The following is a 56,124-nucleotide window of genomic DNA, read 5'->3' as shown; positions in this document are numbered from 1 at the left end:
GGTCTGTTCGGTTCATCCGGCGCCGGCAAGACATCGCTGGTCAGCATCATTGCCGGCCTGGTGACGCCGGATCGCGGTGTCATCGCCATCGACAAGGCCGTGCTGTACGACCGCAGCAAGCATATCGATCTGCCCGCCTATCGGCGGCGGATCGGCTATGTGTTTCAGGATGCGCGGCTGTTTCCGCATCTTAGCGTGGCGCAGAATCTCGATTACGGCCGTCGCATGAATTTCCTCAATCGCGACGATGCCGACGAGAAGCGCATCACCGACATGCTCGATATCGGCCATCTCCTGGAGCGTCGACCCGGCGGCCTCTCCGGCGGCGAACGCCAGCGCGTGGCGCTTGGCCGTGCGCTGCTAGCCAAGCCGCGATTGCTATTGCTGGACGAGCCGATGGGTGCGCTCGATGACGCACGCAAGGCGGAGATCATGCCCTATCTGATCCGCCTGCGTGACGAAGGCGACGTGCCGATGGTGCTGGTCAGCCACGATGCCGATGAAATGCGGCAGCTGGCGACGAATGTGGTGCTGCTGAAGGGCGGCCGCGTCGTCGGCCATGGCGGCACCGATGTGCTGCCGAAATGGGTCGTGCCGGCGGCGTAACTACGCCCCCGACAAACTGGCCAGCGTCCGCTTCAGTTTCACGCGGAACACCTGTGCGCGGCTCAAACGCGGCATCGGCTGCGGATCATCTTCCGGCAGGCGCAGGCCGACCACATTCACACGTCCGCCACCGAGACTACGGGCGACAAGATCGATGCTGTCGATCGGCACCGCCGCGCCAACTTTCGGGGCGTGGTCGAGATGGATGTCGAAATAGTCCGCCAGCGTCAGCTCGGCCTGCGCGGGATCGATGGTGATGCCGTAGATTTCCGCGAGATTGCCGAGGGTGGTTTCGCCGGGGACGATGAATTCACCGAGCAGATGCGGATCGGGCGCGGTCACCGGCGGCATGTCGACGAAGAAGCGATCCAGCGACTCCGCCTTTTCCGGCGGCGCCAGCAGATAGAGATAGTCGCCGGCAGCGACCGGGGCGGCTTCTTCCGGCGTCAGGATGCGCTCGTCGCGGATCACCAGCGTCGGCTTCGACCAGGACGGGATCAGCCCGCGCTTCAGGAACAGGCTCTTCGGCCGCACCGAATAACCGACGAGCTGCTGTTCGAGCTGGCCGGGCAGATCCAGCTCGACACGCCGGGGCCCGCGATCGGTGCGCGGTAGCGCGACGTGGAGAAGCCGGGCAGCATAGCCCAGCGTCCAGCCCTGGAACAGCAGCGAGATGATGACGACGACGAAGGCGACGTCGAAATAGAGATGTGCATTGGGCAAGCCGACCAGCATCGGGATCGAGGCCAGGAAGATCGCCACCGCGCCGCGCAGACCGACCCAGGACACGAAGGCCTTTTCGCGCCAGTTGAAGCGGAACGGCTGCAGGCAGAGAAACACTGCCAGCGGCCGCGCGATCACCATCAGCACCACGGCCACGGCGACCGCCGGCAGGATGCTGCTCACCAGCCGCTCCGGCGAAACCAAGAGGCCGAGCATCACGAACATCACGATCTGCGCCAGCCAGGTGGCGGCGTCGAGGAATGTCACCACCGAATTATGCGCGCGGGTCGGTCGGTTGCCGATCACCATGCCGGCCAGATAGACGGCGAGAAAGCCGGAGGCATGGATGATCTGCGCGAAGCCGAAGATCACCAGCGCGGCCGTGCAGACGAAGGGCGCGTGCAAGCCCTGCGGCAGCGCCACGCGGTTCATCGCCGTCACCACCAGTAGTCCACCGGCCATGCCGATCACGGTGCCGAGTACGGACTCCTGCAGGAATTCCAGCACAACGGTCCCGGCCGAGGCTTCGCCGAGCGAGAGCAGCTTGACCAAAGTCAGGGTGAGAAAGACCGCGAAGGGATCGTTGGTGCCGGACTCGACCTCCAGCGTGGCGCCGACGCGCGGACGCAGGCGAAGCCCCTGGGCATGGACCAGCAGAAACACAGCCGCCGCGTCGGTCGAGGCAATCACGGCGCCGGTGAGCAGGCCCTCGGTCCAGCTCATGCCGAGCGTGTATTTGGCCACCGGGGCCGTAATCAGCGCGGTCAGCAACACGCCGACGGTCGCCAGCATCATGGAGGGCGCCAGCACGGCGCGGATTGCCTTGAAATGCGTCTTCAGCCCGCCGTCGAACAGGATCAGCGCCAGCGACACCGAGCCGACCACATAGGCGGTCTTCACGTCATCGAAATGCACGCCGCCGGGACCGGCCTCGCCGGCCGCCATGCCGATAAACAGGAAGAATAGCAGCAGTGGGGCGCCGAAGCGCAGCGCAAGCAAACTCGACAGGATGCCCGCCATCACCAGAACGGCACCGAGCAGGATCGCGATACTGACTGAGTCGAGTGAGGCCATGGGGCTCCGACGGCGGAAACGCTTGCAAATCAATGCTTATCGTCGCGGTCCGGTGAGGCCAAACGATTTTTGCGCGTCTTGTGTATGTAGGTATGATTACGGGAAACTGGAGGCTTCGCGGCAAGGATCGTGAGGGCCGTAGCCCGGATGGAGCGCAGCGCAATCCGGGGACCGGCGTTTCCACGAATTCTATGGTCCCTGCATTACGCTTCGCTCCATGCAGGCTACGGCCTCGTGCCTTGTCCATCCGGGCTACGAAAACATCGCCGCCTGTGTGAATCTCCGCTGCATTCGAATCAAACACCCGCGAGCCCCCTGCGATGTTCGACCTCACCGCTGCCCAAGCCTTCGTCCATGGCATGGCGACATCACTGGGCGCGGAATTGTCCGCGCCGTGGTTCTACCTGCAATTCGGCCTGATGCTTATCGCTGCCGGCATCGCCTATGGCGTCGGCGCGCTAGTGCGGGCGCGGGTGGACATGACATCGCTGGTGATGGGATGGCCGGCGCCGCTGCGCATGTTCATCCGCGTGCTGGTGGACAGCATCGGCACTGCTGCCTTTGTCGTCCTGACAGTCATCGCCCGCGAAATCATGCTCGGTACAACCCTGCCGGGCCGCAGCTATCTGCTGGGCGTCGTCGCGAAAATGGCGCTGGCCTGGCTGGTGATCCGACTGGTGACGAGCATCATTCACAACCCGCTGATCGTCCGGCTGGTGTCGATCTCCGCCTGGTTCGTGGCGGCGCTCAGCATCCTCAACCTGCTGGCGCCGACCATCACCTTTCTCGATGGCCCCGGCATCGATCTCGGCGGCCTCCGGCTGACGCCGCTGCTGGTGATCAAGCTGGCCGTGCTGCTGGCGCTGGCGCTGTGGGTGGCCAATCTCGTCAGCAACTTCCTCGAAAGCCGTATCCGGCAGTCGCACGACCTGACGCCGTCGGTGCAGGTGCTGCTCACCAAGCTGGTGCGGCTCTTGATGATGGTTTTCGCCGTTGCGCTGGTGATGGGCGCGGTCGGCATCAATCTGGCGGCGCTCGCGGTGTTCTCCGGCGCAGTCGGCGTCGGCATCGGCTTCGGCCTGCAGAAGATCGTCGCCAATTTCATCAGCGGCGTGATCCTGCTCGCCGATAAATCCGTGAAGCCCGGCGACCTCGTTACCATCGGCGACAGCTCCGGCCGCATCAGTGCGATGAATACGCGCTACATTTCCGTGGCTGCCGGCGACGGCCGCGAATTCCTGATCCCGAATGAGGACCTGATCACCAAGAAGGTGGTGAACTGGACCTATACGGACAAGGACACACTGGTGAAGGTGAGTTTCGGCACCAATTACGACGCCGATCCGCGCCTCGTCTGCAAGCTGGCCATCGATTGCGCCGCTGCCTCACCCCGCGCCTCGACTGTCAAACCGCCGAACTGCCTGCTCGGCGAATTCGCGGAGACCGGGATGCGCTTCTCGCTGACGTTCTGGATCGACTCGCCGGACGGCATGGATGCGGTGAAGAGCGAGGTGATGCTGGCGCTATGGGACGCTTTCAAGCGCGAGGGCATTCGCGTGCCGTATCCGGTGCGCGAGATCAAGATTCGCGGCGGCGCGCTGCCGGTGGAGACGATGACCGAAGCGACCGTATCGGAATGAACCAATGAAGCTGCCGCAAGGTCTGGTGCCGGCGACACTCATTCGCCGCTACAAGCGTTTTCTCGCCGATGTCGAACTGGCCGATGGCAGCGTGATCACGGCACATGTGGCCAATCCCGGCGCGATGATCGGGCTGCAGGCGCCCGGCGCGCGGGTCTGGCTGTCGCTGTCGGCGAGCAAGACGCGGAAGCTGCCGTATTCGTGGGAACTGGTGGAGGCCGATTTCGGCAACGGGCCGGAACTGGTCGGCGTCAACACAATCCACCCCAATGCCATCGTGGCGGAAGCGCTGGCCAGCAACGCGATCCCCGAACTGGCCGGCTATGCCGGCCTCCGCCGGGAGGTGAAATATGGCGCGAAATCGCGCGTCGATTTCCTGCTCGAACATCCGGACCGGCCGCCCTGCTATGTCGAGGTCAAGAACGTCCACATGATGCGGCAGCCGGGCCTGGCGGAATTCCCGGATTCCGTGACCGCCCGTGGCGCCCGGCATTTGGAAGAACTTGCTTCCATGGTGGCGCTGGGCGCCCGCGCCATGCTGCTGTTCGTGGTGCAGATCGGCTCCAGCCAGCGCGTGGCGGTCGCACGGGACATCGATCCCGCCTATGGGCGGGCCTTCGATATGGCGCGTGCGGCGGGTGTGGAGACGCTGGCTTACACCTGCGCAATCGACCACGGCGAGATCGTGCTGGCGGGGAAGGTGCCGGTGGAGGCGTAGCCCGGATGGAGCGGAGCGAAATCCGGGGACCGGCGACATGTTGAAGCTCTGACTCCCGGATTGCGCTTCGCTCCATCCGGGCTACGGAACTACGACCACGGAACCCGAGTCAGCCCGTGCTTGCACTACTCGCCCCAATCATTAGATTGAGGCTCCATCATCCCCTTGTCACAACATCAGATTTTCCCATGAGCTATACCGACGCCTCCGACGCCGCCCTGCGCAAGACCGGGCAGATCAAGCTGCACGGCGAATCGGCATTTGCCGGCATGCGCAAGGCCGGCGCGCTGGTCTCGGAATGTCTGGATGCGCTCACCGATCTGGTGAAGCCGGGTCTGATGACCTCGGTCATCGACGATTTCGTTCGCGAATTCGCCTTCAGCCACGGCGCCTTCCCGGCGACGCTGATGTATCGCGGCTATCGCTACTCGACCTGCACCTCGATCAACCATGTGGTCTGCCACGGCATGCCGGAAGCCCGCGCGCTGAAGGAAGGCGATATCGTCAATATCGACGTCACCTTCATCGTCGATGGCTGGTATGGCGACAGCAGCCGCATGTATGGCGTCGGCGAATTGCCGCGCAAGGCGGAGCGCCTGGTCGAGGTCACCTATGAATCGCTGATGCGCGGCATCGCGGCCGTAAAGCCCGGCAACACCACCGGCGATATTGGCCATGCGATCCAGAGTTTTGTCGAGCCGCAGGGCATGAGCGTGGTGCGCGATTTCTGCGGCCATGGCCTTGGCCGCCTATTCCATGACGAGCCGAACATCATCCATGTCGGCCGCCCCGGCGAAGGCGTGCAGCTGAAGCCCGGCATGTTGTTCACCATCGAGCCGATGATCAATCTCGGCAAACCGCATGTGAAGGTCTTGTCCGACGGCTGGACCGCGGTGACCCGCGATCGTTCATTGTCGGCCCAGTTCGAGCACACCGTGGGTGTGACCGAAACGGGCGTCGAGGTGTTCACGCTGTCGAAGCGCCACAATGAGAAGCCGCTGGCGACCTGATTTCAGATTGTCGCAGGCGGGGTCGCATTTTTAGGTTGCAAAGCTGACGAGCCACGGCATGCTCGCGAACACGCATCAGCGAGTTCGCATGCCCGCATCGTCGAACAATCTCCTGCCCGGTCTTGCCGAAGCGCCGCATTTCCACGGCCACCGGGACCGTCTGCGCGCGCGTTTCCGCAGTGCCGGCGCTGATGCCTTGAGCGACTATGAACTCCTGGAACTGGTGCTGTTCCGCGCGTTGCCGCGGCGCGACGTGAAGCCTTTGGCGAAGGCGCTGATCCAGACCTTCGGCTCCTTCGCCGAAACCGTGCATGCGCCAGATGCGCGATTGCGCGAGATCGCCGGCCTCGGCGAAGCCGCCATCACCGAGATCAAGCTGATCGCTGCCGCCTCCAGCCGCGTCGCCAAAGGTCAGTTGAAGCAGCGCACCGTGCTGTCGTCATGGGCTACGGTGATCGACTATTGCCGCACCGCCATGGCTTTCGCAGACAAGGAGCAGTTTCGCATCCTGTTTCTGGACAAGCGCAACCAGCTGATCGCCGACGAGGTGCAGCAGGTCGGCACCATCGACCATACGCCGGTCTATCCGCGCGAGGTGGTGAAGCGGGCGCTCGAACTGTCAGCGACCGCCATCATCATGGTGCACAATCATCCCTCCGGCGATCCGACACCGTCACAGGCGGACATCCAGATGACCAAGGCCGTGATCGAGGTGAGCAAACCGCTGGGCATCGCCGTGCACGACCACATCATCGTCGGCAAGCACGGTCATGCGAGCTTGAAGGGGATGAAGCTCATCTGACCTTTAGTTTCTGGCGGTCTTCACATGGTCTTCCGCTGCGCTGATGCCTTTCCTGGCCTTCAGCGTGAGAGCGGTGACTTGCGGCTTCCATTCGGCCACCATCTTTTCCGCGGCCTTGAGCTCGGCTGGAGATAGAAAGGTCGCCAGCTCGCCGACTTTCTTCCGGGGCGCCATCTCTGACAGCTTGAAATAGGCGTAGGACAAAGAGAGATCCTGCGGAGCACCCTTCCCCTCCGAATAGGCGCGGAACAGGCTGAATAGCGCGGGCGGATAGCCCTGAGCGCCCGCCATCTTCCACCATCTCAACGCCTGCTCCGAATTTCCCCGCCGGTCATAGAGATTGGCGACATCCTGCTGAGCGAGCGCATAGCCGGCCTCGGCTGCAACGAGTTTGTATTTCAACGCCTGATCTGCATCGGACGTGATGATCCCCTCGCCCTGACCGTCATAGTAACAGCCGAGCTTGTAGGCGCCGAGCGGATGGTTCGCCGCGGCCGATTTCTCGAACCAGTCGAGCGCCTGCTTGCGATCCTGCGCGGTGCCGATACCGTTATTGTACATCATGCCGATATGATACTGCGCCTCGGCATCGCCCTTCCCGGCCATCACCGCCATGGCGTCGAAAGTGTCCCTGTCGCTTGCATTGGCAGGCGGCGCGACGAGCAGAAGGCACGAAAAAAGCAGGGCAAAAAGTTTCATCTCTCCCTCCAGTCGGGTCTGAGTGAACTTCCCCTTGGTCTTCCACAACGGAAATAGGTTCGAACCAGCCGGATCAAGCCCTGCCGATGCAGGCGGGCTGTCGATCGATGCGGTAATTCACTGCCGCAGCAGCAGCAATGGGTCCGCCATATCTGGCATGCGGCGCCATTGGGCATTGTCGTCGGCTTCGAAATGCCAGGTCTCTCCTGACGCTGAGAACATCAGCAATTCGCCGCGCTCGAGGCGCCACTGGGTCGGCTTGAAATTCGCCACCAAGGGATCACAGCGCGGCTTGAGGAACAGCTGAAAATTCTCGGGGCCGGCTTCGTTGTTGGTCAAGGTCAGGCCGCAGATAGCGCGACCGTTGCCGCGGACGATGGACCAGTCGCCGATCATCGCATCCATCGTCTTCGACAATGAACGCGCAGCAGCGAGATTCTGCAGGATGTAGACGCCCTCTCCCGAACGAATGCCCTCGAAGATACCGCTTTCGACCTCGGTGAGATCGATCACCGCCTCGCCCGCGGGCGTCTGCAGCCGGACGATATCGAGACCCTTGATGTTCCAGGCAACGATGTCTTTCGTGAAAGGCAGCACCTTGGCGCAATCGGGTTCGAGTTCGAGCTTCGATCCCTGCTGCGTCGACTCCGGCTTGAGCGTGACCACGCAGGTCTTGCTGCGGTCAGTGGTGGAAAGCTCCCACTGGCCGATCATGTTCTTCTTCAGCGCCGCAGCATCCTGTGCATGCGCCGATGCGCCAATGAGCATCGCGCCGGCCAAAGCCAGCGCGAGCTGCATCATGCGAACCGGCGCGCGCATGTTCAGCGTGCCTTTACAGGCGTTTCCGGGATCGGCGTCAGGATCGGCTTGCCGCCGAACCAGAGCTTGAGATTGTCGACCACCATCTGGTCCATGGCATTGCGCGTCACCACCGAGGCGGAGCCCACATGCGGCAAAAGCACGACATTCTGCATCGCCTTCAGCTCGTCCGGCACCTTCGGCTCCTGCGCGAACACGTCGAGGCCGGCAGCGAGGATCGTGCCGGACTTTAGCGCCTGGATCAGTGCGGGTTCATCGATGACCGAACCGCGGGCGACGTTGACGATGATGCCGCGCGGGCCGAGCGCCTGCATGACTTCGGCATTGACGATATTGGCCGTCGAAGGCCCGCCGGGCGTGATGACGATCAGGGTATCGACGGCTTTCGCCATCTCGACCAGGTTCGGATAGTGCTGATACGAGACGCCCGCAGCCGGATTGCGCGAGTGATAGACCACCGGCACCAGCGACGCATCGAGGCGGCGGGCGATGGCCTGCCCGATGCGGCCCATGCCGACCATGCCGACCTTGCGATCGCGCAGCGAGCCGACAGTGAGCGGATAGCCCTGGGTCAGCCATAGGCCGGATCGGACATATTTGTCGGCCTTGATGAATTCGCGCGCGGTGGCAATGAACAGGCCGAGCGCGACGTCGGCGACTTCCTCGGTCAGCACGTCCGGCGTGTTGGTGACGATGATGCCTTTTTCGGCGGCATATTTCGCATCGATGTGATCGTAGCCGACGCCGAATGAGGAGACGATCTGGACATTCGGGTATTTCGACAGCATGGCGCTATTGACGGGCACCTGGCCGGTGACGGCGATGCCGCGGATCTTCTCGGCGACACCGGCCGGCACGCGCTCGAGATCCGGCAATGTTTCATATTTGTGCAATGTGAACTGGTCGGAGAAGCCATTCTCGACCAGCGGCTTCGACGGTCCATAAACGAGCAGATCGATCTTTTCCGAAGAGATTCCCGTCCCCATCATTTTTCCTTTCGCAGTGCACTTTCATGCCAGCGCCGCAGCATCAGATGCGACGCCAGCGCGAGCAGCATATAAATCACAATCCCGGCCACGGACAGCAACAATAGCGCTGCGAACATGCGCGGAATATTGAGGCGATAACTGGACTCGATAATGCGATAGGCCAACCCGGAGCCGGAGCCTGCCGCCCCGGCCGCGATTTCAGCCGCCACCGCCCCGATCAGGGACAGGCCGCCCGCAATGCGCAGCCCGCCAAGGATATAGGGCATGGCCGAAGGCAGTTGCAGATAGCGCAGGGTCTGCCAGCGCGAGGCGCCACTGAGCTGGAACAGGCCTTTGAGGTTGCGGTCCACCGAATTCAGCCCCAGCGTCGTATTCGCCAGCACCGGGAAGAAGGCGACGATCCAGGCACAGGCGATCACCGCGGCCTCCTGCGGCAGGTAGATCAGCATCAGTGGCGCGATGGCGATCACCGGCGTCACCTGCAGCATGACCGCATAAGGCAGCAGAGAATATTCGAGCCGTTTGGACTGGTTGAACAGCAGCGCCAGCGCGATGCCGCCGATGGCCGCGGCAATGAAACCCTCCAGCGCTGTAAGCAGCGTGACGCCGAGCGATGTGGCCAGGATCGGCCAATCGGCGATCAGGGTTTTGAGCACAAGCAGCGGCCCCGGCAGGATGTAGGGCTGGATGTCATTGATGCGGACCACGAGATCCCAAGCCACGACACCGCACAGGAACACGACCACCGGCCAGACAATCCGCGGCCAGCGTCCGCCACCGGATGCGCGCTCCACCGCGGGCAAAGGCTCCAGCCCCTTCACGCCAGCGCCTCCGCTTCGCTTGCCTGCAACAGCGCTTGCGAGACGTCGTGGCAATGACCGGCATAGGCCACAGAGGTGCGGAACGCATCGTCGCGGGGCGCCGACGCATCGATATGGCACTCAGCATGAACGCGGCCGGGGCGCGACGTCATGACGACCACGCGCTGTGATAGATAGACGGCTTCGTAGACCGAATGCGTCACGAAGACGACGGTCGTGCCGAGCTGGCGCCACAGCGCCAGCAGATCATTGTTGAGCCTGAAGCGCGTGATCTCATCAAGGGCGGCAAAGGGCTCATCGAGCAAGAGCACGTCCGGCGACGTCACCAGCGCACGCGCGAGCGACACCCGCATCTTCATGCCACCGGAGAGCTCGCGTGGATAGGCATCGGCGAAATCGGCAAGACCGACCTGCGCCAGCGCATCCATCACGCGCGGCGTCGATTCGGCATCAGCCATATGCGCAAGCTTGAGCGGCAGCCGCACATTCTCGCGCACCGTCGTCCAGGGCATCAAGGTCGGCTCCTGGAACACGAAGCCGATGCCATGGCGTGACGCACGCGCAGGCACATCGACGCTGCCGGACGATGGCGCGGCCAGCCCCGCGATCAGCCGCAACGCCGTGGACTTGCCGCAGCCGGAGGCGCCGAGCAGCGACACGAATTCGCCCTTGCTTATATCGAGATCGAGCGGGCCGAGCGCGCGGGTGCCGTTCTCATAGGTCTTCGTCACGCCGCGCAGACGTATCGCAACCTCGTCCTGAGACGACACCGACACCATCCGCTACTTCTTCGGCCGGAGATCGATGCCGACGCCCTTGTTCACGAACTGCAGCGTATAGGCCTTGCGGAAATCGATATCGCGCTTGACCACGCCGGCACGCGACATCTTGTCGAAGAAGCTCGCCGCGCGCTCGTCGCTCATGGCGCCGATGCCGTTTTTCAGCGCATCGCCGGAATCGACGATCCCCTTGTCGCGCATCGTGGCGGTGGAATAGGCCAGCAGTTCGTCCGTCATTTCCGGATTGAGCTTCTTGATCATGGCATTGGCGGCTTTGTTGTCGCCGTAGAGATAGTTGTACCAGCCGATGATGGAGGCATCGACGAAGCGCTGCACCAGATCGGGCGATTTCTCCACCGTCTCGCGCCGCGCCTCGATCAGCGTCGAATAGCCGTTGAGTCCGTAATCCGCGAGCAGGATCACATTGGGTTTGAAGCCGGCCTGCTTCTCGATCAGGAAGGGCTCCGACGTGACATAGCCCTGCATGGCGCTGTTCTTATCTACAATGAAGGGCTGCGCATTGTAGTTGTAGGGCTTTACTTTGGACTCGCTGAAGCCGAATTCCAGCTTCATCCACTGGAAGTATCCGACGATGCCTTCCTTGGAGACGAACAGCGTCTTCGACTTGAGGTCTTCCAGCTTGGTCACCTTCGGATCGGGATGGGTGACGAAGACCTGCGGGTCCTTCTGAAACATCGCCGCGATGGCGATGACCGGCACATTGTTGGCCACCGCATCGAAGGATTGCAGCGTATTCGCGCTCATGAAGAAATCGAGCTTGCCGGAGATCAGCAGGATGCGGTTGTTCACATTGGGGCCGCCCGGCACGATGGTAACGTCGAGGCCGTAATTCTTGTAGGTGCCATCGACCACAGCCTGAAAGAAGCCGCCATGCTCGGCCTCGGCAACCCAGTTGGTGCCGAAACTGACCTTATCGAGCTTGCTCTGCGCAAAAGCTGACAGCGAGGCCATCATCGCTGCACCAATGGTTAACGCGCGCAGCAGGGGCAACCGACCCATATTGGACTCCATGACGTGTTGTACCCCATGATAGAAAGCAATCACGGGACTGACTACCCGCCAACTTTTAAAGAAATGCAGATGACCTCTTTTATGCCGCACCGTGACTGGACCGCCATTCACTGGCCCGACATCGCAAAAGGCGATCCGTCGTCATGGATCGCGGTACTGCCGCTGGCGGCGACGGAGCAGCATGGGCCGCATCTGCCGCTCGCCACGGACGTGATGATCGCCGAGGCCTATCTCGCCGAGGTGCGCAAGCTGCTGCCGGCCGAGATTCCGGCAACGTTTCTGCCGGTACAGCCGGTCGGCATCTCCACCGAGCATCTCTCCTTCCCGGGCACACTCACACTGCCGACCGAGATCGCGCTGCAAAGCTGGACAGCGATCGGCGAAAGCATCGCGCGCGCCGGCATCTCCAAGCTCGTGATGGTGACGAGCCATGGCGGCAACAGCGCGGCGATGATGCTGGCGGCACAGGACCTGCGCGCCGAATACGGCATGCTGGTCGCGACCACGAGCTGGTCGCGCTTCGGTGTGCCGGACGGATTGTTCAGCGACGAGGAAATCCGTCACGGCATTCATGGCGGCGCTGTCGAGACGTCGATCATGCTGGCGCGCTATCCGCAGTATGTGCGCAAGGACAAGATCGCGAATTTCGTGCCATCGACGATTGCGATGGAGAAGACATATCGCAGGCTGTCGGCGAGCAGGCCCGCGCCGTTCGCGTGGCAGGCGGAGGATCTACATGCATCCGGCGCGATCGGCGACGCGACACAGGCGACAGCGGAAAAGGGTGAAGCGTTGTTGAAGCACGGTGCAGCCGCGTTCTGCGAATTGCTGGACGACATGCACCGCTTCGACGTGGCGGTGTTCGATCGCGAGCCGGATGCCGGCGCGTAAACCCTCCGCTGTCATTGCGAGCGCAGCGAAGCAATCCAGAAGCCAAGTGAAGAAAGACTGGATTGCTTCGTCGCTTCGCTCCTCGCAATGACGGAGAATGTTTCATCCACGACACAATCCTGAAACCAAATAGTTCGAACCGTCCTCGAACCGGCCTTCGACATCATCCGACTGATGGACATGCAAGCCAATGATGGTTGCACCCCAACAGGATGGAGTTTCTCATGTCGATCAAGTCCAAGATTGCCGCCGTTGCCCTCGTTGCCATGACCGCTGCTGGCGCCATGGCCACGTCCACCCAGCAGGCCCAGGCCAAGGGCCCGGGCATCGGCTTCGGCATCGCCGCCGGCCTCGCCGGTGCAGCCATCGTCGGCTCGGCGGTTGCCGCCAACAATTACGGCTATGGTTATGGCTACGGCTATCGCTGCGGCTGGACCCGCCAGTACGACGTCTACGGCAATTACATGGGCCGCGTTCGTACCTGCAACTACTGATCCGGCACTGATCGTCTGAAGTGGAGTTGCGTCCGGCACGGGCGCCTCATCCACCCCGTGCCTGACCTCGAACCCGCCCGGCTGTCCCCCGGGCGGGTTCTCTTTTTGTTATGTCGCCGTCATAAAGCAGTGTCAGAACACGGCCCGCGTCCTGACATCCGTCAAGGCGCGATGTATCAAACGAGTGCGGCACTGTGGCGCGAACGCTTCGGCGAATCGCCCGGTTCTGTGGAATATCAGGCGGCCGTTGTCGGCGATGAGTAAGGATACCGCTGCGTGACGCGCCCGAGCCTTTTGCAATCCGCCATGAAACGCGCTTTTGCCGGCGCTGCGCTCGGCGTGCTGGCGTTCGACGGTATTGCCGTAGCTTCAGACCTGCCCGTGAAAGCACGGCTTGCCCCGGCCTATGACTGGAGCGGCTTCTATCTCGGCGCCCATGTGGGCTATGGCGGCGCGCAGCTGGGCGCAAACAGCAACCCGCTGCCGGCACAGGGCGTGTTTCTGCCGCCGACATCGACCGGGATCATCGGTGGTTATCAGGGCGGCTACAGCAGGCAGTTCAACAACAATCTCGTACTCGGCCTTGAAGTCGATGCGACCTTCATCAGCCCGGCCGACACCGCGCGTATCGGCAATGAGCCGTACCACACCACATTCGACTACTTCGCCACCGCGCGCGGCCGTGTCGGCTACGCCATGGGAACGTGGTTGCCTTATGCGACGGTGGGTTTTGCCTGGGGCAAGACCAAGCTGAACGTGCTGGATGCCGACGGTAATATTTTCTCCACCGCGCAGAAGGACCATGTCGGCTGGACCGTCGGCGCCGGTGTCGAGACCGCGATCGGCGGCAATTGGACTGCCAAACTCGAATACAACTATATCGACCTGTCGCGGCAGACCTACGGTCTCACCGCGTTCGGCCTGCCCAATGTCGATGTCGATCCGAAGATTCACGCCGTCAAGCTCGGCATGAATTATCGCTTCAACGACATGCCATCCTGGATGCCGGCGACACCGATCGCGCGCCGGGTGACACTGCCCGAGCCAACCGACTGGAATGTACACGTCCAGACGACCCTGATCGGTTCGGGCTATCCGAGCTTCCGCTCGCCCTATGAAGGCGCCAATAGCTTGCAGGGCAGCAAGCAATTCCGCGAGACCTTCACCACCACGGCCTTTCTCGGCTGGCGGCTGTGGGACGGCGGTGAGTTCTATTTCAATCCCGAATTGGCCCAGGGTTTTGGCTTCAACGGCACGCTCGGCGTGGCCGGCTTCCCCAATGGCGAAGCGCAGAAGGCTGGCGGCAGCTATCCGAAAATCCGCCCGCAGCGCTACATGTTCCGCCAGACCTTCGGCCTTGGCGGCGAACAGGAAGACGTGCCGGACGCGCCCAACCAGCTCGCCGGCAAGCGCGACGTGGATCGCATCACCCTCACTGTCGGCCGCTTCTCGGTGGGCGATTTCTTCGACGGCAATGCTTACGCGAAAGACCCGCGCGCCGACTTCATGAACTGGGCGATGTGGGCCTCGGCCGCCTATGACTTCCCGGCCGACCTGCCCGGCTTCACCCGCGGCGGCGTGCTGGAGTTGAACCGCAAGGACTGGGCGTTGCGCGCCGGCGTCTTCCAGGTGCCCTCGCAGCCGAACAGCGACATCCTCACCTTCAAGAGTGGCGGTGCCGTTGTCGAATTCGAGGAGCGGCACCAGATTTTCGACCGGCCGGGCAAGGTGCGCGTCGGCGCGTTCATCAATCGCGGCAATACCGGCAGCTATCGCGGCGCGCTGGCGATTGCGGCCACCGATCCGCTGCTTGAGATCAATGACGTGATGGCTTCGATCCGCCGGCCGCGCGACAAGTATGGCTTCTACCTCAATGGCGAACAGGAAATCGCCGACGAGATCGGCCTGTTCGGCCGCGCCAGCTGGAACGACGGACAGAACGAGATCCTGTCCTTCACCGATATCGACCGCAGCATGTCCGGCGGCCTGTCGATCAAGGGCGGACGCTGGGGCCGCGCAGCCGACACGATCGGCATCGGCGGCGCCATCAACGGCTTGTCAGCCGCGCATCGCGACTTCCTCGCCGCTGGCGGCAATGGATTGCTGATCGGCGACGGGCGGCTGAACTACGGCACCGAGCGGATCCTCGAGACGTTTTATGCCTATGCGATCGACAAGAATTTTACGTTCACGGCGGATTACCAGCTGATCGTGAACCCCGCCTACAATGCGGACCGCGGGCCGGTGTCGATTTTTTCGGGACGGTTGCACGGGGAGTTCTAAGGCGCGCGCTTCTTTCTTAACCTCTCCCCGCTCTTGCGCGGGGAGAGGTCGACGCTCGCATGCGAAGCATGTGAGCGTCGGGTGAGGGGCATGGCACAAGGCCTGCGCCAAACTCACCGCCATCGAAGCGAAGAATATCTCGGGACGCTCCGCGTCAGCCGCATCGGAGAGATCCGATGGACTGAGTGAGAGAAGGACGCGTGCCATGCCCCTCACCCGCCCGGCTTCGCTACGCTACGCCGGACGACCTCTCCCCGTAAAGTGTTCAGCCCGGAGACATAGCTGACACCTGTTCGGAGACATGACTGACACTTTTGCGGCGGGTCAAGTCGATGGTTGCGACCTGCCTGCTGCCAAAGAAAACGCCGTATTGGCCATCGATACCGCTCGGGCGGATGGCCAAATGTTCGCCGCGGAAAGCGCGTGGCACGCGCCATGGCTGCCCCTTGAAGCTGATCGAGGCGCCGCGCTGGGTCGATACGCTGCGGACGATGTCGCCCGGGGCGTAGACAATGTCTGCGAGCCGCTCAGGCATCGATCGCAGCGATGGCCGGCACGGCCATGCCCAAGGCCTCATGCGGGCGCTCCAGATTGTAGACGCTGCGCCATGTATCGAAGGCCCGCTGCAATTCGGTGAAGCCGTTGAAGCGACGCACGGCCAGCACTTCGGCCTTCAGCGTGCGATGGAAGCGCTCGTTCTTGCCGCGGCTCTGCGGATGCAGCGGCCGCGCATAGATCACCTCGACGCCGAGCTTGAGCAGCCAGACCCGCAAGCCGGTCCAGCGCGATTGCGAACTGTCGCCCCAGGGCGGGCCGTTATCGACGAACAATGCGTCGGGCAGTCCGTAGCGACGGAAGGTCTGCGTCAGCTGCTCCTGCACGGTCATGCGCTGCTGGTTACTGCAGGCGGCAAGACGCAGGGCATAGCGCGAGTGATCGTCGATCATGGTGAGCGGGTGGCACGGCGTGCCGTCGGCCAGCGGGATATGGCCCTTGAAATCCATCTGCCACAGCGCATTCGGGGTGTCCTTCTCGAAGCGCGTGAACGGCTGCCCCGGACCGTTCGGCGGCACGATGATGCGGCCATGGCGCTGCAGGATCGCATGTACAGTGGAAGCCGCCGGCGGCACGAGGCCGTCGCGGCTCAGGCAATGGACAATCTTGCGTGCGCCCCAGGCCGGATGGGCATCGCGAATGGCGAGCACCTGCCCCTCGATCGCTGCCGCACTGCGCCGCGGGCTGGCATGTGGCCGGCGCGAGCGATCGGCAAGCTCCGCATCGCCGCCGACATGCCGCGCCAACCATTTGTAGCCGACGTCGGGACTGATGCCGAACCGCCGACACAACTCCCGCCGGTTCGCACCGTCCTGCAGCGCCAGCCGCACGAACTCCAACCTCTGATCCATTACCGACACCTCGCACCACGGCATGGAAGCCTCCCAAAAAGGAACTTCCACCCAATATGGATGTGTCAGCTATGTCTCCGAACACCTGTCAGTGATCTGTCCGGGCTGAACATAAAGAACGGGGAGAGGTTAAGAACTACGCCGCGCCCCTCACATCCGCCGGCTGAAACGACTCCGCTTGGGCCATCGCCCAGGCCTCGCGAAAGCGCTTGTCGTTGGTGCCGTGGATCAGCTCGTTCTCATGCAGCTGTGGATAGAGCTGGGTGAACGACATCACGTCATTGTCCGGCGAGCGATGCGAAAAATGCATCGCGCGGATCTGCTGCGGATGTTCGAGACCGGCGGCGGCGATCAGCTCCGCCAGCGCATGCAACGTCGCCTCGTGGAAATTCAGCACGCGATCGGTCTTCTGTGGCACGGCCAGCGCACGCGCACGCGTCGGATCCTGCGTCGCCACGCCGGTTGGGCAACGATCGGTATGGCAGCTCAGCGACTGGATGCAGCCGAGTGCGAACATGAAGCCGCGCGCCGAATTCACCCAGTCGGCACCAAGCGCCATGGCACGGGCGATGTCGAAAGCGGTGGCGATCTTGCCGGAGGCGCCGAGCTTGATGCGGTCGCGCGCGCCGATGCCGATCAGCGCATTGTGCACGAAGTTGACGCCTTCGCGCATCGGCATGCCGAGGTGGTCCATGAATTCCAGCGGCGCAGCGCCGGTACCGCCTTCATTGCCGTCCACCACGATGAAATCCGGATAGATGCCAGTCTGCAGCATCGCCTTGCAGATCGCCAGAAACTCCCAGGGATGGCCGATGCACAGTTTGAAGCCGGTCGGCTTGCCACCAGACAGGCGGCGCATCTTGTCGATGAACTGCATCATCTCGATCGGAGTCGAGAACGCCTTGTGATAGGGCGGCGAGATACAATCCTCGCCCATCGCCACGCCGCGGATACGTGAAATCTCTTCCGACACTTTCGCCGCCGGCAGCACGCCGCCATGACCGGGCTTGGCGCCCTGGCTGACCTTGAGCTCGATCATCTTGATCTGGTCGAGCGCGGCGCGTGCGGCAAACTTGTCGGGATCGAACTCACCCGCGAGCGTGCGGCAGCCGAAATAACCAGAGCCGATCTCCCAGATCAGGTCGCCACCTTCCTGTTCGTGATAGGGGCTGACGCCGCCCTCGCCGGTATCATGCGCAAAATTGCCGCGCTTGGCGCCGGCATTGAGCGCACGGATCGCGTTCTGGCTGAGCGCACCAAAGCTCATGGCGGAAATGTTGAGCACCGAAGCGGAGTAAGGCCGCAGGCAATCCGGGCCACCGATGGTGATGCGAAAGTGCTCAGTGGCATGTGGCTTCGGGGCGACCGAATGGTTCATCCACTCATAGCCCTCTTCATAGACGTTTTTCTGGGTGCCGAACGGGCGCTTGTCGAGCACCATCTTCGCGCGCTGATACACGACGGCACGCGTATCGCGGCTGAAAGGCATGCCGTCCTTCTCGCTCTCAAAGAAATATTGCCGCATCTCCGGGCGGATTTCTTCGAGCAGGAAGCGGATATGTGCGGCGATCGGATAATTGCGTAGGACCGCATGATCCTTCTGGAAGAGATCATGGAAGCCGAGCGCGGCAAGACAGCCGAAGATCGTCGCCGGGATGATCACCAGATGGATCAGCCTGTGGTCCCAGATGCCCATCCCGATCAGAAACAGGGTGGCCACGCTGCAGATCGTCAACACGATGTAGCGTGGCGTGAACGGTAGCATCACGGTTTGCATGGACCTGCTCGCAAGTGGTGGGCGTTCAGCCTTACGAATTTCGGATGACGGCCAGATCACAGATCGGGCGCCAGACGCCTGCAGCCTAGCGCATCCGGCTCACCGAAGTCTTGCCGTGCCGCGAAATGACAAAACCCGCGCCGGAGCGCGGGTTTTGCAATGCGATGGACCGTGTGCCGGAGCTTAGCGCTCGACAAACGCCTTCTCGATCACGAAGTGGCCGGGCTTGTTGCCGCTGCCTTCGAGGAAATCGCGCTTCTCGAACATGTTCTTGAGATCCTCGAGCATCGCCGGGCTGCCGCACAGCATGATGCGGTCGGTCGCAATGTCGAGCGGACCCTGGCCGAGATCCTTGAAGATCTGACCGGACTCGATGAGGTCGGTGATGCGGCCGCGGTTGCGGAAGGGCTCGCGGGTCACCGTCGGATAGTAGGTGAACTTGTCCTTCATCAGCTCGCCGAACAGCTCGTCCTTCTGCAGCCGCTCGACCAGGCGCTCGCCATAGGCCAGTTCGGAGACCTGACGGCAGCCATGGACCAGCACGACCTGCTCGTACTGGTCATAGACTTCGGGGTCCTTGATGAGGCTGGCAAACGGCGCGAGGCCGGTGCCGGTGGACAGCATCAGCAGGCGCTTGCCCGGCAGCAGGCTGTCGGTAACCAGCGTGCCGACGGCCTTGCGGGCGACGAGGATGGTGTCGCCTTCCTTGATCTTCTGCAGGCGCGAGGTTAGCGGGCCATCCGGCACCTTAATCGAGAAGAATTCGAGTTCTTCCTCGTGGTTGGCACTGGCCATGGAATAGGCGCGCAGCAGCGGCTTGCCATCGACTTCGAGGCCGATCATGGCGAACTGGCCGTTCTGGAAACGAAACGAGGTGTCGCGCGTGGCGCGGAAGGAGAAAAGCGTGTCGGTCCAATGCTGGACGGAGGTCACGGTTTCGCGGTGAAAGGCGCTCATGGGATATGATTTTCCGGTGCGGGCTTAGCTTAGAACGATTACATTCCGGGCCGCGTCAGATGCTGAGAAACCCTTGCGGCGATTAGCTAAATTGGTTTCTCGCAGATGCGAATGACATCTATTCAAAGATGCCTTGAAGTGCAATTGCGGATTGACTGAGGCGGGTCACAAATTTGCAAATCAGGTTACCGGCCGGCAAGGGCCAAATTTGATCCAGGACATTTAATTTCTCTAAACCTTCATTTTTAGACCTAACCTTGCCGACAACCGGCTGCGCGACCTGCTGGATTGGCCGCTCTCGTTCCGGTAATTTCCGTCACCTTCGGGAGTCGCGTGAAGCGGCTTCCTCGTTCAATCACCGGCGCCAGGCCTCATGACCCCCATTCGCGCCATCCGGGCCGGCAAGCCGGCCTATTACCCCGACCAGACGATCTATGCGGAATATGCCGCAGGCGCGTTGGGGCTGGGCTTTGCCGAACTCGACGGCGGCACCGGGCTGATCTTCGAAGTCACCGGCGCCGGCAGGCGCGCGGCGTTCGGCGCCGGGCGCGGCTCGTTCTTCCCGCAGAACACTGCGACGGCAGCGACGCTGGCCAATGACAAGCACTTGGCCAATGTGCTGATGGCCCGCGCCGGCATCGCGACATTGCGCGGCGACTATTTCTTCCTGCATGACCGACACCGTGCCCATCGCGCACCCGGCCATGAGCGTGCGGATGCGCTGGCGCTGTTTCGCAGCCTGGGCGGCACAGCTTTCGCCAAGCCGCTGAACGGCTCGCGCGGCGACTTCGCGCAAGTGGTGACCGGCGAGAGTGCCCTCGCCGCCTATCTCGATCAGGTCGCCGCACACTACGATGCAGTGATCATCCAGCGCGTCGTGACCGGCCAGGAATATCGCCTCTTCGTCCTCGACGAGGAGGTCGTCTACAGCGCCCGAAAGCAGCCGCCCTTCGTCACCGGCGACGGCAAGCACGCGCTTCGCGACTTGCTGTCGGCGCAGGAGATTGCGTTGAGCCAGCATGGCATCTCGTCTGCAGCGGTCGAACAACCGGACCCTGTACGCGATACAGTGCTCGCAGAAGGCACATGTTTCGAACTCACCGGCCGCATGAATCGCAGCGCTGGCGGAACGATGGAATTTGCCGAGCCGGCCAATGCGGACCGTGCGTTTACGGCGGCACGCGGTGCCTTGAAAGCGCTCGGCCTGCGTGCCGGCGCGATCGACCTGTTCACCGATGTGGATGGCGATGCCTCGGCATTGCGCGTCATCGAGGTCAATGCCAATCCCTCGATCCGCTTCCTTGAAGACTCCGGTCGTGACGATCTCATCCTGCGCATCTGGCGCCACACCTTCACATCGCTGGGCCTGATCGATGTTTAACCTGCCCAAATACGGCACCGGCGGCATCGGCCTCGCGCGACTCGCGCTATTGCTAGATGCGCTGTGCATCGATCGCACGCGCCTGCAGCAGCATTCGCTCGTGATCACCGGCTCCAACGGCAAAGGCTCCACCGCCGCCTTCTGCGCAAGTATCGGTCGCGCCTTCGGCCTGCGCACCGGGCTCTTCACCTCGCCGCATCTCTATCGCTTCAACGAGCGCTTCCAGATCGACGGCGAGCCTGTCGATGACGAATTGCTCGAAGCCCTCGTGCTGCGTGTCGCCACCGCCATCACCGATCTCGACCATCACGGCGTCACCGAGACCTTTGGCGCCTTCGAGGCGCAGTTCGCGCTGGCCTGCCTGTATTTCCAGGAGATGGGCTGCGATCTCGCCGTGTTCGAGGCCGGCATCGGCGGTCGCTATGATCCCGTGCGCCTGATCGGCGCCACGCTGACTTGCGTGACCTCCGTCGATCTTGAGCACACGGCTTTGCTCGGCAATTCGCTGGCGTTGATCGCCTCCGACAAGAGCGACGCCTGCGCCAGCCATGGCACGGTGATCTATGGCGAGAACTGCCTGCCGCTGCGCGCGCATCTCGCCGAATACAATCGTAACCGTCACGTGGCCGGGTTGCATGTAGGCGACGGCATCGCCATCAGCAGCGTAGTGACTTCGCGCAAGGCGCAGAATTTCAACTGCCGCGTCGGCGAAACGAAATTGCGCGGGCTGGAGATCACGTTGCATGGCGAATTTCAGCTCAACAATGCGGCCATCGCCGCAGCGCTGTTCCTGTTGTGGATGCGGCGCATGCATCCCGACGCCGACGCGACGCGGATCGATCATGCCATCCGCGCCGGCTTGCGCGAGACCAGATGGGCGGGCCGCCTCGAGGTGATCCAGCGCGATCCGCTCACGGTGATCGATGTCGGCCATACGCCCGACGGCGTGATGCAGGCGCTGCGCGGACTGCATGCGGTCCACGGCAAAGACGACTGGCTGCTGGTGCTCGGCGTTTCCGCCGACAAGAATATCGACGAAATCGCGCAACATCTGGCGCCGCATTTCGGCGTAATCGTCTGCACCCGCGCCTATCACAAGGGTGCCGATGCACGCCTGGTCGGCGGCGGCGCGCGAAAGGCGCATGCCACCGCGCGCATCCATGTCGCCAATGCGATGGAGGATGCGGTCAAGCTCAGCCAGCAACTGGCGCGCACGGTACCGCGCAAGGTCTATGTCGCCGGCGGACTTTTCGTGGCGATCGAATATGCAACGGTGCTGCGCGGTGGGAAGGCGGAAGACCTTCAGTTCTTCTGACCGCATTGCCCATTGCGCCCATGCCGCGTAGCCTGCCGCCCAACCAACAACAACAACGGGAGGCACGCCATGACCGACACCATCAATCATCAGGTTCTACTGGTCGAAAAGCCCGCGGGCAAGCTCGGCCCCGAACATTTCAAACTGATCGACGGCCCCATGCCCGCGCCGAAGGACGGCGAAGCGCTGCTGCGCGTGCGCTACATTTCGCTCGATGCCGCCAATCGCGCCTGGATGCATGGCGCGACCTACCGTTCGGCCGTGGAGGCCAATAGCGTGATGGCCGGCGGCGGCATCGCCGAAGTGGTGTCATCGCATTCGGATGCGCTGAAGCCCGGCGATATCGTGTTCGGCGACACCGGCTGGCAGAATTACGCCGCCGTGCCGGTAAAGCACCTCACGAAAATGCCGCGCATGGAGCCGCTGACGCACCTGCTGTCGATCTACGGCATCGCCGGCCTCACCGCCTATTTCGGGCTGCTGGATGTGGGCAAGCCGAAGCAAGGCGAGACAGTCGTCGTCTCTGCGGCTGCAGGCTCTGTCGGCTCTATCGTCGGCCAGATCGCCAAGCTCAAAGGCTGCCGCGTGGTCGGCATCGCCGGCGGCGCCGACAAGTGCCAGTGGCTGACCTCCGAACTCGGTTTCGATGCCGCCGTGGATTACAAGGACGGCGCGGTGTTCAAGGCGCTGAAGGCTGCCGCCCCTGACGGCATCGACGTCTATTTCGACAATGTCGGCGGCGATATCCTCGAAGCCGTATTGCCGCAAATGAACCTCAACGGCCGCATCGCCTGCTGCGGCGCCATCTCGCAATATGACGGCGCGCCCTCCGCCACCGGCCCGCGCGGCGTGCCAGGCCTGATCGTGGTGAAGCGCCTCACCATGCAGGGCTTCATCGTCATGGACTACATGAAGCAACGCGACCAGGCGCTCAGCGACCTGCAAAGCTGGGTGTCGTCCGGCAAGATCAAGGTGCTGGAAGATGTGATCAACGGCATAGAGAACACACCGCAGGCGCTGATCGGATTGCTGGCGGGAGAAAATCGCGGGAAGCGGATGGTGAAGGTGTAGTTCGTCTCTTCTCCCTCCCCCCAGCGGCGAAGCCGCGCAGTGGGGAGGGTGGATCGAACGCTCTAGCGAAGCTTGCTTCGCGCGGGCGTTCGAGACGGGTGGGGTGTTTCCGCAAGCGCAGCCAGCACGTGGGGATAGACCCCACCCCCGCCTATCGGCGGACCCTCCCCATTCGCTTCGCTCCGGGGAGGGAAAAGCCCCCTCAATAATCCTTCAGCAATCGCTCGATGTAATCGAGCTCCAGCTGCGGACGCGTGGTGTCGCCGAGGCGGCGGCGCAATTCCTCCAAAATCCTCCGCACGCGCTGCACGTCGATTTCACCGGGAATCTTCACCGAAAAATCGTCGTTGAGTTCGCGGCCACGCAGCGGGCGACCGAGCGGATCGCTGTTGCGGGCGGCGCCCTGCTGGCGGCCGGGATTGTTGCCGGGGCCGTCCTGGCCTTCGCCTTCGCCGGGCTGCATCTGCTGGGCGAGGCTCTGCGCGCCCTTGCGCAGCGCGTCGAGCGCACGGCCCTGCGAGCCCACCGCGCCATCGGCATCGCCGTCGCCGAGCTGACCACCGGCATCGCCCATGGCGCCATCGGCATCGCCGAGTCCGTCGCCATCATCGCCGTCCTGATCACCGCCCTGCCCGGGCTGGCCCTGCTGTCCCTGACCTTGCTGGCCCTGTTGCCCCTGCTGGCCTTTCTGCCCCTTCTGTCCCTGGCCCATGCCCTGGCGCGCCAGTTGCTCCTGCAGCTTCTTGAGCCGCTCGCGCAGGTTCTGCTGATCCTGCTGCAGGTCGCCCATATTCTTGTCGCCCTGCTGGCCACGACGGCGCTCGCCGCGCTGATCCTGGCCTTCCTTGAAGGTCTTGTCGCGGAGCTGCTGCTGCTTGCGGATCATGTCGTTGAGTTCGTTCATCGACTGCTGCATCTCGTCGTCGCCGCCCTGGCCGGGCTGCGCCATCTGCAGGTTCTCCAGCATCTGCTGCATCTGTTCGAGCAGTTGCTTGGCGGCGTCCTTGTCGCCGGAGCGCGACAGCCGCTCCATGCGTTCGATCATGTTGTTGAGATCCTGCTGCCGCATCACCTTGCTGTTCTTGTCGAGCGGGCGCGCGAGCTGCTGCGGATTCTGCTTCATCTGCTCGGCGAGCTGCTTGAGGAACTTGTCCAGCGCCGCGCGCAGGTTCTCGGTGAGCTTCTTGATCTCCTCGTCGCTGGCGCCGCGTTCCAGCGCCTGCTTCAGCGCGTCCTGCGCCGCCTTCAGCGCTTTGTCCACATCGGTGATGTCGCCGTCCTCAATGGTGACCGCGAGGGACCACAGGCTGGCGACGACCTCCTTCAAGGCATTGTCGGTGCGGGCACGCTGCGCTTGCGTCAGCACGCTGCGCAGGCCGAGATAATGACCGGCGTCGGGCGTAAAGGCTTCCGGCGCAATCATCAGCGCTTCCAGCGCGAAGACGACCTGGTCCTTGTAGTTGGCATCGAGCGCGAGATTGCGGCGCTGTTCGATCAGCGCACGCGGCAGCGGTTTTGTGAACAGGCGCTCGGGCAAGCGCGTGTCGATCGCTTCGCTCTTGCCTTCATTGCCGGCCTCGTCCTTGGCGGTGAGGGTCAGCGTGACATTGGCGCCGGCATAGGGATCTTCGGAGAGATCCTTCACCGTCTGGCCGACGCCGTTGCGCGTGCGCGCATTCGGCAGCACCAGCGCGAAGGACGGCGGATCGAACAGCGGGCGCGGCTTGACCTTGCCGTCACCGGGCTTTGCGGCGAATTGCGCATGGGCTTCGGTGACGCCGTAATCGTCCTCAAGCTTGTAGGCCAGCAGCAGCGAGCCGCGCGCCTGACGCTCCGGATCCTTGGCGAGCGAGATCGTCGGCGCGCGATCGCCGGTGGCGGTGAATTTCCACACCGGCTGCCCCGTGGGTGCGCGCACCTGCGCGCTGCCGTCGCCCGAGATCGTGTAGTGCCGCTCATTGGTGCCGGCCGGCGCATCGCCCGCAGGCGCGACCTCGGCGACACCGCCCGTAAGCGCCACATCGAGCGCACCGCCACTGGACCGCACAATCAATGTCGAGCCCGACGGCACCGCCATGGCGGCGGCGTCGGTGGCATCCTTGTTGGCGGCAGAGAGAATGATCGGCGGCTTCGCCGTATAGGGCGGCGGATTGACCCAGGCATCAACGCGGACATTGGAGGGCGTGACGATGCCCTTCCAGTCGAACGCCGCCATGATGCGCGCACCGCGCTCGCCACCGGCGGCGAACCAGGTGGCGACCAGCAGCACGACGACCAGCGCCCGCAGCGCCCAGGGGTCATGCAGCGGCAGGCGGGGGGATGGCAGGCCCGCGCGGATGCGCTTCAGCGACGCCAGCGTGCGCTCACGCTGCGCCAGCCACAGCGCGCGGGCGAGCGGGTCCTGCGACGACAGTGTATCGGTGAGCGCGGTGGCCGGGCGATGGCGGACGCCGGAGCCGTGGTCGAGCCGGGCGAGGCCTTCCTCGCGGGTCGGCCAGCGGAAACGGATGAAGGGGACGAGTGTCGCAATCAGCGCGATGACGAATAGCGCAAGGCCGATGGTGCGCGGGATCGGCGACAGCACCAGCCACAGCCCGGCCCATGAGGCGACGAGGAACAGGCCCACGACGGAGAGCACACGCGCGAGCGACGGCCAGGCGCGCTCCCAGCCGATCGACCAGCGTGCACGTTGCAGTGCCTGCGCGAGCTGGAGCTGCGCGGTAGACTGCGCGTCAGGTGGGGTCTCTTGTCGGTTCTCTTGGCGGGGTGGCGTGGCGCTCAACGACGATCTCCGCGGTTTCCGAACGACACCCTAGCACGGCGGCGGCAATGAGGCATGTGCGGCGGGGCGCGAAATCACATGCAAGGGCAAGGCCGGAGCAGCGGGGAACCGGTGCGAGGTCACGATGGCGTGAGGGAGCAGTGGCCTCCCTCCCCGGAGCGAAGCGAATGGGGAGGGTCCGCCGACAGGCGGGGGTGGGGACTATCCCCACGGTACAATCCGGGTAGATTCCCGACAGATTAGACCGGGATGATGGTCGACAGGTCAGATTGCATCGGAGGGAGGACCGCCGATGCCTTTCGTGGAGACCTGTCGTATGGAAGAACGCGTTCGGATGCTGTCGGATTACGCCAGCGGGAACTGGAGCGTGACGGAGTTGTGCCGTCGCTACGGCATTGGCCGGGACACGTTTTACGAATGGCGCAGACGCCGCGATAGCGGGGTGGGCGACTGGTTTGTCGATCGCTCACATGCGCCGTTGCAGTGTCCGCATCGGACCGATCCGGCACGGGTCGAGAGCATCGTGGCCCTGCGCCGGCGATTTCCGCATCTGGGGCCGCGCAAGCTTCTGGCGATACTGGAGCGTCGCCATCCGGAACAGGCGTGGCCGGCAGCCTCGACGATCGGCGACCTGCTGAAGCAGGCCGGATTGATCGCACCGGTCAGGCGACGCCGGCGCCCGCTCGATCAACAACGGCCGTTCACTGCCGTCCATGTGGCCAACGACGAATGGGCGATCGACTTCAAAGGCTGGTTCCGCACCGGTGACGGCACGCGGGTCGATCCACTCACGCTGACCGACAGCGCGAGCCGCTATCTGCTTGGTGTGCAGATCGTGCCGATGACGATCGACGGCACGCGCCAGGCATTGACCGCGGTGTTCCAGCGCCATGGTCTGCCCCTGGCGATCCGCAGCGACAATGGCGCGCCGTTCGGCTCCAACGGCGCGGGTGGACTGACCCGGCTGTCGGCGTGGTGGCTCAAACTCGGCATTGTGCCGCACTTCGTGCATCCGGCCTCGCCGCAGGAAAACGGTCGCCACGAACGCATGCATCGCACATTGAAGCGGCAGACGTCCCGACCACCGGCCGCCACTGCGGCAGAGCAGCAGGCCCGGTTCGACGCCTTCAGGGCGCACTACAATGACGAGCGACCGCACGAGGCGATCGGTCAGGTCCCTCCGGCCGATCTTTACACGGCATCGACGCGACGGATGCCGGATCGTCTCGAGGATCCCTGGTATGACGCCGATCACGAGATCCGGCGGATCCGCAGCAGCGGCGAGATCATCTGGCACAAGCAGCCCGTTTTTATCAGCCTGGCGCTGGTGGGGGAGCTGGTCGGCATCGCCGAGCTCGAAACCGGCGACCATATCGTGCGCTTCTGCGACTACGATATCGGGCTGATCGACCGGCTGCGTGTCTTCCGTAGATTCGGTCCGCCACGCGAGAATGCGTACCGCCCGCCTGACCCGGAACCAAGCCAAAAACTGTCGACCATCATCCCGGTCCAAAGTGTCGATTATCATCCCGGTTGAACACACGGAAGGACGGAGTTTGGGGAAGCACCCCACCCGTCTGGCCTTCGGCCAGCCACCCTCCCCACCGCGCGGCTGCGCCGCCTGGGGGAGGGAAAAGTGGAGCGCCTCCGCTAAGCGCTCACAACCAGGGCGCGGCTTTATCCATCGCGATCAGGTCCTCGACCTCGATCCTTGGCCGTACCACCGCATATTGATCGTCCTTCACCAGCACTTCTGGCACTAAAGCGCGGGTGTTGTAGGTGCAGGCCTGCACCGCGCCATAGGCGCCGGCGGTCATGATGGCGACGAGGTCGCCAGACTTCAGATCCGGCAGCTTGCGATCCAGAGCGAGATAGTCGCCGGTCTCACAGACCGGGCCGACCACATCCACCGCGGCCAGCTTCGCCCCCGCCGGCGTTTCCGCCACCGGGAGGATCTCGTGATACGCCTCGTACAAAGTCGGGCGGATCAAGTCGTTCATGGCAGCGTCGATGATAACAAACGTCTTGCCGTCGCCATGCTTCACATGGATGACGCGCGCGACCAGAATGCCGGCATTGCCGACGATCATGCGGCCCGGCTCGAACATCAGCGTGGCGCCGAGATTGTGGGTGACGCGCTTGACCATGGCCGCATAGGCCGACGGCTCCGGCGGCACGGCGCGGTCTTCATAGTAGGGAATGCCGAGACCGCCGCCGAAATCGGCGTGATCGATGCTGTGGCCGTCGCCGCGCAGCACGGTGACGAAATCGGCGAGAATGCGGAACGCCTGCTCCATCGGCGCGAGATCGGTGATCTGGCTGCCGATATGCATATCGACGCCGGTGACCTGGATTCCCGGCAGCTTGGCCGCACGCGCATAGACTTCGCGTGCCTTGCTGATGGGAATGCCGAACTTGTTTTCGGACTTGCCCGTCGAAATTTTTGCATGCGTGCCGGAATCGACGTCCGGGTTCACGCGGATCGAGATGCGCGCGGTACGGCCCATCTCGGTCGCGAGCTTCGACAGAAGATCGAGCTCGGGCTCGGATTCGATGTTGATGCAGAGAATGTCTTCGTTCAGGGCAAGACGCAGCTCGGCTTCGGTCTTGCCGACACCGGAAAACACGATCTTGTTGGCGGGAATACCAGCCGCGCGAGCGCGCTTCAGTTCGCCGCCCGACACCACATCGGCGCCCGCGCCAAGCTTCGCCAGCGTGGCCAGCACCGACTGGTTGGAATTCGCCTTCATGGCGTAGCAGACCAGCGCCTTGGTATCGGCGAAGGCCTCCGCGAACACCTTGTAGTGCCGCTCCAGCGTGGCGGTGGAGTAGCAATAAAACGGGGTGCCGACGGCCTCGGCCATTTCGGCAATATCGACGCCTTCGGCGTGCAGCACGCCGTTCCGATAGTCAAAATGGCGCATGGCGCTTAGTCCAGCAACGGATCGAGGACGAATGACCGCTTGCGACCGCGCGCGGCTCGCACTTCGTCCGGCTCGTTGGACGAGGTCAGCGCGCTGCCTTTGTTCGCCGCCGAATTCATATCGGGATCATTCGCGGGCGCCGCGGTGCCCATCGGCGCGCTAGCTGCCTGCGGCGGCAGGTCGAGACCACCTTTACGGCCACAGGCGCCGAGCGCCAGCGCGCTCGCGGTCAGAACGATAAGGGCCCAAGGTGCGCGAGGCGCGAATACCGGGCGGGTCGAACGTGTCACAGCGGAATCCCCAAATGCTGACGCACCATACAAAGTATGCCGGGCCGTGGCGAGACCCACGGCCCCTCGAAGGTGGCCCTTAGTGTGTCCCTTGGGCCACGTTCAGCGCGATTTCTTGTCTTTTTCCAGACGCTTGAGCCAGGCCTTGGCCTGTGCCGTGACATTCTTCGGCGCAGTGCCGCCATAGCTGACGCGGCTCTTCACCGAGGATTCCACCGACAGGACCTTCATCACCTCACCGGTGATCTTCGGTTCCACCGCCTGCATCTCAGCAAGATCGAGCTCATGCAAGGCAACGCCCTTCTTGGTGGCCACGCCGACGATGCGGCCGGTGACGTGATGGGCGTCACGGAACGGCATTTTCAGCGTCCGCACCAGCCAGTCGGCCAGATCGGTGGCCGTGGCATAGCCCTCGCCGGCGGCCGCCTTCATGGCGGCCTCGTTCGGCACGAGGTCACGGACCATGCCGGCAATGGCACGGATCGAAAGCGAAAGCGCCGTATAGGCCTCCATGGCGCCGGCTTTGTCCTCCTGCATGTCCTTCTGATAGGCCAGCGGCAGGCCCTTCATGACGATCAGCAGGCCATTGAGCGAGCCGATGACGCGGCCGGTCTTGGCGCGGACCAGTTCGGCGGCGTCCGGATTGCGCTTCTGCGGCATGATCGAGGAGCCGGTGGTGAACTTGTCCGAGAGACGGACGAGGCCGACCAGCGGCGAGGTCCAGATCACGATTTCCTCGGCAAAACGCGACAGATGCACGGCCGCGATGGAGGCCGCGGACAGCGTCTCCAGCACGAAATCGCGATCCGACACGGCATCGAGCGAATTGTTCATCGGGCTGTCGAAGCCGAGCGCCTTCGCCGTGGCATGGCGGTCGATCGGGAACGAGGTGCCGGCCAGCGCGGCCGAACCGAGTGGGCTTTCATTCAGGCGCTTTCGCGCGTCGGCAAAACGGCCGCGGTCGCGCGCCACCATTTCCACATAAGCCAGCAGATGATGGCCGAAGGTCACCGGCTGCGCGGTCTGCAGATGGGTGAAGCCGGGCATCACCGTATCTGCATGTTCCAGCGCGCGGTCCACCAGCGCCCGCTGCAGCGATGCGAAGGCGGTGTCCAGCTCATCGATGGTGTCGCGGACGAACAGGCGGAAATCCGTCGCCACCTGGTCGTTGCGCGAACGGGCGGTGTGCAGCCGGCCGGAGGCCGGGCCGATCAGCTCGCCCAGGCGGCTCTCGACATTCATATGGATGTCTTCGAGCGCGCGCTTGAACGTGAACTTGCCGCCCTCGATCTCTGACAGGATCGTGTCTAGACCGGCGGCGATATCTTTCGCATCTTTCGCGGTGATGATGCCCTGTTTGGCAAGCATCGCTGCGTGGGCCTTGGAAGCGGTAATATCCTGGGCATACAGAGCGCGATCGACGTCGATGGAGACGTTGATTTCCTCCATGATCGCGTCGGGGCTGTCGGAGAACAATCCGCCCCACATCTTGTTGCTGTTGGACGTTTTGCTGCCGGACTTGCTGACCTTGCGTGAAGCCATGAAATATCACTCATCCTGTTGCGGGCCGGCCCAGTCGGACCGGATGATCGCGCGCGATCTGCCGCATGTCATTTGCGCCCTTGCATAGCCATAACCGAGACCGAATGACAGACCCCACACCCGATCCGAAGCCTGCTTCCTCAGCTCCCCGCCCCAGCAAACGCCGCGTGATCGTGCTTGGTGCGGTGCTGGTCGGTGTCATGATCGGCTACGCTGTCGTGGCGCGGCTGGACGGTCTGTGGCGCGCCCCGGCGGGCGATCCGACCTGTATGCCTGCGGTGGAAACCGCGAAGCGGCTGGAGCCGCTGATCCGCGGCGAAGTGGCCGGGCTGACCATTGCCAAGACGCCGCTGAAGCTGCCGGACCTCGCATTCAAGGATGCCGAGGGCCAGCCAATCAAGCTCTCCGACTGGCGCGGCCGCACGGTGCTGCTGAATCTGTGGGCCACGTGGTGCGTCCCCTGCCGCAAGGAGATGCCGGCGCTGAACGAACTGGAGCAGAAGCTCGGCGGCTCCGACTTCCAGGTGGTGGCGATCAATATCGATACCCGTGACGCCGAGAAGCCGAAGGCCTTTTTGAAGGACGGCAATCTCACGCGGCTCGACTACTTCACGGATGCATCGGCCAAGGTGTTTCAGGACCTGAAGGGTGTCGGCCGCGCGCTGGGCATGCCGACTTCGGTGCTGATCGACGCCAAAGGCTGCGAGATCGCCACCATCGCCGGCCCCGCCGAATGGGCCAGCGAGGATGCGATCAAGCTGATCAAGGCCACAGTGACGCCGAAGGCAGCCGGGCTGTAGTTCGCAGCCCCTGCGACACACCGCCGCCGTTCCCGGCCGCGAAATCTCCCTGCATCGTGTCGGACCAATGCGTGCGCATTCGTCTTGAAGACGCGACATGCATGTCAGGGAGAGGACGACCGATGCCCTATATCGACGGATTTCTGATCGCGGTTCCGAAGAAGAACGTGGACGCCTATCGCAAGATCTCGCGCAAGGCCGGCGAGATCTGGCGTGAATTCGGCGCGCTCGATTATCGCGAGGCTGTCGCCGACGACGTGCAGGTCGGCAAGGTGACGTCATTCCCGCGTGCGGTGAAGATGAAGCCCGACGAGACCGTGATCTTCGCCTACATCCTCTACAAATCGCGAAAAGACCGCGACCGCATCAACAAGAAGGTGATGGCCGATCCGCGGCTGGCCAAGATGATGACGCCGGATGCGATGCCGTTCGACGGCAAGCGCATGATCTTCGGCGGGTTCAAGACGATCGTGGATGTGTGAGACGCGCTTTGCGCCTCACCATAGCAGCAGGAGTGGCGCGCTTACGCCGCCACGTCCACCTTGCCGCCGACGCCGGCGCCGAGATTGGCCTGCGACGGCGCGCCTTCGAGCAGGGTCAGCACGGTCGAACGCTCCATATCGGCGTTCTGCTTGATGACCGAGGTTGCGATCTGCTGCTGCGTCGAGGCCTGCTTCATGGCCATTACGCTGGCGACCAGAGCCATATCCATCTGCAAAACTCCAACATGTGCTGATGGCGGTATAGCGGTGCGGGGTTAACGAAAGCTGAGTCTAGCCAGCCCCCGCCCGGAATGCCGCCCCCAATATCCGCAGCGCACTACGGGCGCGGGCATCGGTGAGGCTGGAATGCAGCATGACCTCGGCATCCTGCAATTTGGGCAAACCGAGGCGCGGGCCGAGATCGATGCTGCCGGCGGGCGCGACGCGGCGGATCAAGGCACCGATCGCGAGACCGGCGGAGATCGCCGCGCCAATGGTGGCGACGCCACCACCGGTAAAGGCCTCGGTCCACGGGATGCCCGCACCATCGAGGGCCGCAATCGCCGCTGCACGTACCGAACATGGCGCGGATTGGGCCGCGAGCCGCAGTGGCTCGCCGGGCGTGTGGTGGAAATCCGGCGCGCCCATCCAGCCGAACGGCTCCTCCATCAGGAGCTCGCCATCGCCGCGGCGCTTGTCGATCCGCAGCACGATGGCGGCATCGAGCTCGCCAGCGTCGTAGCCGGCGAGCATGACCCGGGATGTATCGATCCGCAGCTCGATGACAAGCGACGGATCGGTGGCCGCCATCCGCTTCAGCACATCGGCCAGATCGGGGCCGACCAGATGATGGCTGATGCCCACCACCAGCCGCCTGCGCTCGGCCGCGAATGAGCCAATGGCCGACTGATGGGCGGCGACGAGATTGCGCGCCGAGCCAAGGAAGGCGGCGCCCTCAGCGGACAGCCGCACCAATCGCGGTGTCCGCTCCAGCAGTCGCTTGCCGAGCCCGCTTTCCAGCCGCTTGATCTTGAGGCTGATGGCCGACTGGGTGCTCCCCATGGCCTCGGCGGCGCGGGTGAAGCTGGTGAGATCGGCCACCAGGACGAAGGCCTGGACGGCCTCGATATCGAGCGCTTTCATCGGCAATCATTTCAAAACGACATCATTGAAATATTATTTCATATCGTTTTCCAATGATCAATGGAGCGCTACATCTCCAGTGTCGGAATTGATCGACAGGAGACCACCATGCCGCTGATCCGTATTTCGTTGAAAAAGGGCACTTCGCCCGCCCACCGCACCGCCATCGCCGATGGCGTCTATGAGGCGCTGCGCGAGACCTTCAACGTCCCGGAGAACGATCGCTTCGTCACCATCCACGAGCATGGCGACGGCGACTTCATCTATGACCCCACTTACATGAACATTCAGCGCAGCGACGGGCTAGTGATCATCCAGGCCACCGTCAGCAACACCCGCGACCGCGCGCAAAAGCAGGCGCTCTACAAGCGGATTGTCGAGAAGCTGGCGAAGGATCCGGGCGTACGGCCGGAGGATGTGTTCATCAATCTGATCGAGGTGCTGCCGGAGAACTGGTCGTTCGGAAACGGCATCGCGCAGTATGTGAAATGATCACGCTGCGCGAGATGGTCATCGCGCAGCTCTGCGGCATTGGCATGGGCGTGGCGACCATCGTGGCGATGGTGCCGGGCGTCGTGCAGGCAATGCGCGCACTGTGGCCGTAGGGCGGATTAGGCGAAGCCGTAATCCGCCGCGGAGTTTCAGCTACGAGCTCGGCCGGCGGATTACGCTACGCCAATCCGCCCTACGCCTCGGCGCTTAGCGCGTCGGGACCGGCTTTTCGCCGCGATAATCATAGAAACCGCGCTGGGTCTTGCGGCCGAGCCAACCGGCTTCGACATATTTCACCAGCAGCGGGCACGGACGATACTTGGAGTCCGCGAGGCCCTCATGCAGCACCTGCATGATCGAGAGGCAGGTATCGAGGCCGATGAAGTCGGCGAGTTCGAGCGGGCCCATCGGATGATGCGCGCCGAGCTTCATCGCCATGTCGATGGCCTCGACGTTGCCGACGCCTTCATACAACGTGTAGATCGCCTCGTTGATCATCGGCAGCAAAATGCGGTTGACGATGAAGGCCGGGAAATCCTCGGAGACGGCGATCTGCTTGCCGAGTTTGCTGACGAACTCCTTCGATGAATCGAAAGTCGCGTCATCGGTGGCAATGCCGCGGATCAGTTCTACCAGTTCCATCACCGGCACCGGATTCATGAAGTGAATGCCGATGAATTTTTCCGGACGATCGGTGGAGGCCGCCAGGCGGGTGATCGAGATCGACGAGGTGTTGGAAGCGACGATCGTCTCCGGCTTCAGCACCGCGCAGAGATCCTGGAAGATCTTGCGCTTGGTCTCTTCCTTCTCGACCGCGGACTCGATCACGAGATCGCAGCTGCCGAGTTCTTCCAGCGTATCCACCAGCGAGATGCGCTCCAGCGCACTCTTCTTGGCGTCTTCGGTGATCAGCTTCTTGGAGACCTGACGGGTCAGGTTGCCGGTGATGGTGGCCATCGCGGACTTCAGGCGATCGGCCGAGACGTCGTTCAGTACCACGTCGAAGCCGCCCAATGCCGCCACATGCGCGATGCCGTTGCCCATCTGGCCCGAGCCGATCACGCCGACTTTCTTGATCATAACCGCCATCTTGTCCGTATCTGAGGAACCTGCTCGCCACGCACATCGCGGCGGGAAGCGACCATCATGCCATAAAAAACCGGCCGGAGTCAGTACTCCGGCCGATGTTCTTGATTTGCTCGCTTTTAGCTTATTTGCCGATGGCGTCGGTCAGTTCCGGCACCGCCTGGTAGAGGTCGGCGACCAGGCCGTAATCGGCGACCTGGAAGATCGGCGCGTCCTCGTCCTTGTTGATCGCGACGATCACCTTCGAGTCCTTCATGCCGGCGAGATGCTGGATGGCGCCGGAAATGCCGATGGCGACATAAAGCTCCGGCGCGACCACCTTGCCGGTCTGGCCGACCTGCCAGTCGTTCGGCGCATAGCCGGCATCCACCGCCGCACGCGAAGCGCCGACGCCGGCGCCGAGCTTGTCGGCAAGCGGTTCGATATACTTCGTGAAGTTCTCGCGGCTCTGCATGGCGCGGCCACCGGAAACGATGATCTTCGCCGAGGTCAGTTCCGGACGATCGCTCTTGGCCATGTCCTCGCTGACAAAGGTCGACAGGCCGGGATTCTCGGCCGCCGCGGTGTCTTCCACCGACGCGCTGCCACCTTCGCCCGCCGCAGCGAATGTGGAGGTGCGGACGGTGATGACCTTCTTGGCGTCCTTGGACTTCACGGTCTGGATCGCGTTGCCGGCATAGATCGGACGCTCATAGGTATCGGGCGCAACGACCTTGGTGATCTCCGACACCTGCATCACGTCGAGCAGGGCTGCGACGCGCGGCATGGTGTTCTTCGACCGCGTGGTGGCGGCAGCGATGATGACGTCATAGGCCGGGGCCAGCTTGACGATCAGCGCAGCCAGCGGCTCGGCGAGATCGTGGGCATAGGCTTCGTTGTCGGCGAGCAGAACCTTTGCGACGCCGTTGAGCTTCGCGGCGGCTTCGGCTGCAGCCTTGGCGTTCTGGCCGGCAACGAGGACATGCACGTCACCGCCGATTTCGGTGGCGGCGGTCAGCACCTTGTTGGTGCTGTCCTTCAGCGAGGCGTTGTCGTGATCAGCGAGAAGAAGAATAGCCATTAGAGCACCCCGGCTTCGGTCTTGAGCTTCGACACCAGTTCAGCGACGTCCTTGACTTTGACGCCAGCCTTGCGGCCTGCCGGTTCGGAGGTCTTGACGATTTCGAGACGCGGCGAAACATCGACGCCGAGCGCATCGGCGGTCTTTTCGTCGATCGGCTTCTTCTTCGCCTTCATGATGTTCGGCAGCGAAGCATAACGCGGCTCGTTCAAGCGAAGATCGGTGGTGACGATCGCCGGTGCCTTGACCTTCACGGTCTGCAGGCCGCCATCGACTTCACGGGTCACGGTGATGTCGTCGCCTTCGACCACGAGCTTGTTGGCGAAAGTCGCCTGGGCCCAGCCGAGCAATGCTGCCAGCATCTGGCCGGTCTGGTTCGAATCGTCGTCGATCGCCTGCTTGCCGAGAATGACGAGGCCCGGCTTCTCTTCGTCGGCGACCTTCTTGAGGATCTTGGCAACGGCGAGCGGTTCGACGGTGCCGTCGACCTTCACCAGGATGCCGCGATCGGCGCCCATAGCGAGACCGGTGCGCAGCGTCTCGGTGGCCTGCTGCGGCCCGATGGAGACGACAACGACTTCCGTCGCCTTGCCGGCTTCCTTGAGACGGAGGGCTTCCTCGACGGCGATTTCGTCGAACGGATTCATCGACATCTTCACGTTGGCGAGTTCGACGCCCGATCCGTCGCCCTTGACGCGAACCTTGACGTTGTAATCGACCACACGCTTGACCGGTACCAGAACCTTCATCGATCCTCTTTCGGTTGAATTTTGATCTTATGCAGCTTTGTCAGCTGACTTGGCGCGGAACCTAGAGCGCCCGCCAACCGGGGTCAACGCGCCAGACCTGAAAATCGAAGGGCTCTAGGCGCGGTATTTTTACCGATTGGCGCCCGGCACCCAGAGCACGTCCTTGGCGCCGTTATCGTTCTCTGCACGCCCTGCCACGAACAGGAAATCCGACAGCCGGTTCATATACTGGATGCCAGCATCGGAGACGGGTTCATCGGGATTTGCAGCGAGTTCCACCATGATGCGTTCCGCGCGACGGCAGATCGTGCGTGCCACATGGAGATGGGCCGCGGCCGGGGTTCCACCGGGCAGGATGAAGGAGGTCAATTCCGCCAGCGGCGCATTCAGCGTGTCGATATCGCGCTCCAGCCGTTCGACCTGGCTGGCCAGCATCCGCAGGCGCTCCGCCTTGCCCTCGCGCTGGGGAACCGCGAGATCGGCGCCAAGATCGAACAGGTCGTTCTGGATCAGGCCAAGCATGCGATCGAGCGCCGGCGACTGGGCGAGATGCAGGCGCACCACGCCGATGGCGGCATTGGTCTCGTCCACCGTGCCATAGGCGGAAACACGCAGATCATATTTCGGCCGCCGCTCCCCGGTGCCGAGCGCCGTGGTGCCGTCATCGCCGGTGCGGGTGTAGATCTTGTTGAGAACGACCATGCAGAAATCCAGTTACCTGTAGGGTGGGCAAAACGCAGCATGCCCACTCTACAATTCAGCGCCCCATCACAAACAGCGTCGCCATAGTCAGCACGATGGCGACGAATTGCAGGATCACGCGCCAGCGCATCAATTGCTGCGAACGGTTCGGCGAACCACCACGCATCATGTTGAACAGGCCGAGCAACAAGACCAGCGTCACGGCGCCGAGTGCGATCGGAAGAATGAATGTGGAGAGAAATGATCCCATGGAGGGTTAGATAGCATCGCGGATGGGGTGAGGCCATAGGCGCCCCATCACGCTTCTTTCCTGTAGCGTTCCAGATTGCCCTGCAGCATCGCCAGCACCTGGTCGCGCATAGGATCGCGGGTGCCGCGGATCCAGGCTGCCGCAAGCGGCAGGCGATTCATCCCCGAGACTTTCAACGGCACGTAACATACGCCGCGCGCCGCCATGCGCTGCGTCCAGCGCGGCACGATGGCGACGCCGATCTCGGCGGCGACGAGATTGACAATGGTCTGCTTCTCGTCGGCGATCTGCACCACATTGGCGTCCAGCCCCGCTTCTGCGAACAGCTTCATCGTCAGATCATGACTGTGTGGCCGCGATCGCCGCTCCGGCACGATCAAGGGCTCCTCGGCAATATCGGCAATCGTCAGCCTTTTACGTGACGCGAGCGGATGCCGCTCCGACAGCGCCACGACCGCCGTCTCGTGAAACAGCGGCATGAAATCGATGCGCTTGTCCGCACTCACCGGCGGCCGCACGACGGCGAGATCGAGCCTGCCGGACAGCAAGCGCGGCAGCAGGCGGATGGTCTTGTCCTCCACCAGTTTCACCGTGACCTCGGGATGATGCGTGCGCAGATCGTGCAGCAGCGCCGGCAACAAGCCAGCAGCCGCGCTATCGATGGCACCGACGCGAATGGTCGCAGCACGGGCGCGGACGCGTTCGCGGAATCCGGTTGCGAGGTGATCCGCGCGGGCGAGCAGATCGCGCGCCTCCTTGAGGAACGCCCCGCCATCCTCGGTGAGCGCAACGCTGCGCGTGGTGCGCGTCAGCAATCGCGTGCCGAGATCGTCCTCGAGCAGGCGGATATTGCGGCCGAGCGCCGACGGCATCATCTCCAGCCGCTGCGCGGCGCGCCCGAAATGCAGCTCGTCGGCGGCAGTGATGAAGCAGCGGAGTTGATGCAGGTCCATGGCGTCTTAATTATCTCATTTATTTATATAATCAAATGTGATTGAGCCCCTTCGCGGCCGGGCGCAGGGTGGAGCATCCTTCTTTCACCAGCAGAGACCCGACCATGCGTGAATATTCCATCGCGGCCATTCCGGCCGACGGGATCGGCCCCGAAGTCATCGCCTCCGGCACCCGCGTGCTGGAAGCCCTGCAGAAGCGCATCGGCGACATCGCCTTCAATGTCACCACCTTCGACTGGGGCTCGGACTATTACCGCAAGCACGGCGTGATGATGCCTGTCGACGGGCCGGCGCAGCTGAAGAAATTCGACGCCATCTATTTCGGTGCCGTCGGCGCCCCCGACGTGCCCGACCACATCACACTGTGGGGCCTGCGCCTGCCGATCTGCCAGGGGTTTGACCAATACGCCAATGTCCGGCCGACCAAGATCCTGCCCGGCATCACCTCGCCGCTGCGCGGCGTCGAGGCCGGCGATCTCGACTGGGTGATCGTGCGCGAGAACTCGGAAGGCGAATATGCCGGCTGCGGCGGCCGCGTGCATCGTGGACTGCCCGAGGAAGTCGGCACCGAAGTCGCGATCTTCACCCGCGTCGGCGTTCAGCGCATCATGCATTACGCGTTCAAGCTGGCGCAGTCGCGCCCGCGCAAATTGCTCACGGTCGTCACCAAGTCGAACGCCCAGCGCCACGGCATGGTGATGTGGGACGAGATTGCCGAAGAAGTCTCGAAGGACTTCCCGGACGTCACCTGGGACAAGATGCTGGTCGACGCCATGACCGTGCGCATGACGCTGAAGCCGCAGAGCCTCGACACCATCGTCGCCACCAACCTGCATGCCGACATTCTCTCGGATCTCGCCGGTGCACTGGCCGGCAGCCTCGGTGTGGCGCCCACCGCGAATATCGATCCGGAGCGCCGCTTCCCCTCGATGTTCGAGCCGATCCATGGCTCGGCCTTCGACATCACCGGCAAGGGCATCGCCAATCCCGTCGCCAGCTTCTGGACGGCGGCGCAGATGCTCGAGCATCTCGGCGAGCCTGATGCGGCTGCACGCCTCATGCGCGCCGTGGAAAAGGTGTGCGAAGCCGGCATCATCACGCCGGATGTCGGCGGCAAGGCTACGACCAAAGACGTGACAGACGCCGTGATCGACGCGATCCATAGTTCGAACGTCTGACGCGATTTTCCGATCGCCCCGGTCACCGGGGCGATCGTCTGCCAACAAACAAAACCAATAGTCCGGGAGGATATGATGAAAACCACCGCTACGCTTGCATTCGCGCTCACGCTGACCGGCACTGCAGCCTTTGCGCAGGGTTATCCCAACAAGCCCATTACCCTGCTGGTTCCGTTCGCGGCCGGCGGCCCCACCGACACCGTGGCGCGCGTCACCGCGCAGAGCATGGGCAAGGCGCTCGGCCAGACCATCATTGTGGAAAATGCCACCGGCGCCGGCGGCACCATCGCCACCGCCCGCGCGGCCCGCGCCGAGCCGGACGGCTACACGATCCTGATCCATCACATCGGCATTTCCACCGCGGCGACGCTGTATCGCAAGCTGCCTTACGACACCAAGACGGCCTTCGCGCCGATCGGCCTGATCACCAATGCGCCGATGACGATCATTTCGCGGAAAGACCTGCCACCGAACACGCTGGCGGAACTGGTCACCTATATCAAGGCTAATGGTGACAAGATGACGTTTGGCAATGCCGGCCTCGGCGCCGCCTCGCATCTCTGTGGCATGCTGTTCATGACCGCGATGGACAAGCAGGTTCAGACAATCCCCTATAAGGGCAACGGCCCGGTTATGAACGACCTGATGTCCGGCCAGATCGACCTCACCTGCGACCAGACCACCAACACCACCGGCCCGATCGGCAACAAGCTGGTGAAAGGCTATGCGGTCACTACCAAGGCGCGGCTGTCGTCCATGCCTGACCTGCCCACCGCCGATGAAGCCGGCCTCAAGGGCTTTGAAGTCGGTGCGTGGCACGGCATCTATGCCCCGAAGGGCACGCCGGACGACGTCGTGCAGAAGCTCACCAAGGCGCTGCAGGACGCGTTGCGCGATCCCGACCTCGTCAAGCGCTTCACCGACATCAACACCGACGTGGTGCCGCAGGATCAGGCGACGCCGGCGGCGTTGAAGGCAAAGCTCGACAGCGAGATCGATCGCTGGGCGCCGATCATCAAGGCGGCAGGCCAGTTCGCGGATTGATGACGCGACACATTGAGATCGCGGGAGTGGATGCGGTACAACTGCATCCACTCCCGCGATGCCCCAATCAGAATGTGGCGCGGATGCCGCCCTTCGTAGTCACCGTGCGGCTCTGATCCGACATCACCAGGCCTTCCACCGCACCGAACACAGCAATATTCCTGCTGGTGTGATAGTCGAAGCCCGCACCACCGACAGCACCCACGCTGCTATTGCTGCCCGGTGTAGCGAAGGACAGGTTCTGTCCGATCAGGATCGCATTGACCGTGCTATCGCCGAGCCGCTGCATCGCGACGATGCCGCCATGGACATGCGTCTTCAGCACATGGTCACCGCCGAAGAATGATGATGTTTTCGAAACATCGAATTCGGCGCGCTCTTCAATATTGTGCAGCATGCGGCTGCCGATGCTGAGCCCCTGCGCCGATCCGGTCTCGCTATAGCCGTCGAACTGGCCTGCGACATAGCGCAGCCGCGCCGTCGGCGTCAGCACATAGCCGTTGCCGATATCGAAGCGCTGTCCGTAGGCGATCTCGGGGCTGATGAACCAGCCATTGTAGCTTGCCGTCGCCGTCTGCGATCCACCATCGACCAGCACGAGACGCCGCGACGAATTGGCGGCATGGCCGCCTTGCAGGGTGATATCGATGAAATGCCTGTCCCAGGCAAAGCGGCTATAGGCGCCACCAAAAACGTAATCGGTATCCACCGTCTGCGATCCCAGATCGACCGACACGCCGCCGGCACCACCGCCGACAAAGGCGCCGACCAGCCAATCCGGCCGCAGTTTGCGATCGATGCCGATGGCACTGCCCCACGAACGCGTGTTCGACCGCAAGGTGACGTCGCTCGCATCCTGCACACGCTGGCCACCGAAGCTGTTGGCCCAGACCGTGATCGGTGTCGGGTCGGTGCGTACATCCCTGCCCGCGATTTTGCTGAAGGGCCCGCCCCTGCTGCCGTCCGGCGCATAGGCCATCGCCATCATGCCATTGGCGGACGATGCCGATCCGCCGCTCAGCCGGCCGCGCACCAGCGACGAGACGCCGCCGCTGAAATCGAGCAGCGCACGATCGGCCTGCGCAAGCGCCGTGGGATCGAGCGCAGCGATCTGCAGCCCGGAAGCCGCAACCGGCCCCTTGAAATCGCCTGCCGAGGCGGTGGCATTGAGCGTACCTTCGAAATTGATCAGGTTCGGCAACACCACCGAGGTGAGCGAGGACAGCTTGCCGCTGAGCGGCGTCACCGCAGCATTGACGACGTCACCGGTGCCGAAGCCCATGTCGATGACACCATTGATGCGCGAGCCCGCCTGCAGCGTCACGGTGTCATTCGCATTGCTGAGCTTGATCGCCACGCCGCCGGTGCCGGTGATCGTCCCGGAATTGACGATGGTGGCGGCGCCATTCGCCTGAATCCCGATGACACCGGAGATCTCGCCGGAGTTCGTCACGGCTGCCAGTCCTCCAGCCAGAACGCCATTCGCTCCGCCGGAAATGAGGCCTGTATTCGCCAGTTGGACGGCATTGACGCCATTGAGTGCATTGCCGGTCGCCCCTGTTGCGCGAATGATGCCATCATTTGCGATGATCACGTCGTTGCCCGCGACTGCATCTTTCTGACTTGAGATGACGCCCCCTTTGTAGTTGCTGATGGTCGCGCTCGGAGCGTTAATGGCAAATGCATTGTCCGCAGAGATCGTCCCGTAATTGGCGATGTTGGCTTCCTGCCCTCCAAAAACTGCTGTGGCATTGGCGCCGTTGGAGACCGAGATTGATCCCCAATTCGTCACGACGGAGCGATCCGAAAACACAGCAGAACTGCTAGCCATTACACTGCCGAAATTATCGACCCGCGCGAGATTCGAGGCGGCGATAGCGGTAATTCCTGAAATCGTTCCATGGTTGGTGACATCCGTGGTGTTACCGGCGCTGACCGCGCTAAAGAGGCCTGACACGGCGCCTCCGTTCAGGTTGACCAAGCGGATGTGGTTGGCTGCATCGATCCCGGAGTTCTTGCCCGAAATCGTCCCCGAATTCGCTGTCACATCCACGGTGTCGGCTGTGATCCCGCTGCTGCCTGAGCCAGTGGCGATGATCGATCCCTTGTTTGCGATCGTTGCCGTAGTCGCGATGATGGCGCTTCCATTGGCAATCGACGACCCGATCGCGCCGCCGGTGTCGTTGGTCAGATTCAGAGTCGCCACAGAAATGCCTGTGCCGGCGCCGAAGATCGTCTTCGCATTGACGATGTTGGCGCTCTGGCTCTGCACGCCGATGCCGTTGGCGATGATATCGCCGCTATTGGTCAGATTGACACCCGCGCTGGACCAGATGCCGACACCGTTGACGGCGGTTCCGCTGATCGCTCCGGAATTGACGACGGTGATGGTCTTGTCCGCCCACACGCCGAAATCTCCGGCGGTGACGGCGCCGGAATTCGTCAGCGACGCCGTGCCGAATGTCCCGAGAAAGGTGATGCCGTAGACACCGCCGGAAATCATGCCGGCATTGCTGATCTTGCCGGTGTCATAGAGCGACACACCGCGAAATCCGCCGGACATGGTGCCTGATGCGGAGTTGACGATGTCGCCATTCTGGATCACCACCGCATTCTGGACGCTGTCGATCGTACCGCTATTCGTGATCGTTGCCGACGCGAATGACGACACCGCCGCTCCCGTATTGCCCGTACCGGAAATCGTCCCGGCATTGTTGAGCACGACGAAACTGCCCTCGATGCCGGTATCACCGCTAACGGTGCCGTCATTGTTGACGGCGCCGCCGAGGAAGCGAATGCCCGTGTCGGTTCCGGTGACGGACGCACCGGCCCCGATATTATAGGTACCGCCCAGATCCGTCGCGACGCCATAGCCGTTGGTGCCGTTGGCATTGGTGGTGGTGCCAGTGCAGGTCACCGTGGTGATGCTGTCGACCGGCAGCGGCGATGACGGCGTGCAGGCCGCCTCGGCCTGCTGCAACGGCATGGCTGTCGCGGCGAGCAGCGCTGCGTATGCGCACCCACCGAGCAACCAGCGACGCTGATGCCACCGTGCAAGCCCGCGAACCAGTATCAGAATCATCTCTATTCCCCACCGCAAGCCGAAGGCACCCACACGGCCTCGGCATGGAGAGGTCTAGCGATGGACGACGACTGTCGGCGTCCTGCGAACGAAGGAGGCGCGCCGACAATCTGTGCGCATGATCACGCAACAATCGACGCTGTGACCAACATTGCTGCGCAGCGTCACGACGAGCTTTAAGCCGCCCGCACGCGCTGCAGGAACTCACCCACCTCGCTCTTCAGCCGCGTGCTGTCCTCCGACAGCGACTGCGCTGCAGACAGCACATGGCCCGACGCCGTGCCGGTCTCGCTGGCGCTGCGCTCGACCTCCGCGATATTGGCGCTGACCTCGATCACCGCCTGCGCGGCATGCTGCACGTTGCGTGAGATTTCCTGCGTCGACGCGCTCTGCTCTTCCACTGCTGAAGCGATGGAAGACGCGATTTCCGACATACGGTTGATGGTGCCGCCAATCGCCTCGATGGCGCCCACCGAATCCTGCGTTGCCGACTGAATGTCGAATATCTGTTTCGAGATTTCGTCCGTCGCCTTCGAGGTCTGCGCCGCCAGGGCTTTCACTTCGGACGCCACGACGGCAAAACCGCGCCCCGCATCACCGGCCCGCGCGGCCTCGATGGTCGCGTTCAGCGCCAGCAGATTGGTCTGCGACGCGATGCTGGAGATGAACTGCACGACATCGCCGATTTTCGCCGCCGCTGCCGCCAGCAGCGCCACGCGGTCGTTCATCATGCGTGCCTGATCCACCGCCTCGCCGGCAATCTGTGACGACTGCTGCACCTGGCGGCCAATTTCCACCACCGACGCCGCCATTTCCTCGCTCGCCGAAGCCACCGACTGCACGCTGGACGATGTTTCCTCCGATGCCTGCGCCACCTTGAGCGACAGATCCTGCGCATTGCTCGCGGTTTGCGACATCGAGCCCGCCTCGGCCTCGAGTTCATGCGATGCGGCAGCGACGAGTTCGATGATGCGACCAACTTCGCTTTCGAACTGGTCGGCGACCTGTTCCATATCAGCGCGGCGCGTCTCCGCGGCCTCGGCCACCTCGCGCATTTTGGTGCGGGTATCCTCTTCGGCCTTCTCGTGCGCGACGAGCTTGAAATTCTCCACCGCCCGCGCCATCGCGCCGATCTCGTCACCGCGATCCAGGCCCGGCAGCACCACGGTGAAATCGCCTTTGGCGAGTTCCTGCATCGCCCGCGTCATGCCCGCCACCGCATTGGCGATACGCTGGCCGAAGATCGCGGCGAGCAGGCCGATCAGCAGCGTGGCACCGGCAATCGCCCAGGTCATCATCTGGCGGACCTCGGCGGCGCGCAGCGTAGCGGCATCGTAACGCGCGTCCGCGGTCTTGATCAGCTCGTCGAGGCCCGGACGGTTGCGCTGGAACACGGTGGCGAAATCGGCGATCTCGTCATTCAACAGGCTCTGGGTCACCTGATAGCCGGCAAAACTCTGGCTGTAAGCCTTCATCGCCGCCTCGATCTCGGTCTGCACCGCTTCCGACAGCCCGGATTCGGACAACGCCTCCGCGAACTGCTCCTGCCGCTTGTCGAAATCTTCGCCATATTTGTCGCCGCCGCGCAGCATGAAATCCTTCTCATGCCGGCGCATCATCAGCATCAGCGTGGTAAGTCGCGGCACGTCATGCCCAGCGAGCTTCGTCTCCGCTTCATGCACGGCATTGCGCAGCCGTCCTTGCAGGCCCTCGCTTTCCTTCAATCCGAGCTGCCGCTGCATGGAAACGATATTGTTGAAACGCGTGCGGTAGAGGCTGAGACCGGACCGCAGCGCGCTGTCGCTTCTGGCGTCGTCGGTGTCGGTCGACTGCTTCATGACGCTCTCGATACTGGCGAGACCAGCGAGCAGCGTGCTCACGACCTCCTCGTGCCGCGTGACATTCTGTTCCTCGCGCGTGCGCATGAAGGCATTGGCGACCTGACCGGCCTCGAGATAGCCGGTGGCCAATGCTGCCACCTCATGACGTAGTTTCAATGCATGATCGGACGCGACCTGTGCCCGTGCGTCGAAATGCAATCCGGCAAGGCAGATCGCGCCGATCGCAACCACGCTGAGCAGTCCGAGCAACGCAATCTGCACACGCAGGCCGACACGCGGCATCACGATGCGGGAGAACTTGCGATAGGAAGTGTACGTTTTTGACATAAGGTCCGCGCGCCGATTGGAATTTTGCGGACCGGATAATTCGTCGCTTCTAACAAGAGCTAAACATCCATAGCGCAATGCCGTGGATGTGAGATGTTTATTTCATGGGGATTTGGCGCACTGACATCGCAACGTCATCAGTACGCAACACATGGCATCACGTCACATCTTCGCCAGCGGCGGAACGCGAGTATGCCAATCGGTCGCCGCTTCATGCGCGCGGCCGATACGCAGCGCGAGCGCTTCCTGATAGGGACGGCACACCACCTGCAGCGAGGTTGGCATCGCCTTCGACGTGAAGCCGATGGGGATCGCGAGGCCGCAGAAGCCGATCTGGTTGACGAAGCGCGTCAATGTCGCCGGTGTCGTCGCTTCATCCACATCGGCAAGCGGCATCGGCGGCACCTGTGAGGTCGGCGCGAGCAGCGCATCGGCCTTGCCGAGCGCCTGCAGCATCGCGGCCTTGTCGGCCTGCGCGCGCCAGCGTGCTTCGATATAGGCCTTGGCCGACACTTTCCCGCTCTGCACGCGGACGCGCACGCCCTCATCCATCGGTGAGGCCGGATTATCCGCCACCACGCCGTGGATCGCATAGGCTTCGCCCATCATGATCTCCGCCGCGCGCGAAAATTCCGGCAGCGGCTTCGGCAGATCGATGGTGACGATGTTCGCGCCGAGTGTCCTGTAGACCTCGATGGCGGCGTCATAGGCCTTGAGAATATCGGGATCGACGGGCTTGCGTTCGCGATCGTCGATGACTGCCAGCGTGAGGCCACGCACGCCGGCCTCGAGTTCGGCGAAGGGATCGCTCGGCGCGATATCCGCCGTGGTGGGGTCGCGGTCATCCGGCCCCTGCATCGCCTGGAACAGCAGCGCCGCATCGTGCACCGAGCGCGCCAGCGGCCCCACCGTATCGAGCGACGGCGACAGCGGCACGATGCCATGCAGGCTGATGCGGCCCGATGTGGTTTTCAGGCCGAACAGATTATTGAAACCCGCGGGCCCGCGCACGGAGCCGCCGGTATCGGTGCCGATGGCGATGGTCGCGAGTCGTGCAGCCACCGCTGCCGCCGAGCCATTGCTGGAGCCGCCGGCCGTATGCGGCACGTCGGCATTCCAGGGATTGCTGGGTGCGCCGAGATGCTGATTGGTGCCCCAGCCGCCGAGCGCGAATTCGACGGTATGCACCTTCCCGAGCACGATGGCGCCTTGCGCTTCCAGCTTGGTCACGATGGTCGCCGTCTGCGTCGCAACGCGATCCCGCCGCGTGGCAGAGCCGGCGGTGCAGACCCTGCCTGCGATCTCGATCAGATCCTTGACGCCGATCGGCACGCCGTCGAGCGCGCCCAGCGATTTGCCGTCCGCATAACGCTGCGTGGACCGTGCCGCGGCCGCGCGGGCTTCATCGGCATAGACGTCGATGAAGGCATGGACCTTGCCGTTCAGCGCCGCGATGCGCGCGAGATGGGATGCGACCACATCATCCGGCGTGAATTCCCGCGCTTTGTATCCGGCGACGAGTTCGCCGGCATTGAGAAAGCTCAGTTGATCCTGCGCTACGGCCGATTGATCCGACATGTCCCGTCATTCCCCATCTGTATGGCGGCCATATGCTGCCCCGATCCTGCGATAGGTCAAGACCACGCAAAGCGTGTCTCGCATGACGGAATGCAGCCGATGCGGTTGACGGCGGCCACCGTCCCCGACACAAGATTTGCTCAGAACAAGCCGGCAACCGAGAAACGACCAAGGACACAACCGACATGACCGAGCGCGCCCAGGCCATTGCCGCCAAGATCGAGACCTTCATCCGCGATGTCGTGATCCCCTATGAGAAGGATCCCCGCTGCGGCAGCCATGGCCCAAGCGACGAGTTGGTGCAGGAGCTGCGCGACAAGGCGCGCGAGGCCGGCGTGCTGACGCCGCATATCCTCGCCGACGGTTCGCATTTCACCCAGCGCGAGACGGCCATCGCCCTCATCAAGACCGGCCTGTCGCCGCTCGGTCCGCTCGCCTGCAACACCATGGCGCCCGATGAAGGCAATATGTATCTGCTCGGCAAGGTCGGCACATCGGAGCAGAAGAAGCGCTTCCTCGATCAGCTCGTGTCCGGCGCCTCGCGCTCGGCCTTCTTCATGACCGAGCCCGCGGGCGACAATGGCGCCGGCTCCGATCCCTCGATGATGCTGACCACGTGCAAGCTTGACGGCAATCACTGGGTCATCAATGGCCGCAAGACTTTCATTACCGGTGCCGATGGCGCCAAGGTCGGCATCGTCATGGCGAAGTCCGATGATGGCGCCTGCATGTTTCTGGTGGACCTGCCCGATCCTGCCATCCGCATTGTCCGCGTGCTGGAGACCATCGACAGTTCGATGCCCGGCGGCCATGCCGAAATCGACATCGACAATCTGCGCGTTCCCGCCGACCAGATGCTCGGCGCATCCGGCGAAGGTTTCAAATATGCGCAGATCCGCCTCTCGCCCGCACGCCTGTCGCATTGCATGCGCTGGCTCGGCCTGTGCATGCGCGCCAACGAGATCGCGTCGGACTATGCCTGCCGCCGCAATGCCTTCGGCAAGCCGCTGGTGGATCACGAAGGCGTCGGCTTCATGCTGGCGGAGAACCTGATCGATATCAAACAATGCGAGCTGATGATCGACTGGTGCGCGAGCGTGCTGGATTCCGGCTCGCTCGGCACCAATGAAAGCTCGATGGCCAAGGTCGCGGTCTCCGAAGCGCTGATGCGCATCGCCGACCGCTGCGTGCAGGTGATGGGCGGCATGGGCGTCTCCGGCGACACCATCGTGGAACAGGCATTCCGCGAAGTCCGCGCCTTCCGCATCTATGACGGCCCGACCGAAGTGCACAAATGGTCGCTCGCCAAGAAGATCAAGCGCGACTGGAAGGCCGCACAGCACGGCTGATCGCGACGGAACGGATCACAGCGCTGCGGATTGCTCACATAGCAAGAAGGCATGATGGGACCTCATCATGCCCGTCTTGCCATGCAGGAACCGCACCATGCTCCCTGAGGAAAAATCCGCCGGCCATACGCCGTCCGAGGCCAAGACGCTGTCGATCAGCCTGCTGCTGTGGGTCGGCGCTGCAGCGCTCGTCGTAATGATGCTGTTCGCCTATTTTCGCACCTGACGCCGCGCGCACGGCAACCTTTCCCGCGACATCCGGTTGCAACCATCTCAATCCAACGAGGATATTGCGATGGACACGTCGAAGATCAAAGAACACATGGACGTCATTTCGTCGGACCGGAAAACGGTCGGCAAGGTCGACCATCTCGAAGGCAGCGACAAAATCAAGCTGACGAAATCGAGCTCGCCTGACGGCGCCCATCATCACTTCATTCCGGTCGGCTGGGTCGATCATGTCGACGCCCATGTCCACCTCAACAAGCCCGCCGCGGAAGTCACCGCACATTGGGCCGGTTGATAACGAACGCGCCGCCCGACCACGGCCGGGCGGCCTTTCATCGAGGGAGCACATCATGCCCGACGATTACACCGACAAACGTAACGGCGCCTATGATGCAGTGACGCCCGTCGGCAAAGAGCCTTACTTCCACGCTGGTGACGACGGCCATCTGCAGCAGGTCTGGGAAAATCCAGTACCGCTGAGGCTGGCGCGCGAAGCAACGCCGCCGCTCAATCCGCGCACCGGTCGCAATCCGGCGAGATAGTCATTCACGAAGCTCGTCACATACGGCGACACATCGTGAGCAGTCGATCTCTACAGCAAGCGGAACAAGGCATGATGTCCCTTATTGAGTTCATGTGCCTCAAACAGGGATTATGCATATGAACAAGCTCATCATTGCTTCCGCCATCGTCGCATTGTCCGCCTCTGCCTCCTTCGCGCAGTCCGGAGCCAATCCAAGCGCGCCACAGCCCGGCTCCACCGGCGCAGGCGTCAATCAGCCGGGCACAACCAGTACCGGCGCTGCCGTTGATCGCCCGGATTCGAAAATGAAGAAGGACAACAATATGATGAAGAGCGACGGAACGATGAAGAAAGATGACATGAAGAAAGATGGCATGAAGAAGTAATCTTCAACTTTTCGCCATCACAGAGCCGCGCGACGCTCACTGCGTCTGCGCGGCTTTTCCGTTAAGAGCGTCACGACCGGCTCTTTTGCAGATCGATCAGTGCAATGCCGAGATCGTCGCGCTTCTTGCGGCGCAAGCAGGCGGGCGTTTCCGTGATGATGACTTCGAGCGTCGGCCGCACGGTCCCCTTGAGAAAATGTCCGCCGCGCACCGATCCATCAGCAAGGCCGAGCACGGCGTGCAGATGCAAGCCAGCCTTGCCGTCATCGCCCACAGCGACATCGCCGAGCAGGCTCAGCACTTCGCTGGCTTCGAGGACCGGGATGTCCGTGTAGGACTTAGTTTCGTAGTGATAGAAGGCCACTGTCGCCTGCTTAAAGGCGCCAATCGCAGTGATCGATGCGGCGGCGATGCCGGCGTCGTTGATATATTTCGTCAGCGCCTCGAAGGCTTCATCGCCCGTCTCGAGTATGACCACATGGGTCTTCACGCCATCGTCTGCGGACACGATCCTGCCCCTCATCCATTCACCTCCATTGTTGAATCGGTGAGTGAACGAGACGGACCTCGCGCTGTTCCCGGCCCGGACATCATGCCGCCCCGGGGCGACCGTCCCAAAACGAAAAAGCCGCCGGGATGCGGCGGCTTTTCGGGCCCTTCCCCGGTAAAGGAAGGAATTGGTTGCGGGGACAGGATTTGAACCTGTGACCTTCAGGTTATGAGCCTGACGAGCTACCGGGCTGCTCCACCCCGCGCCAATGCTTTCGGGAACATGATCCAGATGCCGGCGCCAGAGGCGCGAGCGATCCCAGATCTGAAGTTCCTGAGAAGAAGCCGGGCAGTGCCTCGGCGTGAGGGGTATCTATCAATGCCCGCCGGCTTTGGGAAGGGGCAGCGGGCATCTTTTTGCGTTTTTATGACGTGCTGGGGAGAAATACGGCCCCCTCAGCTCAGCAGAAACCCGCCATCCACGGTGACCGTGCTGCCGGTCATATAGCGCGACGCGCCAGAGGCCAGCAGCAGGATGGCGCCATCGAGATCGCTCTCATGGCCGACCCGGCGCTGGGCGATGCGCTTGACCAGCTTTTCGCCAACCGGCGTGTCCCAGGCGGCGTGGTTGATGTCGGTATCGATATAGCCCGGCGCCAGCGCGTTGACGCGGATGCGGTGCGCAGCCAGTTCCAGCGCCAGCGCTTTGGTGGCCTGCACGATGCCAGCCTTCGAGATCGCATAAGGCGACACCGCCTTGGTCAGGCCGAAGCCCAACACCGAAGCGATGTTGACGATATTGCCTTCGACCTTGTGCGCGATCATGCGGCGCGCCGCTTCCGTCGCCGCGAAGTAAGCGCCTTTGAGATTGGCGCCCATCACCGAATCCCAATCGGCTTCGGTCTGATCGATGGCCATCTTCTCCACGGCAATGCCGGCATTGTTGATCAGCACGGTGACCGGCCCAAGCGCCTTCTCGGCAGCGTCAAACGCCTTTGCGATCGAGGCATTGTCGGTGACATCCATCGACACGGCGAAAGCGCGGCCGCCTTTGTCGGTGATCTCCTTCTGCAGGGCCTCCAGCTTGCCGGTCTGCCGCGCCGCCAGCACCACGGCGGCGCCATGCGCGGACAACACGCGCGCGAACTGGCGGCCGAGCCCCTGCGAGGCGCCGGTGACGAGGATGACTTCCTTGGAGACGTCGAATATAGCGGACATGGTCGTTCCCTGCTGCGTGCTGTTCTGTTGGCCTAGTGATAGCCGGCCTTGCAGCGATCGCAAAACCGCGGGGATTATCCGGATTTCTATCGCGCGGAATTGCCGCGCCGTGAGGGCGCGATGAACAGTTTCGACGTCGTCATCTATGCCGCGCTCATCGTGGCTGTCGTGCTCGGCTTTCGCGCCGGCCTGTTGCGTAGCGCCGTCACCATTCTCGGCTATCTTGTTGCCGCGCCCATCGCCATCTGGATCACCGGCCTGATCCTGCCGCAGGCGACGACCACATCGCAGGCGCAGAATTCACTGATCTTCTTCGCCATGTTTCTGGTCGCGGGCATCGTGCTGGGCTCGCTGCTGCGCCTTGCCGTCAATGACCTGATCGGCGCGCATATCGGCATCGGCGACAGACTTGGCGGCGCATTGCTCGGCGCCATCCGCGTCGGCCTGATCGCGTTGACCCTGGTGCTGATCTTTGATCAGCTGGTGCCGGCCAATATGCAGCCGCCCTATCTCACCGGCTCGCATCTGCGTCCGCTGCTGTCACGGCTCGGCCAGACCGGCATTCGCTCGCTGCCGCCGGATGTCACCACGCGCTTTGATCAGTTGAAGCGCGGGCAGCGGCCATAGACGCGTCTGCGCATATCCACCCGGCTTACCTCGCATGGCGGGAACCGCTAGAGTGTGCGCCATCGACAAGTTAGACATTCAGGGAGAGACATCGTGGATCTTGGAATTAAAGGCCGTCGCGCATTGGTCTGCGCATCGAGCAAGGGTCTCGGGCTTGGCTGCGCCGCAGCGCTTGCCGCCGAAGGCGTGCATGTGACCATGACGGCGCGCGGCGGCGATGTGCTCGCTGCCGCCGCCGCCGAAGTCCGCAAAGCCAATCCGGGCGTCGAGGTTATTGAGGTGGTCGGCGACATCACCACGCCGGAAGGCCGCGAGGCCGCGCTGAAAGCAGCCGGCCAGATCGACATTCTCGTCAACAATGCCGGCGGCCCGCCGCCCGGCGATTTCCGCAACTGGACCCGCGACGACTGGATCAAGGCCATCGACGCCAATATGCTGACGCCGATCGAGCTGATCAAGGCCACGGTGGACAGCATGATGGAGCGCAAGTTCGGCCGCATCGTCAACATCACCTCGGCCGCCGTGAAGGCGCCGATCGATGTGCTCGGCCTGTCCAACGGTGCTCGCTCGGGCCTCACAGGCTTTGTCGCCGGCCTGTCGCGCAAGACCGTGCGTAACAACGTCACCATCAACGGATTGCTGCCCGGCCCGTTCAACACCGACCGCATTCGTGGCGTAGCTGCGGGTCAGGCGAAGAACAGCGGCAAGTCCGTCGAAGAAATCCTCAAGCAGCGCGCCAGCGAAAATCCGGCGGGCCGTTTCGGTGAAGCCGACGAGTTCGGCCAAGCCTGCGCCTGGCTGTGCAGCGCCAAGTCGGGCTTTATCACCGGCCAAAACATCCTGCTCGACGGTGGTGCGTTCCCGGGCACGATGTAAGAGCATCGCACCCCATGCAAAGAAGGGCGGTCGGCGTGAGCCGATCGCCCTTCTTCTTTCCCAGATCAATGCACGGGCGTCGTGCGCTCGTCGGCCCATTCTATGCCGAATTCTTCCAGCCCCTCTGCCAGCAGATCGCCCAGCAATGGCTCGCCAAGCAGATAGCGCGCCGTACGGCCATTATTGCCCTCCGCCGCCTCGCGGCGCAGATCGGCCCATTCGTCGATCGTGGCGTCGCCGCGGCCGAGCCGCATCAAAGCAACGAGATCGGTTTTCTCATCTTCACTCAGGGCGGCGATGAAGCCGGCGATCTCCTTAACGACGGGATCGCTGCCGTCATCCTCCAGCACATCGATCATCCTGTCGTCGGCACCGTTCGAGCCCTCATCGGTATCGACCTCGATATCCTTGGCGTCGAATTGCCGGGCCTTCTCGATCAGGAAGCCGACTTTATCGGATGAAATGGCGAGTTCTGGCATAATGCGCTCCTCGGAAACAGTTGTGTCGCTTCCAACGCACAGCAATGCGAGATGATCCATTGCGCCAGCAGCGCAAAATCCGCATCCTCCTGCCCAAATAAGAACACGGGAGTGAACGCCACATGCAGTGGACAATCGGCAAGGTCAGGATCACGCGAATTCTCGAAAGCCGGACGACGGGGAGCACGCGCTTCATCCTTCCGCAAGCCGGCCCCGACGAGGTGAAAGCCCTGCCCTGGCTGATCCCCGAATTTGCCAATGAGGAAGGCCGGCTGAAAATGTCGATCCATGCGCTGGTGGTGGAAACGCCGACGCGACGCATCATCGTCGATACCTGTCTCGGCAACGACAAGGAAGGCCGCTCGGTGCCGACCTGGAATCATCTCGACACGCCGTTCCTGCGCCACCTCACCGAGGCCGGTTTCGCGCCCAACAGCATCGACACCGTGCTGTGCACGCATCTGCATGTGGACCATGTGGGCTGGAATACGCGGCTGGTCGATGGACGATGGATGCCGACCTTCCCGAATGCGCGCTACCTCTTCGGACGCGACGAATATACGTACTGGAAGGACCATAGCGAACGGCCCGAATACATCGCCGTGTTCAACGACAGCATCAAACCGGTTGTCGATGCCGGGCTGGTCGATCTCATCGCAGCCGATGCCACTGTCGCCAATGAAATCACGCTGATCCCGACGCCCGGCCACAGCCCCGGCCATATGAGCGTGCATATCAAATCGGGCGGGGAAGAAGCTTTGCTCACGGGCGATGCCGCGCATCATCCCGTGCAGATGGCGCATCCCGATTGGGCCTCGACGGCTGATTCCGATCCCGCACAATCCATCCGCTCACGACGTGAGCTGTTTACGCGTTTTGCAGACACGCCGACGCTGGTGATCGGCGGTCACTACGGCGCTGGCCACATCAAGCATGACGGCGATGCTTGGCGTTTTGATGCGCTGCAAAACTGAGCAGCCACGCGGATTGAATTTCGCCGCGCGGTGTTCCACAACTTCAGCCGCCAAATAAAGGCTCCAGGGAGACGACAATGAAACTCGTAAGATACGGCGCGTTCGGCAGCGAGAAGCCGGGACTGATCGACAATACCGGCAAGCTGCGCGACCTCTCCGGCAAGATCAAGGATTTCGCCGACGACGCGTTCTCGCCGGACAATCTGGCCAAGCTCGCCGCCATCGACCCCGCCTCGCTCCCCGAAGTCACAGGCCAACAGCGCTATGGCTCGCCGGTCGGCGGGAAGCCGAAATTCATCGCCATCGGCCTGAACTATGCGGACCATGCCGCCGAATCCAACATGCCGATCCCTTCCGAGCCCATCGTCTTCATGAAGGCGCTGAATTCACTCTGCGGCCCCAATGACGATGTCGAGAAACCGCGCGGCTCCACCAAGCTCGACTGGGAAGTCGAACTCGCCATCATTATCGGCACGAAAGCCAAGTATGTGTCCGAAGCCGATGCGTTGAAGCATGTCGCCGGCTATGCCGTGTGCAACGACGTCTCCGAGCGTTTCTTCCAGATCGAGCGTGGCGGCCAGTGGACCAAGGGCAAGTCGCACGACACGTTCGGCCCGCTCGGCCCGTGGATCGTCACCAAGGACGAGATCGCCGACGTGCACAAGCTCAGCATGTGGCTCGATGTCAATGGCAAGCGCTGCCAGACCGGCTCGACCGCCACCATGATCTTCAATGTGCCACAGATCGTGTCATATCTCTCCGGCATGATGACCCTGATGCCCGGCGACATCATCACCACAGGCACCCCGCCGGGCGTCGGCCTCGGCATGAAGCCGCCGAAATTCCTCGAAGTCGGCGACGTCATGACCCTCGGCATCGAAGGCCTCGGCGAGCAGAAGCAGAAGGTCGTGGCGGCTTAAGCCACCGTTGCTGTCAGCCGTCATTGCGAGCGCAGCGAAGCAATCCAGAAACCAAGTGAAGAATGACTGGATTGCTTCGTCGCTGACGGTCCTCGCAATGACGAAAATCCAATTCAAAGGACTCCCAATGAAATTGACTTTCTCTCCGACCTCGCCCTTCGTCCGCAAGGTGCGCATCGCCGCGACCGAACTCGGACTGATCGACAAGATCGAGATGGTGCCGACGGTCGTCGCGCCGACACAGATCAACGCGGCCTATGCGCATGACGTCAATCCGCTGCGCAAGATCCCGGCGCTCATTCTGGACGATGGGCTGGTGATCGTCGACAGCTACAACATCACCGAATATCTCGATGAGCTCGCTGGCGGCGGAAAACTGATCCCGTCATCGGGCAGCGCGCGCTGGAAGGTGAAGAGCGAGCACGCCATGATCCAGGGCATGACCGAATCCATGCTGCTGTGC

The 56,124-nt window shown here is 62.9% G+C and carries 54 protein-coding genes, 1 tRNA gene and 1 pseudogene (2 of these 56 cut by a window edge); 27 read left to right on the top strand and 29 right to left on the bottom strand.

Going from position 1 to position 56,124, the window contains the following annotated elements:
• A protein-coding gene (gene modC, locus RPMA_RS04455) for a molybdenum ABC transporter ATP-binding protein (protein WP_211911714.1) crosses the window boundary here: on the top strand, window positions 1–606 show its 3' portion. 78 nt of this gene lie to the left of the window's left edge; the window shows 606 of its 684 coding nt (coding positions 79–684); its start codon lies beyond the left edge, outside the window; it ends in the stop codon at window positions 604–606.
• Here modC and RPMA_RS04450 read toward each other — a convergent pair whose 3' ends face one another.
• Window positions 607–2,403 carry a potassium/proton antiporter gene (locus RPMA_RS04450; protein ID WP_211911713.1) on the bottom strand — a complete coding sequence of 599 codons (1,797 nt, stop codon included), beginning with the start codon at window positions 2,401–2,403 and terminating at the stop codon, window positions 607–609.
• Between the two features lie 320 nt (window positions 2,404–2,723).
• Here RPMA_RS04450 and RPMA_RS04445 point away from each other — a divergent pair, with 320 nt between their 5' ends.
• From RPMA_RS04445 to radC, 4 genes are all read left to right on the top strand, one after another.
• The gene (locus RPMA_RS04445) at window positions 2,724–4,043 is read left to right on the top strand and encodes a mechanosensitive ion channel family protein (protein WP_211911712.1); all 1,320 of its coding nucleotides are present in this window, start codon (window positions 2,724–2,726) and stop codon (window positions 4,041–4,043) included.
• A gap of 4 nt (window positions 4,044–4,047) precedes the next feature.
• The gene (gene sfsA, locus RPMA_RS04440) at window positions 4,048–4,761 is read left to right on the top strand and encodes a DNA/RNA nuclease SfsA (protein ID WP_211911711.1); all 714 of its coding nucleotides are present in this window, start codon (window positions 4,048–4,050) and stop codon (window positions 4,759–4,761) included.
• Window positions 4,762–4,949: 188 nt separating this feature from the next.
• Window positions 4,950–5,771, top strand: a complete 822-nt coding sequence (gene map / locus RPMA_RS04435) for a type I methionyl aminopeptidase (RefSeq protein ID WP_211911710.1) — start codon at window positions 4,950–4,952, stop codon at window positions 5,769–5,771.
• A gap of 88 nt (window positions 5,772–5,859) precedes the next feature.
• On the top strand, window positions 5,860–6,573 hold the full coding sequence (gene radC / locus RPMA_RS04430; RefSeq protein WP_211911709.1) for a RadC family protein: 714 nt from the start codon (window positions 5,860–5,862) through the stop codon (window positions 6,571–6,573).
• Window positions 6,574–6,576: 3 nt separating this feature from the next.
• Here the strand turns inward: radC and RPMA_RS04425 are convergent, their stop codons facing one another.
• The 6 genes from RPMA_RS04425 to RPMA_RS04400 form a co-directional block, all read right to left on the bottom strand.
• Window positions 6,577–7,272, bottom strand: a complete 696-nt coding sequence (locus RPMA_RS04425) for a tetratricopeptide repeat protein (protein WP_211911708.1) — start codon at window positions 7,270–7,272, stop codon at window positions 6,577–6,579.
• A 117-nt stretch (window positions 7,273–7,389) separates the two neighbouring features.
• A complete protein-coding gene (locus tag RPMA_RS04420; protein ID WP_408056537.1) occupies window positions 7,390–8,070 on the bottom strand; it encodes an AprI/Inh family metalloprotease inhibitor in 681 nt (226 codons plus the stop codon).
• Window positions 8,071–8,093: 23 nt separating this feature from the next.
• Window positions 8,094–9,077: a 2-hydroxyacid dehydrogenase gene (locus RPMA_RS04415; protein ID WP_211913427.1), complete on the bottom strand. Its 984-nt coding sequence runs from the start codon at window positions 9,075–9,077 to the stop codon at window positions 8,094–8,096.
• The gene (locus RPMA_RS04410; RefSeq protein ID WP_408056536.1) at window positions 9,077–9,838 is read right to left on the bottom strand and encodes an ABC transporter permease; all 762 of its coding nucleotides are present in this window, start codon (window positions 9,836–9,838) and stop codon (window positions 9,077–9,079) included. The genes RPMA_RS04415 and RPMA_RS04410 overlap by 1 nt, the downstream gene beginning before the upstream one ends.
• A gap of 59 nt (window positions 9,839–9,897) precedes the next feature.
• On the bottom strand, window positions 9,898–10,671 hold the full coding sequence (locus RPMA_RS04405) for an ABC transporter ATP-binding protein (RefSeq protein ID WP_249225550.1): 774 nt from the start codon (window positions 10,669–10,671) through the stop codon (window positions 9,898–9,900).
• A gap of 12 nt (window positions 10,672–10,683) precedes the next feature.
• A complete protein-coding gene (locus tag RPMA_RS04400) occupies window positions 10,684–11,700 on the bottom strand; it encodes an ABC transporter substrate-binding protein (RefSeq protein WP_211911705.1) in 1,017 nt (338 codons plus the stop codon).
• An 81-nt stretch (window positions 11,701–11,781) separates the two neighbouring features.
• Here RPMA_RS04400 and RPMA_RS04395 point away from each other — a divergent pair, with 81 nt between their 5' ends.
• The 3 genes from RPMA_RS04395 (at window position 11,782) to RPMA_RS04385 (ending at window position 15,380) form a co-directional block, all read left to right on the top strand.
• Window positions 11,782–12,603: a creatininase family protein gene (locus tag RPMA_RS04395; RefSeq protein ID WP_211911704.1), complete on the top strand. Its 822-nt coding sequence runs from the start codon at window positions 11,782–11,784 to the stop codon at window positions 12,601–12,603.
• Window positions 12,604–12,827: 224 nt separating this feature from the next.
• Window positions 12,828–13,097 (top strand): hypothetical protein, encoded by a 270-nt coding sequence (locus RPMA_RS04390; RefSeq protein WP_211911703.1) that lies wholly within the window; start codon window positions 12,828–12,830, stop codon window positions 13,095–13,097.
• A 306-nt stretch (window positions 13,098–13,403) separates the two neighbouring features.
• Window positions 13,404–15,380, top strand: coding sequence for a carbohydrate porin (locus RPMA_RS04385; protein ID WP_211911702.1), 1,977 nt, complete (start codon window positions 13,404–13,406; stop codon window positions 15,378–15,380).
• Between the two features lie 265 nt (window positions 15,381–15,645).
• Here the strand turns inward: RPMA_RS04385 and RPMA_RS04380 are convergent.
• The 3 genes and pseudogenes from RPMA_RS04380 to RPMA_RS04370 all read right to left on the bottom strand — a co-directional run bounded on the left by RPMA_RS04380 (window position 15,646) and on the right by RPMA_RS04370 (window position 19,520).
• Window positions 15,646–16,810, bottom strand: a pseudogene (locus RPMA_RS04380) (IS481 family transposase).
• A 112-nt stretch (window positions 16,811–16,922) separates the two neighbouring features.
• Window positions 16,923–18,563: an FMN-binding glutamate synthase family protein gene (locus RPMA_RS04375; protein WP_211911701.1), complete on the bottom strand. Its 1,641-nt coding sequence runs from the start codon at window positions 18,561–18,563 to the stop codon at window positions 16,923–16,925.
• Between the two features lie 183 nt (window positions 18,564–18,746).
• Window positions 18,747–19,520: a ferredoxin--NADP reductase gene (locus RPMA_RS04370; protein WP_211911700.1), complete on the bottom strand. Its 774-nt coding sequence runs from the start codon at window positions 19,518–19,520 to the stop codon at window positions 18,747–18,749.
• A gap of 373 nt (window positions 19,521–19,893) precedes the next feature.
• Between RPMA_RS04370 and RPMA_RS04365 the strand changes: the two genes are divergently transcribed.
• From RPMA_RS04365 to RPMA_RS04355, 3 genes are all read left to right on the top strand, one after another.
• On the top strand, window positions 19,894–20,901 hold the full coding sequence (locus RPMA_RS04365) for a hypothetical protein (RefSeq protein ID WP_211911699.1): 1,008 nt from the start codon (window positions 19,894–19,896) through the stop codon (window positions 20,899–20,901).
• Complete coding sequence (locus tag RPMA_RS04360; RefSeq protein ID WP_211911698.1) at window positions 20,894–22,216, top strand: bifunctional folylpolyglutamate synthase/dihydrofolate synthase; 1,323 nt, start codon at window positions 20,894–20,896, stop codon at window positions 22,214–22,216. The genes RPMA_RS04365 and RPMA_RS04360 overlap by 8 nt, the downstream gene beginning before the upstream one ends.
• 69 nt (window positions 22,217–22,285) lie before the next feature.
• Window positions 22,286–23,287, top strand: coding sequence for an NADP-dependent oxidoreductase (locus tag RPMA_RS04355; protein ID WP_211911697.1), 1,002 nt, complete (start codon window positions 22,286–22,288; stop codon window positions 23,285–23,287).
• Between the two features lie 202 nt (window positions 23,288–23,489).
• On the opposite strand, the gene RPMA_RS04350 is transcribed toward RPMA_RS04355, so the two are convergent.
• Window positions 23,490–26,069, bottom strand: a complete 2,580-nt coding sequence (locus tag RPMA_RS04350) for a TIGR02302 family protein (protein WP_211911696.1) — start codon at window positions 26,067–26,069, stop codon at window positions 23,490–23,492.
• Between the two features lie 334 nt (window positions 26,070–26,403).
• Here RPMA_RS04350 and RPMA_RS04345 point away from each other — a divergent pair, with 334 nt between their 5' ends.
• Window positions 26,404–27,606, top strand: coding sequence for an integrase core domain-containing protein (locus RPMA_RS04345; protein WP_249225537.1), 1,203 nt, complete (start codon window positions 26,404–26,406; stop codon window positions 27,604–27,606).
• A 121-nt stretch (window positions 27,607–27,727) separates the two neighbouring features.
• On the opposite strand, the gene lysA is transcribed toward RPMA_RS04345, so the two are convergent.
• The 3 genes from lysA to argH form a co-directional block, all read right to left on the bottom strand.
• Window positions 27,728–28,993 carry a diaminopimelate decarboxylase gene (lysA, locus tag RPMA_RS04340; protein ID WP_211911695.1) on the bottom strand — a complete coding sequence of 422 codons (1,266 nt, stop codon included), beginning with the start codon at window positions 28,991–28,993 and terminating at the stop codon, window positions 27,728–27,730.
• A 5-nt stretch (window positions 28,994–28,998) separates the two neighbouring features.
• Window positions 28,999–29,283, bottom strand: coding sequence for an LPS translocon maturation chaperone LptM (lptM, locus tag RPMA_RS04335; RefSeq protein ID WP_249225549.1), 285 nt, complete (start codon window positions 29,281–29,283; stop codon window positions 28,999–29,001).
• 102 nt (window positions 29,284–29,385) lie between these two features.
• Window positions 29,386–30,825: an argininosuccinate lyase gene (gene argH, locus RPMA_RS04330; RefSeq protein ID WP_211911694.1), complete on the bottom strand. Its 1,440-nt coding sequence runs from the start codon at window positions 30,823–30,825 to the stop codon at window positions 29,386–29,388.
• 104 nt (window positions 30,826–30,929) lie between these two features.
• On the opposite strand from argH, the gene tlpA reads away from it, so the two are divergent.
• Window positions 30,930–31,625: a thiol:disulfide interchange protein TlpA gene (tlpA, locus tag RPMA_RS04325; protein WP_211911693.1), complete on the top strand. Its 696-nt coding sequence runs from the start codon at window positions 30,930–30,932 to the stop codon at window positions 31,623–31,625.
• A gap of 122 nt (window positions 31,626–31,747) precedes the next feature.
• The gene (locus tag RPMA_RS04320; RefSeq protein WP_211911692.1) at window positions 31,748–32,107 is read left to right on the top strand and encodes a DUF1428 domain-containing protein; all 360 of its coding nucleotides are present in this window, start codon (window positions 31,748–31,750) and stop codon (window positions 32,105–32,107) included.
• 41 nt (window positions 32,108–32,148) lie between these two features.
• Here RPMA_RS04320 and RPMA_RS04315 read toward each other — a convergent pair whose 3' ends face one another.
• A complete protein-coding gene (locus RPMA_RS04315) occupies window positions 32,149–32,337 on the bottom strand; it encodes a YjfB family protein (RefSeq protein WP_211911691.1) in 189 nt (62 codons plus the stop codon).
• 61 nt (window positions 32,338–32,398) lie between these two features.
• Window positions 32,399–33,250, bottom strand: coding sequence for a LysR family transcriptional regulator (locus tag RPMA_RS04310; protein ID WP_211911690.1), 852 nt, complete (start codon window positions 33,248–33,250; stop codon window positions 32,399–32,401).
• Window positions 33,251–33,358: 108 nt separating this feature from the next.
• On the opposite strand from RPMA_RS04310, the gene RPMA_RS04305 reads away from it, so the two are divergent.
• The gene (locus RPMA_RS04305) at window positions 33,359–33,742 is read left to right on the top strand and encodes a tautomerase family protein (RefSeq protein ID WP_211911689.1); all 384 of its coding nucleotides are present in this window, start codon (window positions 33,359–33,361) and stop codon (window positions 33,740–33,742) included.
• 207 nt (window positions 33,743–33,949) lie between these two features.
• Here RPMA_RS04305 and RPMA_RS04300 read toward each other — a convergent pair whose 3' ends face one another.
• From RPMA_RS04300 to RPMA_RS04275, 6 genes are all read right to left on the bottom strand, one after another.
• On the bottom strand, window positions 33,950–34,831 hold the full coding sequence (locus tag RPMA_RS04300) for a 3-hydroxybutyryl-CoA dehydrogenase (RefSeq protein ID WP_211911688.1): 882 nt from the start codon (window positions 34,829–34,831) through the stop codon (window positions 33,950–33,952).
• A gap of 121 nt (window positions 34,832–34,952) precedes the next feature.
• Complete coding sequence (locus tag RPMA_RS04295) at window positions 34,953–35,888, bottom strand: electron transfer flavoprotein subunit alpha/FixB family protein (protein WP_211911687.1); 936 nt, start codon at window positions 35,886–35,888, stop codon at window positions 34,953–34,955.
• Window positions 35,888–36,637, bottom strand: a complete 750-nt coding sequence (locus RPMA_RS04290) for an electron transfer flavoprotein subunit beta/FixA family protein (protein ID WP_211911686.1) — start codon at window positions 36,635–36,637, stop codon at window positions 35,888–35,890. The genes RPMA_RS04295 and RPMA_RS04290 overlap by 1 nt, the downstream gene beginning before the upstream one ends.
• Window positions 36,638–36,766: 129 nt before the next feature.
• Complete coding sequence (locus RPMA_RS04285; protein WP_211911685.1) at window positions 36,767–37,339, bottom strand: cob(I)yrinic acid a,c-diamide adenosyltransferase; 573 nt, start codon at window positions 37,337–37,339, stop codon at window positions 36,767–36,769.
• A gap of 55 nt (window positions 37,340–37,394) precedes the next feature.
• Window positions 37,395–37,589, bottom strand: a complete 195-nt coding sequence (locus RPMA_RS04280; protein WP_211911684.1) for a twin transmembrane helix small protein — start codon at window positions 37,587–37,589, stop codon at window positions 37,395–37,397.
• A 47-nt stretch (window positions 37,590–37,636) separates the two neighbouring features.
• The gene (locus tag RPMA_RS04275; RefSeq protein WP_211911683.1) at window positions 37,637–38,542 is read right to left on the bottom strand and encodes a LysR family transcriptional regulator; all 906 of its coding nucleotides are present in this window, start codon (window positions 38,540–38,542) and stop codon (window positions 37,637–37,639) included.
• A 104-nt stretch (window positions 38,543–38,646) separates the two neighbouring features.
• Here RPMA_RS04275 and RPMA_RS04270 point away from each other — a divergent pair, with 104 nt between their 5' ends.
• Window positions 38,647–39,720: a tartrate dehydrogenase gene (locus tag RPMA_RS04270; RefSeq protein ID WP_211911682.1), complete on the top strand. Its 1,074-nt coding sequence runs from the start codon at window positions 38,647–38,649 to the stop codon at window positions 39,718–39,720.
• Between the two features lie 72 nt (window positions 39,721–39,792).
• Window positions 39,793–40,764, top strand: coding sequence for a tripartite tricarboxylate transporter substrate-binding protein (locus RPMA_RS04265; RefSeq protein WP_211911681.1), 972 nt, complete (start codon window positions 39,793–39,795; stop codon window positions 40,762–40,764).
• 67 nt (window positions 40,765–40,831) lie between these two features.
• Here RPMA_RS04265 and RPMA_RS04260 read toward each other — a convergent pair whose 3' ends face one another.
• The 3 genes from RPMA_RS04260 to RPMA_RS04250 form a co-directional block, all read right to left on the bottom strand.
• The gene (locus RPMA_RS04260; RefSeq protein WP_211911680.1) at window positions 40,832–43,750 is read right to left on the bottom strand and encodes an autotransporter outer membrane beta-barrel domain-containing protein; all 2,919 of its coding nucleotides are present in this window, start codon (window positions 43,748–43,750) and stop codon (window positions 40,832–40,834) included.
• Window positions 43,751–44,022: 272 nt separating this feature from the next.
• Window positions 44,023–46,014, bottom strand: coding sequence for a methyl-accepting chemotaxis protein (locus RPMA_RS04255; RefSeq protein WP_211911679.1), 1,992 nt, complete (start codon window positions 46,012–46,014; stop codon window positions 44,023–44,025).
• Window positions 46,015–46,176: 162 nt separating this feature from the next.
• Window positions 46,177–47,592, bottom strand: a complete 1,416-nt coding sequence (locus tag RPMA_RS04250; RefSeq protein WP_211911678.1) for an amidase — start codon at window positions 47,590–47,592, stop codon at window positions 46,177–46,179.
• A gap of 185 nt (window positions 47,593–47,777) precedes the next feature.
• Between RPMA_RS04250 and RPMA_RS04245 the strand changes: the two genes are divergently transcribed.
• From RPMA_RS04245 to RPMA_RS04230, 5 genes are all read left to right on the top strand, one after another.
• The gene (locus tag RPMA_RS04245) at window positions 47,778–48,941 is read left to right on the top strand and encodes an acyl-CoA dehydrogenase family protein (protein WP_211911677.1); all 1,164 of its coding nucleotides are present in this window, start codon (window positions 47,778–47,780) and stop codon (window positions 48,939–48,941) included.
• 97 nt (window positions 48,942–49,038) lie between these two features.
• A complete protein-coding gene (locus tag RPMA_RS28220) occupies window positions 49,039–49,167 on the top strand; it encodes a hypothetical protein (RefSeq protein WP_256438193.1) in 129 nt (42 codons plus the stop codon).
• A 69-nt stretch (window positions 49,168–49,236) separates the two neighbouring features.
• On the top strand, window positions 49,237–49,464 hold the full coding sequence (locus RPMA_RS04240) for a DUF2171 domain-containing protein (protein ID WP_211911676.1): 228 nt from the start codon (window positions 49,237–49,239) through the stop codon (window positions 49,462–49,464).
• A gap of 55 nt (window positions 49,465–49,519) precedes the next feature.
• A complete protein-coding gene (locus tag RPMA_RS04235) occupies window positions 49,520–49,711 on the top strand; it encodes a hypothetical protein (protein WP_211911675.1) in 192 nt (63 codons plus the stop codon).
• 118 nt (window positions 49,712–49,829) lie between these two features.
• Window positions 49,830–50,078 (top strand): hypothetical protein, encoded by a 249-nt coding sequence (locus RPMA_RS04230; protein ID WP_211911674.1) that lies wholly within the window; start codon window positions 49,830–49,832, stop codon window positions 50,076–50,078.
• A 70-nt stretch (window positions 50,079–50,148) separates the two neighbouring features.
• Here the strand turns inward: RPMA_RS04230 and RPMA_RS04225 are convergent, their stop codons facing one another.
• From RPMA_RS04225 to RPMA_RS04215, 3 genes are all read right to left on the bottom strand, one after another.
• A complete protein-coding gene (locus tag RPMA_RS04225) occupies window positions 50,149–50,586 on the bottom strand; it encodes a PPC domain-containing DNA-binding protein (RefSeq protein ID WP_211911673.1) in 438 nt (145 codons plus the stop codon).
• 170 nt (window positions 50,587–50,756) lie between these two features.
• Window positions 50,757–50,833, bottom strand: a tRNA-Met gene (locus tag RPMA_RS04220).
• A gap of 190 nt (window positions 50,834–51,023) precedes the next feature.
• Window positions 51,024–51,785, bottom strand: a complete 762-nt coding sequence (locus tag RPMA_RS04215; protein ID WP_211911672.1) for an SDR family NAD(P)-dependent oxidoreductase — start codon at window positions 51,783–51,785, stop codon at window positions 51,024–51,026.
• Window positions 51,786–51,905: 120 nt separating this feature from the next.
• Between RPMA_RS04215 and RPMA_RS04210 the strand changes: the two genes are divergently transcribed.
• A complete protein-coding gene (locus RPMA_RS04210; protein WP_211911671.1) occupies window positions 51,906–52,412 on the top strand; it encodes a CvpA family protein in 507 nt (168 codons plus the stop codon).
• A 93-nt stretch (window positions 52,413–52,505) separates the two neighbouring features.
• Window positions 52,506–53,288 (top strand): SDR family oxidoreductase, encoded by a 783-nt coding sequence (locus tag RPMA_RS04205; RefSeq protein WP_211911670.1) that lies wholly within the window; start codon window positions 52,506–52,508, stop codon window positions 53,286–53,288.
• Window positions 53,289–53,353: 65 nt separating this feature from the next.
• On the opposite strand, the gene RPMA_RS04200 is transcribed toward RPMA_RS04205, so the two are convergent.
• On the bottom strand, window positions 53,354–53,767 hold the full coding sequence (locus RPMA_RS04200; RefSeq protein WP_211911669.1) for a DUF3775 domain-containing protein: 414 nt from the start codon (window positions 53,765–53,767) through the stop codon (window positions 53,354–53,356).
• Between the two features lie 122 nt (window positions 53,768–53,889).
• Between RPMA_RS04200 and RPMA_RS04195 the strand changes: the two genes are divergently transcribed.
• The 3 genes from RPMA_RS04195 to RPMA_RS04185 form a co-directional block, all read left to right on the top strand.
• Window positions 53,890–54,741: an MBL fold metallo-hydrolase gene (locus RPMA_RS04195; RefSeq protein WP_211911668.1), complete on the top strand. Its 852-nt coding sequence runs from the start codon at window positions 53,890–53,892 to the stop codon at window positions 54,739–54,741.
• Between the two features lie 77 nt (window positions 54,742–54,818).
• Complete coding sequence (locus RPMA_RS04190; protein ID WP_211911667.1) at window positions 54,819–55,661, top strand: fumarylacetoacetate hydrolase family protein; 843 nt, start codon at window positions 54,819–54,821, stop codon at window positions 55,659–55,661.
• Window positions 55,662–55,788: 127 nt separating this feature from the next.
• A protein-coding gene (locus RPMA_RS04185; protein WP_211911666.1) for a glutathione S-transferase family protein crosses the window boundary here: on the top strand, window positions 55,789–56,124 show its 5' portion. It continues 279 nt past the right edge of the window; 336 of the gene's 615 nt are visible here — the first part of the coding sequence; it begins with the start codon at window positions 55,789–55,791; its stop codon lies beyond the right edge, outside the window.

Source organism: Tardiphaga alba, from assembly GCF_018279705.1.
GTDB classification, from domain to species: Bacteria; Pseudomonadota; Alphaproteobacteria; order Rhizobiales; family Xanthobacteraceae; genus Tardiphaga; species Tardiphaga alba.
Note: the sequence above shows the minus strand (reverse complement) of the source record. Positions and strands in the feature narration are given on the sequence as shown.

What these genes read in the sequence shown, in the direction of transcription:
- RPMA_RS04400 (WP_211911705.1), bottom strand. Translation starts at nt 11,700, where the DNA reads ATGGGTCGGTTGCCCCTGCTGCGCGCGTTAACCATTGGTGCAGCGATG.
- RPMA_RS04250 (WP_211911678.1), bottom strand. Translation starts at nt 47,592, where the DNA reads ATGTCGGATCAATCGGCCGTAGCGCAGGATCAACTGAGCTTTCTCAAT.
- RPMA_RS04280 (WP_211911684.1), bottom strand. Translation starts at nt 37,589, where the DNA reads ATGGGATCATTTCTCTCCACATTCATTCTTCCGATCGCACTCGGCGCC.
- RPMA_RS04270 (WP_211911682.1), top strand. Translation starts at nt 38,647, where the DNA reads ATGCGTGAATATTCCATCGCGGCCATTCCGGCCGACGGGATCGGCCCC.
- RPMA_RS04445 (WP_211911712.1), top strand. Translation starts at nt 2,724, where the DNA reads ATGTTCGACCTCACCGCTGCCCAAGCCTTCGTCCATGGCATGGCGACA.
- RPMA_RS04395 (WP_211911704.1), top strand. Translation starts at nt 11,782, where the DNA reads ATGACCTCTTTTATGCCGCACCGTGACTGGACCGCCATTCACTGGCCC.
- RPMA_RS04235 (WP_211911675.1), top strand. Translation starts at nt 49,520, where the DNA reads ATGCCCGACGATTACACCGACAAACGTAACGGCGCCTATGATGCAGTG.
- tlpA (WP_211911693.1), top strand. Translation starts at nt 30,930, where the DNA reads ATGACAGACCCCACACCCGATCCGAAGCCTGCTTCCTCAGCTCCCCGC.
- RPMA_RS04420 (WP_408056537.1), bottom strand. Translation starts at nt 8,070, where the DNA reads ATGCAGCTCGCGCTGGCTTTGGCCGGCGCGATGCTCATTGGCGCATCG.
- RPMA_RS04315 (WP_211911691.1), bottom strand. Translation starts at nt 32,337, where the DNA reads ATGGATATGGCTCTGGTCGCCAGCGTAATGGCCATGAAGCAGGCCTCG.
- RPMA_RS04260 (WP_211911680.1), bottom strand. Translation starts at nt 43,750, where the DNA reads ATGCCGTTGCAGCAGGCCGAGGCGGCCTGCACGCCGTCATCGCCGCTG.
- RPMA_RS28220 (WP_256438193.1), top strand. Translation starts at nt 49,039, where the DNA reads ATGCTCCCTGAGGAAAAATCCGCCGGCCATACGCCGTCCGAGGCCAAG.
- RPMA_RS04320 (WP_211911692.1), top strand. Translation starts at nt 31,748, where the DNA reads ATGCCCTATATCGACGGATTTCTGATCGCGGTTCCGAAGAAGAACGTG.
- argH (WP_211911694.1), bottom strand. Translation starts at nt 30,825, where the DNA reads ATGGCTTCACGCAAGGTCAGCAAGTCCGGCAGCAAAACGTCCAACAGC.
- RPMA_RS04275 (WP_211911683.1), bottom strand. Translation starts at nt 38,542, where the DNA reads ATGGACCTGCATCAACTCCGCTGCTTCATCACTGCCGCCGACGAGCTG.
- RPMA_RS04245 (WP_211911677.1), top strand. Translation starts at nt 47,778, where the DNA reads ATGACCGAGCGCGCCCAGGCCATTGCCGCCAAGATCGAGACCTTCATC.
- RPMA_RS04215 (WP_211911672.1), bottom strand. Translation starts at nt 51,785, where the DNA reads ATGTCCGCTATATTCGACGTCTCCAAGGAAGTCATCCTCGTCACCGGC.
- RPMA_RS04450 (WP_211911713.1), bottom strand. Translation starts at nt 2,403, where the DNA reads ATGGCCTCACTCGACTCAGTCAGTATCGCGATCCTGCTCGGTGCCGTT.
- RPMA_RS04375 (WP_211911701.1), bottom strand. Translation starts at nt 18,563, where the DNA reads ATGCAAACCGTGATGCTACCGTTCACGCCACGCTACATCGTGTTGACG.
- RPMA_RS04230 (WP_211911674.1), top strand. Translation starts at nt 49,830, where the DNA reads ATGAACAAGCTCATCATTGCTTCCGCCATCGTCGCATTGTCCGCCTCT.
- RPMA_RS04265 (WP_211911681.1), top strand. Translation starts at nt 39,793, where the DNA reads ATGATGAAAACCACCGCTACGCTTGCATTCGCGCTCACGCTGACCGGC.
- RPMA_RS04355 (WP_211911697.1), top strand. Translation starts at nt 22,286, where the DNA reads ATGACCGACACCATCAATCATCAGGTTCTACTGGTCGAAAAGCCCGCG.
- RPMA_RS04360 (WP_211911698.1), top strand. Translation starts at nt 20,894, where the DNA reads ATGTTTAACCTGCCCAAATACGGCACCGGCGGCATCGGCCTCGCGCGA.
- RPMA_RS04305 (WP_211911689.1), top strand. Translation starts at nt 33,359, where the DNA reads ATGCCGCTGATCCGTATTTCGTTGAAAAAGGGCACTTCGCCCGCCCAC.
- RPMA_RS04365 (WP_211911699.1), top strand. Translation starts at nt 19,894, where the DNA reads ATGACCCCCATTCGCGCCATCCGGGCCGGCAAGCCGGCCTATTACCCC.
- RPMA_RS04385 (WP_211911702.1), top strand. Translation starts at nt 13,404, where the DNA reads ATGAAACGCGCTTTTGCCGGCGCTGCGCTCGGCGTGCTGGCGTTCGAC.
- RPMA_RS04200 (WP_211911669.1), bottom strand. Translation starts at nt 53,767, where the DNA reads ATGCCAGAACTCGCCATTTCATCCGATAAAGTCGGCTTCCTGATCGAG.
- RPMA_RS04240 (WP_211911676.1), top strand. Translation starts at nt 49,237, where the DNA reads ATGGACACGTCGAAGATCAAAGAACACATGGACGTCATTTCGTCGGAC.
- RPMA_RS04370 (WP_211911700.1), bottom strand. Translation starts at nt 19,520, where the DNA reads ATGAGCGCCTTTCACCGCGAAACCGTGACCTCCGTCCAGCATTGGACC.
- RPMA_RS04285 (WP_211911685.1), bottom strand. Translation starts at nt 37,339, where the DNA reads ATGGTCGTTCTCAACAAGATCTACACCCGCACCGGCGATGACGGCACC.
- radC (WP_211911709.1), top strand. Translation starts at nt 5,860, where the DNA reads ATGCCCGCATCGTCGAACAATCTCCTGCCCGGTCTTGCCGAAGCGCCG.
- RPMA_RS04255 (WP_211911679.1), bottom strand. Translation starts at nt 46,014, where the DNA reads ATGTCAAAAACGTACACTTCCTATCGCAAGTTCTCCCGCATCGTGATG.
- RPMA_RS04210 (WP_211911671.1), top strand. Translation starts at nt 51,906, where the DNA reads ATGAACAGTTTCGACGTCGTCATCTATGCCGCGCTCATCGTGGCTGTC.
- RPMA_RS04295 (WP_211911687.1), bottom strand. Translation starts at nt 35,888, where the DNA reads ATGGCTATTCTTCTTCTCGCTGATCACGACAACGCCTCGCTGAAGGAC.
- RPMA_RS04300 (WP_211911688.1), bottom strand. Translation starts at nt 34,831, where the DNA reads ATGGCGGTTATGATCAAGAAAGTCGGCGTGATCGGCTCGGGCCAGATG.
- RPMA_RS04390 (WP_211911703.1), top strand. Translation starts at nt 12,828, where the DNA reads ATGTCGATCAAGTCCAAGATTGCCGCCGTTGCCCTCGTTGCCATGACC.
- RPMA_RS04345 (WP_249225537.1), top strand. Translation starts at nt 26,404, where the DNA reads ATGCTGTCGGATTACGCCAGCGGGAACTGGAGCGTGACGGAGTTGTGC.
- sfsA (WP_211911711.1), top strand. Translation starts at nt 4,048, where the DNA reads ATGAAGCTGCCGCAAGGTCTGGTGCCGGCGACACTCATTCGCCGCTAC.
- lysA (WP_211911695.1), bottom strand. Translation starts at nt 28,993, where the DNA reads ATGCGCCATTTTGACTATCGGAACGGCGTGCTGCACGCCGAAGGCGTC.
- RPMA_RS04415 (WP_211913427.1), bottom strand. Translation starts at nt 9,077, where the DNA reads ATGGGGACGGGAATCTCTTCGGAAAAGATCGATCTGCTCGTTTATGGA.
- RPMA_RS04310 (WP_211911690.1), bottom strand. Translation starts at nt 33,250, where the DNA reads ATGAAAGCGCTCGATATCGAGGCCGTCCAGGCCTTCGTCCTGGTGGCC.
- RPMA_RS04425 (WP_211911708.1), bottom strand. Translation starts at nt 7,272, where the DNA reads ATGAAACTTTTTGCCCTGCTTTTTTCGTGCCTTCTGCTCGTCGCGCCG.
- RPMA_RS04195 (WP_211911668.1), top strand. Translation starts at nt 53,890, where the DNA reads ATGCAGTGGACAATCGGCAAGGTCAGGATCACGCGAATTCTCGAAAGC.
- map (WP_211911710.1), top strand. Translation starts at nt 4,950, where the DNA reads ATGAGCTATACCGACGCCTCCGACGCCGCCCTGCGCAAGACCGGGCAG.
- RPMA_RS04190 (WP_211911667.1), top strand. Translation starts at nt 54,819, where the DNA reads ATGAAACTCGTAAGATACGGCGCGTTCGGCAGCGAGAAGCCGGGACTG.
- RPMA_RS04290 (WP_211911686.1), bottom strand. Translation starts at nt 36,637, where the DNA reads ATGAAGGTTCTGGTACCGGTCAAGCGTGTGGTCGATTACAACGTCAAG.